The organism is Pseudomonas sp. QTF5 (assembly GCF_000512695.2).
Classification (GTDB): Bacteria; Pseudomonadota; Gammaproteobacteria; order Pseudomonadales; family Pseudomonadaceae; genus Aquipseudomonas.
On record NZ_AZRW02000025.1, the window covers coordinates 1 to 57,671 of the forward strand.

At 59.2% G+C, this 57,671-nt stretch carries 46 protein-coding genes, 4 pseudogenes and 2 riboswitches (1 of these 52 running past the window's edge); of the genes and pseudogenes, 23 read left to right on the forward strand and 27 right to left on the reverse strand.

What is annotated here, in order from left to right; translation table 11 throughout:
• Window positions 1-268: pseudogene (locus IC37_RS30180) on the forward strand (hypothetical protein); the annotation flags it as partial.
• Here IC37_RS30180 and IC37_RS18940 read toward each other — a convergent pair.
• From IC37_RS18940 to IC37_RS18950, 3 genes are all read right to left on the reverse strand, one after another.
• The gene (locus tag IC37_RS18940; protein ID WP_030129054.1) at window positions 213-2,060 is read right to left on the reverse strand and encodes an amidohydrolase; all 1,848 of its coding nucleotides are present in this window, start codon (window positions 2,058-2,060) and stop codon (window positions 213-215) included. The pseudogene IC37_RS30180 and the gene IC37_RS18940 overlap by 56 nt on opposite strands.
• Before the next feature lie 305 nt (window positions 2,061-2,365).
• On the reverse strand, window positions 2,366-2,680 hold the full coding sequence (locus IC37_RS18945; protein ID WP_030129053.1) for an SCP2 sterol-binding domain-containing protein: 315 nt from the start codon (window positions 2,678-2,680) through the stop codon (window positions 2,366-2,368).
• A gap of 64 nt (window positions 2,681-2,744) precedes the next feature.
• Window positions 2,745-3,455 (reverse strand): histidine phosphatase family protein, encoded by a 711-nt coding sequence (locus IC37_RS18950; RefSeq protein ID WP_030129052.1) that lies wholly within the window; start codon window positions 3,453-3,455, stop codon window positions 2,745-2,747.
• Between the two features lie 202 nt (window positions 3,456-3,657).
• Between IC37_RS18950 and sohB the strand changes: the two genes are divergently transcribed.
• Window positions 3,658-4,680 carry a protease SohB gene (gene sohB, locus IC37_RS18955; protein WP_030129051.1) on the forward strand — a complete coding sequence of 341 codons (1,023 nt, stop codon included), beginning with the start codon at window positions 3,658-3,660 and terminating at the stop codon, window positions 4,678-4,680.
• A gap of 192 nt (window positions 4,681-4,872) precedes the next feature.
• Window positions 4,873-8,784: a dermonecrotic toxin domain-containing protein gene (locus IC37_RS18960; protein ID WP_030129050.1), complete on the forward strand. Its 3,912-nt coding sequence runs from the start codon at window positions 4,873-4,875 to the stop codon at window positions 8,782-8,784.
• A gap of 49 nt (window positions 8,785-8,833) precedes the next feature.
• Here the strand turns inward: IC37_RS18960 and IC37_RS18965 are convergent, their stop codons facing one another.
• Complete coding sequence (locus tag IC37_RS18965) at window positions 8,834-9,328, reverse strand: DUF934 domain-containing protein (protein ID WP_030129049.1); 495 nt, start codon at window positions 9,326-9,328, stop codon at window positions 8,834-8,836.
• Window positions 9,312-10,970 (reverse strand): nitrite/sulfite reductase, encoded by a 1,659-nt coding sequence (locus IC37_RS18970; protein WP_030129048.1) that lies wholly within the window; start codon window positions 10,968-10,970, stop codon window positions 9,312-9,314. The genes IC37_RS18965 and IC37_RS18970 overlap by 17 nt, the downstream gene beginning before the upstream one ends.
• A gap of 524 nt (window positions 10,971-11,494) precedes the next feature.
• On the opposite strand from IC37_RS18970, the gene IC37_RS18975 reads away from it, so the two are divergent.
• The gene (locus tag IC37_RS18975; protein WP_030129047.1) at window positions 11,495-12,580 is read left to right on the forward strand and encodes an ABC transporter substrate-binding protein; all 1,086 of its coding nucleotides are present in this window, start codon (window positions 11,495-11,497) and stop codon (window positions 12,578-12,580) included.
• 6 nt (window positions 12,581-12,586) lie between these two features.
• Here IC37_RS18975 and IC37_RS18980 read toward each other — a convergent pair whose 3' ends face one another.
• Together IC37_RS18980 and metH are read right to left on the reverse strand one after the other, a co-directional pair.
• Window positions 12,587-12,808, reverse strand: coding sequence for a DUF2970 domain-containing protein (locus IC37_RS18980; protein ID WP_030129046.1), 222 nt, complete (start codon window positions 12,806-12,808; stop codon window positions 12,587-12,589).
• 197 nt (window positions 12,809-13,005) lie between these two features.
• Window positions 13,006-16,716 (reverse strand): methionine synthase, encoded by a 3,711-nt coding sequence (gene metH / locus IC37_RS18985; protein ID WP_030129045.1) that lies wholly within the window; start codon window positions 16,714-16,716, stop codon window positions 13,006-13,008.
• Window positions 16,717-16,870: 154 nt separating this feature from the next.
• On the opposite strand from metH, the gene IC37_RS18990 reads away from it, so the two are divergent.
• Window positions 16,871-19,156, forward strand: a complete 2,286-nt coding sequence (locus tag IC37_RS18990; protein ID WP_030129044.1) for a fatty acid cis/trans isomerase — start codon at window positions 16,871-16,873, stop codon at window positions 19,154-19,156.
• 213 nt (window positions 19,157-19,369) lie between these two features.
• Window positions 19,370-19,954: a Fe-S biogenesis protein NfuA gene (gene nfuA / locus IC37_RS18995; RefSeq protein WP_030129043.1), complete on the forward strand. Its 585-nt coding sequence runs from the start codon at window positions 19,370-19,372 to the stop codon at window positions 19,952-19,954.
• A gap of 171 nt (window positions 19,955-20,125) precedes the next feature.
• On the opposite strand, the gene cobM is transcribed toward nfuA, so the two are convergent.
• The 4 genes from cobM to IC37_RS19015 all read right to left on the reverse strand — a co-directional run bounded on the left by cobM (window position 20,126) and on the right by IC37_RS19015 (window position 22,275).
• Complete coding sequence (gene cobM, locus IC37_RS19000; protein ID WP_030129042.1) at window positions 20,126-20,872, reverse strand: precorrin-4 C(11)-methyltransferase; 747 nt, start codon at window positions 20,870-20,872, stop codon at window positions 20,126-20,128.
• An 82-nt stretch (window positions 20,873-20,954) separates the two neighbouring features.
• Window positions 20,955-21,368, reverse strand: a complete 414-nt coding sequence (locus IC37_RS19005; RefSeq protein ID WP_030129041.1) for a cobalamin biosynthesis protein — start codon at window positions 21,366-21,368, stop codon at window positions 20,955-20,957.
• Entirely contained in the window at window positions 21,365-22,072 is a 708-nt protein-coding gene (locus IC37_RS19010) for a CbtA family protein (protein WP_030129040.1), read from the reverse strand. The genes IC37_RS19005 and IC37_RS19010 overlap by 4 nt, the downstream gene beginning before the upstream one ends.
• Window positions 22,073-22,083: 11 nt before the next feature.
• Window positions 22,084-22,275 carry a CbtB-domain containing protein gene (locus IC37_RS19015; RefSeq protein ID WP_030129039.1) on the reverse strand — a complete coding sequence of 64 codons (192 nt, stop codon included), beginning with the start codon at window positions 22,273-22,275 and terminating at the stop codon, window positions 22,084-22,086.
• A gap of 120 nt (window positions 22,276-22,395) precedes the next feature.
• Window positions 22,396-22,624, reverse strand: a riboswitch (cobalamin riboswitch).
• A 187-nt stretch (window positions 22,625-22,811) separates the two neighbouring features.
• Window positions 22,812-23,026: riboswitch (cobalamin riboswitch) on the forward strand.
• Between the two features lie 101 nt (window positions 23,027-23,127).
• Here IC37_RS19015 and cobW point away from each other — a divergent pair.
• The 11 genes and pseudogenes from cobW (at window position 23,128) to IC37_RS19075 (ending at window position 35,982) form a co-directional block, all read left to right on the forward strand.
• Entirely contained in the window at window positions 23,128-24,195 is a 1,068-nt protein-coding gene (gene cobW, locus IC37_RS19020) for a cobalamin biosynthesis protein CobW (RefSeq protein WP_030129038.1), read from the forward strand.
• 3 nt (window positions 24,196-24,198) lie between these two features.
• Window positions 24,199-28,065, forward strand: coding sequence for a cobaltochelatase subunit CobN (gene cobN, locus IC37_RS19025; RefSeq protein WP_030129037.1), 3,867 nt, complete (start codon window positions 24,199-24,201; stop codon window positions 28,063-28,065).
• A gap of 161 nt (window positions 28,066-28,226) precedes the next feature.
• Window positions 28,227-29,234, forward strand: coding sequence for an ATP-binding protein (locus IC37_RS19035; RefSeq protein WP_030129036.1), 1,008 nt, complete (start codon window positions 28,227-28,229; stop codon window positions 29,232-29,234).
• A gap of 119 nt (window positions 29,235-29,353) precedes the next feature.
• Window positions 29,354-29,899 (forward strand): VWA domain-containing protein, encoded by a 546-nt coding sequence (locus tag IC37_RS19040; protein WP_030129035.1) that lies wholly within the window; start codon window positions 29,354-29,356, stop codon window positions 29,897-29,899.
• Between the two features lie 176 nt (window positions 29,900-30,075).
• Entirely contained in the window at window positions 30,076-31,722 is a 1,647-nt protein-coding gene (locus IC37_RS19045) for a phospholipase D-like domain-containing protein (RefSeq protein ID WP_030129034.1), read from the forward strand.
• A 13-nt stretch (window positions 31,723-31,735) separates the two neighbouring features.
• Window positions 31,736-31,900: pseudogene (locus IC37_RS19050) on the forward strand (amino acid ABC transporter ATP-binding protein); the annotation flags it as partial.
• 24 nt (window positions 31,901-31,924) lie between these two features.
• Window positions 31,925-32,314 carry a RidA family protein gene (locus IC37_RS19055; protein WP_030129033.1) on the forward strand — a complete coding sequence of 130 codons (390 nt, stop codon included), beginning with the start codon at window positions 31,925-31,927 and terminating at the stop codon, window positions 32,312-32,314.
• A 292-nt stretch (window positions 32,315-32,606) separates the two neighbouring features.
• Window positions 32,607-32,838: pseudogene (locus IC37_RS19060) on the forward strand (helix-turn-helix domain-containing protein); the annotation flags it as partial.
• Window positions 32,839-32,960: 122 nt separating this feature from the next.
• On the forward strand, window positions 32,961-34,178 hold the full coding sequence (locus IC37_RS19065) for an amino acid deaminase (RefSeq protein WP_030129032.1): 1,218 nt from the start codon (window positions 32,961-32,963) through the stop codon (window positions 34,176-34,178).
• Between the two features lie 57 nt (window positions 34,179-34,235).
• Complete coding sequence (locus IC37_RS19070) at window positions 34,236-34,577, forward strand: PfkB family carbohydrate kinase (protein ID WP_030129031.1); 342 nt, start codon at window positions 34,236-34,238, stop codon at window positions 34,575-34,577.
• Between the two features lie 160 nt (window positions 34,578-34,737).
• Window positions 34,738-35,982, forward strand: a complete 1,245-nt coding sequence (locus IC37_RS19075) for a M20/M25/M40 family metallo-hydrolase (RefSeq protein ID WP_030129030.1) — start codon at window positions 34,738-34,740, stop codon at window positions 35,980-35,982.
• A gap of 431 nt (window positions 35,983-36,413) precedes the next feature.
• On the opposite strand, the pseudogene IC37_RS19080 reads toward IC37_RS19075, so the two are convergent.
• Window positions 36,414-37,381 (reverse strand): annotated as a pseudogene (locus IC37_RS19080) (AAA family ATPase); the annotation flags it as partial.
• The gene (locus tag IC37_RS30600) at window positions 37,381-37,974 is read right to left on the reverse strand and encodes a reverse transcriptase domain-containing protein (protein ID WP_371916335.1); all 594 of its coding nucleotides are present in this window, start codon (window positions 37,972-37,974) and stop codon (window positions 37,381-37,383) included. The pseudogene IC37_RS19080 and the gene IC37_RS30600, both read right to left, overlap by 1 nt.
• 1,260 nt (window positions 37,975-39,234) lie before the next feature.
• Between IC37_RS30600 and IC37_RS19090 the strand changes: the two genes are divergently transcribed.
• Window positions 39,235-39,537, forward strand: a complete 303-nt coding sequence (locus IC37_RS19090; protein WP_030129028.1) for a hypothetical protein — start codon at window positions 39,235-39,237, stop codon at window positions 39,535-39,537.
• Window positions 39,538-39,645: 108 nt separating this feature from the next.
• On the opposite strand, the gene IC37_RS19095 is transcribed toward IC37_RS19090, so the two are convergent.
• From IC37_RS19095 to IC37_RS19130, 8 genes are all read right to left on the reverse strand, one after another.
• Entirely contained in the window at window positions 39,646-40,515 is an 870-nt protein-coding gene (locus IC37_RS19095) for an oxaloacetate decarboxylase (protein ID WP_030129027.1), read from the reverse strand.
• 361 nt (window positions 40,516-40,876) lie between these two features.
• A complete protein-coding gene (astA, locus tag IC37_RS19100; RefSeq protein WP_030129026.1) occupies window positions 40,877-41,911 on the reverse strand; it encodes an arginine N-succinyltransferase in 1,035 nt (344 codons plus the stop codon).
• Window positions 41,912-41,972: 61 nt separating this feature from the next.
• Window positions 41,973-43,001, reverse strand: a complete 1,029-nt coding sequence (locus tag IC37_RS19105; RefSeq protein WP_030129025.1) for an arginine N-succinyltransferase — start codon at window positions 42,999-43,001, stop codon at window positions 41,973-41,975.
• Window positions 43,002-43,120: 119 nt separating this feature from the next.
• Window positions 43,121-44,470, reverse strand: a complete 1,350-nt coding sequence (locus IC37_RS19110) for an APC family permease (RefSeq protein WP_030129024.1) — start codon at window positions 44,468-44,470, stop codon at window positions 43,121-43,123.
• 58 nt (window positions 44,471-44,528) lie between these two features.
• Window positions 44,529-45,281, reverse strand: coding sequence for an N-formylglutamate amidohydrolase (locus tag IC37_RS19115; protein ID WP_030129023.1), 753 nt, complete (start codon window positions 45,279-45,281; stop codon window positions 44,529-44,531).
• Window positions 45,265-46,596 carry a glutamine synthetase family protein gene (locus tag IC37_RS19120; RefSeq protein WP_030129022.1) on the reverse strand — a complete coding sequence of 444 codons (1,332 nt, stop codon included), beginning with the start codon at window positions 46,594-46,596 and terminating at the stop codon, window positions 45,265-45,267. The genes IC37_RS19115 and IC37_RS19120 overlap by 17 nt, the downstream gene beginning before the upstream one ends.
• The gene (locus IC37_RS19125; RefSeq protein WP_030129021.1) at window positions 46,593-47,237 is read right to left on the reverse strand and encodes an isochorismatase family cysteine hydrolase; all 645 of its coding nucleotides are present in this window, start codon (window positions 47,235-47,237) and stop codon (window positions 46,593-46,595) included. The genes IC37_RS19120 and IC37_RS19125 overlap by 4 nt, the downstream gene beginning before the upstream one ends.
• A gap of 2 nt (window positions 47,238-47,239) precedes the next feature.
• Window positions 47,240-48,091 carry a MurR/RpiR family transcriptional regulator gene (locus IC37_RS19130; RefSeq protein ID WP_030129020.1) on the reverse strand — a complete coding sequence of 284 codons (852 nt, stop codon included), beginning with the start codon at window positions 48,089-48,091 and terminating at the stop codon, window positions 47,240-47,242.
• A gap of 340 nt (window positions 48,092-48,431) precedes the next feature.
• On the opposite strand from IC37_RS19130, the gene IC37_RS19135 reads away from it, so the two are divergent.
• Together IC37_RS19135 and cobF are read left to right on the forward strand one after the other, a co-directional pair.
• On the forward strand, window positions 48,432-49,004 hold the full coding sequence (locus IC37_RS19135; protein WP_030129019.1) for a histidine phosphatase family protein: 573 nt from the start codon (window positions 48,432-48,434) through the stop codon (window positions 49,002-49,004).
• Complete coding sequence (cobF, locus tag IC37_RS19140; protein WP_030129018.1) at window positions 49,004-49,759, forward strand: precorrin-6A synthase (deacetylating); 756 nt, start codon at window positions 49,004-49,006, stop codon at window positions 49,757-49,759. The genes IC37_RS19135 and cobF overlap by 1 nt, the downstream gene beginning before the upstream one ends.
• 135 nt (window positions 49,760-49,894) lie before the next feature.
• On the opposite strand, the gene ftrA is transcribed toward cobF, so the two are convergent.
• Window positions 49,895-50,869 (reverse strand): transcriptional regulator FtrA, encoded by a 975-nt coding sequence (gene ftrA, locus IC37_RS19145; RefSeq protein WP_030129017.1) that lies wholly within the window; start codon window positions 50,867-50,869, stop codon window positions 49,895-49,897.
• A gap of 101 nt (window positions 50,870-50,970) precedes the next feature.
• Between ftrA and IC37_RS19150 the strand changes: the two genes are divergently transcribed.
• The gene (locus tag IC37_RS19150; RefSeq protein ID WP_030129016.1) at window positions 50,971-51,405 is read left to right on the forward strand and encodes a rhodanese-like domain-containing protein; all 435 of its coding nucleotides are present in this window, start codon (window positions 50,971-50,973) and stop codon (window positions 51,403-51,405) included.
• Window positions 51,406-51,565: 160 nt separating this feature from the next.
• Here the strand turns inward: IC37_RS19150 and IC37_RS19155 are convergent, their stop codons facing one another.
• Complete coding sequence (locus IC37_RS19155) at window positions 51,566-52,210, reverse strand: type 1 glutamine amidotransferase (RefSeq protein WP_030129015.1); 645 nt, start codon at window positions 52,208-52,210, stop codon at window positions 51,566-51,568.
• A 319-nt stretch (window positions 52,211-52,529) separates the two neighbouring features.
• Between IC37_RS19155 and IC37_RS19160 the strand changes: the two genes are divergently transcribed.
• Both IC37_RS19160 and IC37_RS19165 read left to right on the forward strand, forming a co-directional pair.
• On the forward strand, window positions 52,530-53,309 hold the full coding sequence (locus IC37_RS19160; RefSeq protein WP_030129014.1) for an ABC transporter substrate-binding protein: 780 nt from the start codon (window positions 52,530-52,532) through the stop codon (window positions 53,307-53,309).
• Window positions 53,310-53,503: 194 nt separating this feature from the next.
• Complete coding sequence (locus IC37_RS19165) at window positions 53,504-54,220, forward strand: alpha/beta hydrolase (RefSeq protein WP_030129013.1); 717 nt, start codon at window positions 53,504-53,506, stop codon at window positions 54,218-54,220.
• Between the two features lie 11 nt (window positions 54,221-54,231).
• On the opposite strand, the gene IC37_RS19170 is transcribed toward IC37_RS19165, so the two are convergent.
• From IC37_RS19170 to IC37_RS19190, 4 genes are all read right to left on the reverse strand, one after another.
• Window positions 54,232-54,819, reverse strand: coding sequence for a hypothetical protein (locus IC37_RS19170; protein ID WP_030129012.1), 588 nt, complete (start codon window positions 54,817-54,819; stop codon window positions 54,232-54,234).
• A 178-nt stretch (window positions 54,820-54,997) separates the two neighbouring features.
• Window positions 54,998-55,756, reverse strand: a complete 759-nt coding sequence (locus IC37_RS19175; RefSeq protein ID WP_030129011.1) for a hypothetical protein — start codon at window positions 55,754-55,756, stop codon at window positions 54,998-55,000.
• 456 nt (window positions 55,757-56,212) lie between these two features.
• Complete coding sequence (locus tag IC37_RS19185) at window positions 56,213-57,394, reverse strand: acetyl-CoA C-acetyltransferase (RefSeq protein WP_030129010.1); 1,182 nt, start codon at window positions 57,392-57,394, stop codon at window positions 56,213-56,215.
• Between the two features lie 11 nt (window positions 57,395-57,405).
• Window positions 57,406-57,671 carry the final stretch of a CoA transferase subunit B gene (locus tag IC37_RS19190; RefSeq protein WP_030129009.1) on the reverse strand. The gene runs 400 nt beyond the window's last position, so only the last 266 of its 666 coding nucleotides appear in the window; its start codon lies off the right edge, out of view; its stop codon occupies window positions 57,406-57,408.

The window sequence follows — 57,671 nt, forward strand, 5'->3', positions numbered from 1 at the left end:
TGATTTTTTAAGAGCAAAAACAATGAGTTATTTTTTGTTTGATAAGAGCTTGCTCCCGCTGGGACGCGAAGCGGCCCCAAAACCTGCCACTGCACTTCTTCAGATGCACCTCATCGGATGGTTTACGACTGCTGCGCAGCCGGACGGGAGCAAGCTCCCTCGCCACAGATTTCACTGCCACATCGGCTGGATGGTGTTTGGAAGTATTTTGTTCAAAACGCAAAACACGAACAGCCAAACGCCCCCCAGAACCCTTGAAAGTCACTGACCGGCGCTGACGACAACCGCGCCCGTTCATGGCTGTGGGCATGCACCGCACAAGCGCCCACGCACTGGTGCACTTGCGCGGTCAGTGGCGCCAGTGGTTTCCAGTGTCCGGGCACATTCACCACGGGCGACCACTCAGGCACCACCGGGATGGGCGCAGGCCCCAGTTTTTCGAACTCGACGCTGCCGTAGACGATCTTGCCATCGACAATGGTCAGCACCGACTCGATCCATTTGATCGCTTCGTCTTCGATGTGAAAGTAGTCCGCCGACAGTGCAATCAGGTCTGCCAGTTGCCCGACCTTGATCTGGCCTTTCTTGCCCTGTTCGGACGAAAACCAGGCGCTGCCGTGGGTGAAGAGTTCCAGCGCCGTATCGCGGCTCAAGCCTTGTGGGTACAGCGCCAGCCCGCCGACAGTGCGGCCGCTGACCAGCCAGTACATCGACGTCCAGGGGTTGTAGCTGGACACGCGTGTGGCATCGGTGCCGGCGCCCACTGGCACACCCTCGGCCAGCATGCGCGCGATCGGTGGTGTCGCCTCGGCTGCCTTCGCGCCGTAACGGTCGACGAAATATTCGCCCTGAAACGCCATGCGATCCTGGATGGCAATGCCGCCACCGAGGGCTTTAACCCGTTCAATGTTCCGTGGGGTGATGGTTTCAGCGTGATCGAAGAACCATGGCAAACCGTCGAACGGAATATCCCGGTTGACCTTCTCGAACACGTCGAGCATGCGGCTGATGGATTCGTTGTAGGTGGCGTGCAGGCGGAAGGGCCAGCGCTGTTCCACCAGATGCCGCACCACCGGTTCCAGCTCCTGCTCCATGGTTTTCGGCAGGTCGGGGCGAGGTTCGAGGAAGTCTTCAAAATCCGCCGCGGAAAATACCAGCATTTCCCCGGCACCGTTGTGCCGCAGGAAGTCATCGCCCTGACCGTAATGGGAGGTGCTGGTCCAGTTTTTGAAATCGGTCAGCTCTTCCTTGGGTTTTTGGGTGAACAGGTTGTAGGCAATGCGCACCGTGAGCTGTTGGTCTTTGGCCAGTTGCTGGATGACTTGATAGTCGTCCGGGTAATTCTGATAACCGCCGCCGGCATCGATGGCGCTGGTGACGCCGAGTCGATTGAGTTCGCGCATGAACTGACGGGTCGAGTTGACCTGATACTCCAGCGGTAATTTCGGTCCCTTGGCCAGGGTCGAGTAGAGGATCATCGCATTAGGTCGGGCGATCAGCATGCCGGTGGGGTCGCCATTGGCATCGCGCTGGATCTCGCCGCCCGGCGGGTTCGGCGTGTCGCGGGTATAACCGACGACTTTCAATGCCGCACGGTTGAGCAGGGCGCGGTCGTAAAGGTGCAGGACGAACACCGGGGTGTCCGGCGCAGCCTTGTTCAGTTCTTCAATCGTCGGCAGACGCTTCTCTGCAAACTGGAACTCGTTCCAGCCTCCGACCACCCGCACCCATTGCGGTGTGGGCGTGCGATCGGCCTGTTCCTTGAGCATGCGCAGGGCATCGGCCAGGGATGGCACGCCTTCCCAGCGCAGTTCGAGGTTGTAGTTCAGGCCGCCACGAATCAAGTGCAGGTGGGAATCGTTGAGCCCCGGAATCACGGTGCGGCCATGCAGGTCGATGATCTGGGTGCCAGGACCTTGCAGCGCCATGGCCTGGGCATCGCTGCCGACCACCACGAAACGCCCGTCCTTGATCGCGACGGCACTGGCCTGGGGTTTCTTGCGGTCCACCGTGTGCAAGCGGCCGTTGTACAGAATCAGGTCAGCCGGGGTGTCGGGCATGGTTTTGCTCCCTGCGAATAACGGGCTGACCCAGGCACCGACGGCACCTGCCGAAAGGCCTTGCAATACACGGCGACGGTTGAAGTCGTTGGGCTCGTCAGGTGGGCTCATGGCAGTGCTCTCCACAAAGTCTTCAAAAAAGAAGCGAGGGCAAACAGCCGATGTCTGACGCATGCGGCCAGAAGGAATATAGTCGGCAAATCCGCAGAGAGCCGTTTTCCGAGGGCGAAAAAAAAAGAATCCCGCCACAAGGGGCGGGATTCGTTCGCAGCCAGACGCGCTCCCGAAAGACGGGAGTGGCGTGCTTAGCTTGGGAACAGCTCGGACAGTTTCATGGCCAGCATCATGTCGCCTTCAGCGCGCAGTTTGCCGCCCATGAACGCTTGCATGCCGTCGGTCGAACCGTCGACGATGCCTTGCAGGGTTTCGCCGTCCATTACCAGAGTGACCTGGGCGTCCGGGTTCTCGCCTTCTTGCAGTTCACAGGTGCCGTCTTTGACGATCAGCGAGAAGTTCTTGGTGTCGTCGATGCGGAAACCGAAGACCAGGTCCAGACCGGCAGCAGCGGCTGGGTTGAACTTGGCTTTCATTGCTTGTACGGCATCAGCTACGGAGGTCATGGTTCGATCCTTTCTTGGGTAATAAGAGCTGGGTGATTACAGCCAGGGTCACAATAATCCGGACTCAGCGAAACGTGATGAGTTCCGGGGCCTTCAGCAGTTGCAGGTGCGCATGACTGTTGAAGGAAGCCAGGGCCACCTCGCGACCACGAAACTTGAGCAGGTTGAGCGAGGTGTTGACGATTTGCCAGTTCAGTTCGAAGGCCTGTTTTGCAGGCATTTGCGTAATGAGGTGGAGCAGGGCAGTGATGGTGCCGCCGGAAGTGAACACGGCGATTTTCTGGGTATTGTCCGCTTGTTCGAGCAATCGATGCAGACCGGCCTGCACCCGTTCGACGAAACCCAGCCAGCTCTCCAGCCCCGGTGTGTCATAGGTGCCGGCGAGCCAGCGTTCGATGATCAGGGCGAAGATGCGTTGGAATTCAGCACGGTTTTGTGCGGCGTTGCGCAGGATATCCAGCGCTTGGGGCTCGTCCTCCAACATGGCCGGCAGCAGGGCACGGATCACCGCGTCGGCATCGAATTCGTTGAAGGCGGAATCGATTTCCAGCACCGGCACCGGCACCCCGACGGCGGCGAATTGTTCCAGCGCGCTGTTGGCGGTGTGTTGCTGGCGGCGCAGGTCGCCCGACAGGCAGCGATCGAAGCTGACACCGAGTTCGGCCAGGTGCTGACCGAGGAGTTCTGCCTGGCGAATACCGGTCGGCGACAGGACGTCATAGTCGTCTGCACCAAAGGAGGCCTGGCCATGTCGAATCAAGTAGATGCTGCCCACGTCCGCGTCGTCCCGGTACGTTGAAGGTTTGGCGAGGTTATGAGGATGACGGTGAGCTGTCAATGAAAAAACATACGCTTGTTTGAAATGCCCGTTGCAGGCCTGTTGCCAGAGGTTTCACGGCTGGTCGTGGGGCCGGCGGATGGGTATGCTGGAGCTATCCCGCGCGTGTTTAACCCGCGCATTGATTGAAGGAGTCCCTGTGGAGCTTTTGTTCGAATACGCCATTTTTCTGGCCAAGACCGTGACTCTGGTGATCGCCATTCTGGTGGTCCTGGCCAGTTTTGCGGCGTTGCGCAGCAAAGGTCGGCGCAAGTCGGCCGGGCAGCTGCAAGTCAGCAAACTCAATGATTTCTACAAAGGGCTGCGCGAACGCCTGGAGCAAACCTTGCTCGACAAGGATCAGCTCAAGGCCTTGCGCAAGTCCCAGGCTAAAACCGATAAAAAGCAAAAGAAGAAACCCGAGGCCAAACCGCGGGTGTTCGTGCTGGATTTCGACGGTGACATCAGGGCGTCGGCCACTGAGAGCCTGCGCCACGAAATCACCGCGCTGCTGACCCTCGCCACGCCGAAGGATGAAGTGGTGCTGCGCCTGGAAAGCGGCGGCGGCATGGTCCACAGCTATGGCCTGGCGTCTTCGCAACTGGCGCGGATTCGTGAAGCCGGCGTGCCGTTGACCGTGTGCATCGACAAGGTCGCGGCCAGTGGCGGCTACATGATGGCGTGCATTGGCGAGAAGATTATCAGTGCGCCGTTCGCGATCCTCGGCTCGATCGGCGTGGTGGCGCAGTTGCCCAACGTCAATCGCCTGCTGAAAAAACACGACATCGATTTCGAAGTACTGACGGCCGGCGAGTACAAGCGCACCTTGACGGTGTTTGGCGAAAACACCGAGAAGGGCCGGGAGAAATTCCAGGAAGACCTGGACATCACCCATCAGCTGTTCAAGAACTTCGTTTCCCGCTATCGCCCGCAACTGGCCATCGACGAAGTGGCCACCGGAGAAATCTGGTTAGGCATTGCGGCGCTCGACAAGCAACTGGTGGATGAACTCAAGACCAGCGATGAATACCTCGCCGAACGCGCCAAGCAGTCTGAGCTCTATCACTTGCATTACGCCGAACGCAAAAGCCTGCAGGAGCGCATCGGTATCGCGGCCAGCGGTTCGATCGATCGCGTATTGCTGAGCTGGTGGAGCCGATTGACCCAGCAACGCTTCTGGTAAAACTTCACTGCGCATCCGTAAGCAAATGAAACCGTGGCCTGCGCCGCGGTTTTTTTTCGCCAGTCAATCGTCGCAGTGCTCGCTGCTCTCAACCATTAGCGAATTCTCTTAGGCTTGTTGAGGATCCGTCCTGCTGCCGATCCAATAACGGGTGGTTATGTTGCTATTCCTTAAGTTTGCAATGGAATGCACATGAACGACCACTTTGACGACGTTGCTGCACCCCATTCGCCTGTCCTGCCGATGCATGCAGAGCTGAAGTCTACGGTGAACACTGCACTGCCCCTAACCCCCGAGCAATTTGGCGCACAGTTGATCAAGGAAAAATGGGGGCAAGCTACCAACCCGCTGGCAGCCCTGCTGGTGACGCTTGACTACAACTACAAGGGGCGTCCGCAACAGAACGGCATCCATCAAGGCCAGATAGCGAGCTCGCACACGCTGGTGCAGGCATTGCTGTCCAATTACCAAACCGTCGCGGATGGGCGTTTCGGCGAAACCGCATTCGGCCTGTACACGCCACCCGATGTCGGCCCTTCGGTGCGTATCGTGGCGAATGTCGATGAATTCGCCGAACAGGGCTCTGGCAACCACAATACTTATGAGGGCATCTATCGGCAAACCGTGCCACAGGTTTATGGGCCGGGTACGCAGATCGCCCTCAGACCCGCCGACTTCAAGAAATGGGTCTGGGAACTTGATTTACAGTCCCGCTATCAGGCATATCTTGATCAGGCCTGGCCGGCTGATGAGCGGATCCTGCAATCGACACCTTACCCGCTGAGAACATCGGTCAAGGCCGCTTTTGTCATGAGTGCCTGCTTGCAATATCAGGAAGGCAGCCTGAGCCGGGAAGGTCTGGCTCTGGCCATGCAGGCGGCCGGATTGCCTGCTGATCAAACCTGGGACGCGCTGAAAAGCGAGCAACTTCGAGCGACCACTCGCCTCAGTTCGCAAATCGAAGTGAGCCGCCTGACGATTTATCGCTATACCTCGACAGATATCTGGTGTTATCGCCACCGCGCCAGCGGCAGAGTGCTGTTGTACGTCCCGGCAAACTCTTCACCTTTGCATGAGTTCGCTGATATCCGCCACATGCGTCAATGGATCGTGACACAGGGCCAGTCGTTAGGCACTCGGCAGGCGATCGCCGCGCACTTTGCCGAGGATGATCGGGACGACGGCACCTTCCATGCGGGGGTGCTGACCGCCCTGGAAGGGATGGCGATGTACCCGAAGAAGCACAAGCTGAAAACGAACGCCGGGTTTTTCAATGACGACGGCTATTGGGACCCGCAGGACTACATCGACGTTGCGCGTTCATTGGCGGGCACCGATCCGTTCGCGCAGCTCGTGCTGACCATGAAGCAGGCCGCCATGGCCAGCGTCAAAACCATTCGCGACGATGCACAAGTCAATCGCGACAATTTGAGTGGGGTGATCGAGCCGCTCGTGCGATGGATCAACCAGTTCGGTCCATTGGCGTTATTCGTGCCCGGAGGCGAAGGGTTACTGGTGTTGGCGGGCATCATCGATGCCGGCTATGGCCTCAACCAGGCAATCAACGGTAAAACCCCGGCAGAACGTTCCGAAGGCGTGACCCGTACCGTGTTCGGGTTGCTTAACGCGCTGCCGCTGGCCGGAGCGGTAGCGGCGCTAAAAGGCGAAAATACGAGTGCGGGCACGCTTTTGGACAGGTTAAGTGAGTCCGCCGAGGTGGAACCTGAGCCAGGTGTCCAGCTTCCTTCCGGCATAGCCACAACCGCCCCGGCTACGCCGGCGATCACGACACGCCTGGAACTGATGCGCGGCGTCTGCGCACCCTTTGCCTCATTCAGCGACGAGGTGCTGGGCCAAATCGCCCGGATCAGCAATGTTGATGACGACATGTTGCGCTTGATGCAAGTCGGACGACCGCCTACTCCGTTGCTGGCCGATACCATCACCCGGTTCAAGCTGGATCAGGAGCTTGAAGCGGTTGCCGACCCGTCAGCGCGAGCCGGGCTATTCAACAGCCGTTATGAGGCGCTCCAGCATTCCGAGCTTGAATGGGTCCGGGTGTTTCAACGTGAGTACCCCGGTTTACCGAAAAACGTCGTGGAACAGTTTCTCGACCGCTCCGGAATCGAGATGGATAAATCGGTTGACGCTGGCGAAATGCTGGAGGCTTTCAGGCGCCTGGACAGCAAAGCGCGCCAATATCACCAGCACGTGCGGCTGAACCGGGCCTACGAAAGCCTCTACTTGCGCTCAATCGCCAACCCCGAGTCCGACGTCCTGGCATTGCATTCACTTGTGCGTCTGCCCGGTTGGCCAAAAGGCCTGCGGATCGAAGTGCTGGAGGACTCGATCGGTGGTCGGGTATTGGATCGCTGCGGTCCGTTCGATGCGCTGGACTGTCGCCGCCTGATCAAGGTCGAAAACCGGTATCGAGCTTTTGCGATGACGGAGCCGTCCAGCGAGGGTACCGATCTGTTTACAGCGCTGCTCGGCGTGCTGTCCGCCGATGAACGCGCGACGCTGTCGTTGCCCTCGATGAATCAGGCCCAAGCGTTGAGGTTCAGTCTCGGCGAACGGGCGTTGTCACGCTCGGAACTCATGCTCGGGCTCAGCAGGATGGACTCGGGCTTACCCTTCGATGCCCAGGGACTGCGCGGCGGGGGCTTTCCGACTACATCGCAGGGCGGCGCCCTGACCCATCAAATGATGCGACTGCAAGTAAAGTCGATATACCCCGACTTCACCGATGCCCAGGCCGATGCGTTGCTGCAATCGGCCGGTAATGGCGCCCAGACACACCTGGATGGATTGAAGCTTCAGCTTGACCAGCTTCGTGTGGACCTTAATGACTTTATCGACCGGACCATGATGGACATCGATGACATGGACATCGATTTCCTGGATAGGGACCACGAGGACGCTGCGGGAATGAGTGCCGCGCAGATTGCGGCGCACAACACCGAACTGGCACAACAGGTGATGGACCACGAGCGGCAAAGCCGTAGCGAGCTCGCTGATGAGCTGATTGCGATGTGGCAGAAGCGCGCGCCTCACGCTAACCACGTGTACTCGGACGGACTATTTGCCGGATACACATTGAGCCTCGACTACGAGGATTTCCATCGATTGCCAACAATGAACGTACGCTTCGACGAAGTGATCGACCTATCGATGCGAGCTTTGCATGTGCTTGAACGGGGAACGCTCAATGGCTTCCTGGAAAGTTTCCCCAACCTTCGCACCTTGAATCTGGAACGAGTCGATTTGCGTGTGTTTGATGACAACGGTGGCCAGCGGAGTGTTTTGCCATCGGCGATCCCGCGCATGGGCGGGCTCACGACACTGAACCTGAAATCCACGTTTCTTCAATTCGAAGAGAACACCGCTTCGCAGCTGAGCGATCTGACACGGTTGCAAACGCTGGACCTGAGTGAGAACCCGTTGACCGTCCCGCCGGTTGTGCTGGGGTTGAACGAACTGCGGGTATTGAATCTGAAAACCACCGGCATCAGTCGTTGCCCGATCGGCATTGCGGATCAACCGTACCTCACGTCTCTGGACCTGCGCGACAACCAGATCAACCGGGTTCCCGACGCAGTGCTGAAACAGGCTGTTGACCGGAACCGGGTCAGGCTATGGGGTAATCCGCTGACCGATGAGGACACGCTGATTCGATTGGTAGAGCATCGCGAGCGCACCGGAATGAACCTGTGGCTGAGTCAACCGGGGAGCAATTATGGCAGCGCGATGCCATGGCTGGAGGAGGGGGACGAGCTGATACGGGCAGCCCGGCAGCAGATCTGGCAGCGGCTGGCAGCAAAACCGTCGGGTGGCGCGTTCCTGCGGGTCATGGACGGGTTGAGTCTGACGGCGGATTTCCAGGTCGGTTACTGGATGCTGCAAGCACGGGTGTGGCGATTACTGCGCGAAGCGGATGCCTCGGAAGAATTATGGGGGTGGCTGCGTCAATGTGTCGAAACGACTGTGGCCGACGCGGAAAATCCCTTCAGCCTGTTCAGCGTTCTGGAAGATCGAGTCAGGCTTTATCGGGACTGGGTGGATATGGGGCGACCGATCCCATTGCCGCAACCGCCAGCGCTTTAGGGGATGGAGAAATGCCTTGAACCCCGCTGCGGAGTTCAAGGCATGACGATCAGCGGCGACGGAACAGCGGCAGCGGTTCGTCGGTAGCAGCCTGATAGGTCACCGAGAAGTCCTTGAGACCTTCCAGGGCTTGATATGGGTCTTTATCGGCGCGGATCGCAAAGGCGTCGAAACCGCAGCGGTGCAGGTAGAACAGCTGGTCGCGCAGCACATCGCCAATCGCCCGCAGTTCGCCTTTGAAACCATAACGGTCACGCAGCAGGCGAGCATTGGAGTAGTTGCGACCATCGGTGAAGGCCGGGAAGTTCAAGGCGATGACCTGGAACTGTGCAACGTCGTCACCGATTTCTTCGGCTTCTTCATCGGCATCCAGCCACACACCCAGGCCGCCGTCGCGAGCCTTGAGCATACGGCTGTGCTCGCGCCACAGTTGCAACGGGACGATCAGGTCGTCGCAGTTGCTGATCTCGTCGATGTTGAAGTCCTTGGGCAGCAGGTGCCAGGTTTCGTCGACGACTTCGTTGTTCTTAATTATTCGCTGCATAGACGCGCTCCTTGAAGAGGTCGATGCCGATACGCTGATAGGTGTCGATGAAGCGCTCGTCTTCGGTACGTTGTTCGATGTACACGTCGATCAGCTTCTCGATCACGTCAGGCATGGCTTCCTGTGCGAAAGACGGGCCGAGGATCTTGCCCAGGCTCGCATCGCGACTGGCGCTGCCACCCAGGGACACCTGGTAGAACTCTTCGCCTTTCTTGTCCACCCCGAGAATGCCGATGTGGCCGACGTGGTGGTGACCACAGGCGTTCATGCAGCCGGAGATGTTCAGGTCCAGCTCGCCAATGTCGAACAGATAGTCCAGGTCGTCGAAACGGCGCTGGATCGATTCGGCGATCGGGATCGATTTGGCGTTGGCCAGGGAGCAGAAGTCGCCGCCCGGGCAGCAGATGATGTCGGTCAGCAAGCCGATGTTCGGCGTGGCGAAACCTTGCTCGCGCAACTCGCCCCACAGGGTGAACAACTGGCTCTGTTCAACGTCGGCCAGAATGATGTTCTGCTCGTGGGAAGTGCGCAGTTGGCCGAAGCTGTAACGGTCGGCGAGGTCGGCCACGGCATCGAGCTGCTTGTCGGTGATGTCGCCCGGTGCAACGCCAGTCGGCTTCAGGGACAGCGTCACGGCCACATAACCCGGCTTCTTGTGGGCCAGGGTATTGCGAGTGCGCCAGCGCGCGAAGCCCGGGTGTTCTTTATCGAGTTCGGCCAATGCCAAGGCCTGGTTGTCCAGAGCCTTGTAGTCCGGATCGACGAAGTGTTTGGCCACGCGATGCACTTCGGCGTCGGTCAACGTGGTCTGGCCACCGCGAAGGTGTTCCATTTCTGCGTCGACTTTCTGCGCGAACACTTCAGGCGTCAGCGCTTTGACCAGAATCTTGATCCGCGCCTTGTACTTGTTGTCGCGACGGCCGTAGCGGTTGTAGACCCGCAGGATGGCGTCGAGGTAGCTCAACAGATCCTGCCATGGCAGGAACTCGTTGATGAACGCGCCCACCACCGGTGTACGGCCCAGGCCGCCACCGACCAGCACACGGAAACCCAGTTCGCCCGCGGCGTTGTGCACCGGCTCAAGGCCGATGTCATGGACTTCGATGGCCGCACGGTCGGACGTCGAACCGTTGATGGCGATTTTGAACTTGCGCGGTAAATAAGCGAATTCCGGGTGGAAAGTAGTCCATTGGCGCACGATCTCACACCATGGACGCGGGTCGATCAACTCATCGGCCGCGACACCGGCGAACTGGTCGGTGGTGACGTTGCGCAGGCAGTTGCCGCTGGTCTGGATCGCATGCATCTGCACGGTCGCCAATTCAGCCAGGATGTCCGGGATGTCTTCCAGGGCCGGCCAGTTGAACTGCACGTTCTGCCGGGTACTGATGTGGGCGTAGCCCTTGTCATAGTCGCGGGCAACTTTGGCCATCATTCGCGTCTGGCGCGAAGTCAGTTGGCCATAAGGCACCGCCACCCGCAGCATTGGCGCGAAGCGCTGGATATAAAGGCCATTTTGCAGGCGCAGGGGGCGGAATTCTTCTTCGCTCAGCTCGCCTGCCAGATAGCGTCGGGTCTGATCTCGGAACTGCTTGACGCGGTCCTCGATGATCCGCTGATCGTACTCGTCGTATACGTACATATAAGTCCTGTTCTCAGGCTTGGGCCGGTCGGATCCAGTTGCGTTTTTCGCTTGCTGAAGTTTCCGATACTGCCTCGGCAATTCTGCGCGCACGGCCGCGCACTCCCAACGGAGCGGACGCAAGATACCAGTTTGCAGTTATGCGCAAAAGTGATGTTTGAGTATATGTAAAGAACCAAAACGACTAATGAAACTCATGGAGATAAAACCCCCATTTGTGGTGCGGGCAATCATCGTCTTAACTGTGCTCGAGTCTTTATGCAATCACCGATAAAACCGACAAGAGGCGATGCAATGAGCAACCCAACCAAAGCAGGGAAAAGCGATAGCACGGTCGATGCCTGGGCGATTTTGTTCCTGATCATCCTGGTCGTGGGTACGGCAGTGTTCTGGGTCAGCCATCAATAAACGACCCCGTCCGGGCCCGGTGCCGACAATTGTCGGATAGAAACCGGAATAAGCACCGTTCCAAGGGACTTCGCTGGCTATAATGCGCAGCGGATTTTCGGGGGTTCGGACGATCAATGTTGAAGTTCTTCTGTGGTGTAGTGCTGGCGCTGGGTACGGTCTGGGGACCGTGTGCCCAGGCGGCGTCCGTATTGTTCCTCAACCCAGGGACCACCCAAGAGACGTTCTGGGTCAGTTACTCGCAGTTCATGCAGACCGCGGCCAAGGAACTGGGCATGGATTTGCACATCCAGTATTCCGAGCGAAACCCTGAAACCACGCTCAAACAGGCTCGCGAAGCCCTGCAAGGGCCGAACCGACCGGACTATCTGGTGTTCGTCAACGAACTGTACGTTGCGCCGGAAATTCTGCGTCTGGCTCAAGGCAGCGGTGTGAAGCTGTTTTTGGTCAACAACGGCCTGACCGCAGACCAGATGCGCCTGCTTGGCGCTCAGCCGGACAAGTATCCCGACTGGTTGGGCAGCCTGGTGCCCAACAATGAGGAGGGCGGCTACTTGATGCTCAAGGAGCTGATTCGCCTGCATCGCCCGGTCGCGCCCGGCGAAGTCATTGAACTGGTGGCCTTTTCCGGCCTGAAGATCACGCCAGCCTCGCAACTGCGTGAAAAGGGCATGATGCGAGCATTGGCCGAACACCCGGAAGTGCGTTTGCGCCAAGTGGTGTATGGCGGCTGGAACCGTCAGCGAGCCTATGAACAGGCCAGATTGTTGTTCAAGCGCTACCCGAAAACGTCGCTGGTCTGGTCGGCCAACGATGAAATGGCTCTTGGCGCCATGCAGGCCTACGCCGAAACGGGCGGCCAACCCGGCAAGGACGTGCTGTTCAGCGCTGTCAACAATTCACCGGCCGCGTTACAGGCGCTGTTGGAAGGGCGGTTGAGTGTGTTGTTGGGCGGGCACTTCACTCTGGGGGGTTGGGCCCTGGTGCAACTGCATGACTACGACCAGGGGGTGGATGTCAGCCAGTACGGTGGGCGCGACCGGCAGATTCCGTTGTTGCAGCTGATCGATCACGCACAAGCCAAGCGATTGCTGGCGTTGAGTGCTACTCAGGATTATGGCGTGGATTTTCAGAAACTCTCCGCCAAGGGGCGACCGACGTCGTATCGCTACCCGTTCAGCTTGCAAGCCCTGATGCACTGAGCCGGTTCAGATACCCGCCAGGTGCACCACCAGTTTGACGATGCCAAACAGCGTCAACGCGAACACTGCCGTGAACAGAATCCCCAAAATCACGAAATGACTCGGCTTGCCGTGAGTGAAGTCACGCGCACGGTTTTTCCCGCTCTGCACCCCGAACGCCGCCGCCGTGACGCTGTGCAGCATCTGCCAGAAGGTCGGTGGTTTGTTGTTGTCGACTGGATCGTCCATAAATCCCCCGTCACGCATGTATGAGAGCTAAGCATAGACAATCCACGGCATGCACAAATCAAATGTGGGAGCGGGCTTGCTCGCGAAAGCGGACTGACAGTCAATATTGATATCGACTGTTATGACCTTTTCGCGAGCAAGCCCGCTCCCACAGGGAGTCGTTGTTGGCCGCAGTATTGTGGCCAACAGGCCTACGGTTAGTTGTCGTAGCCGAGGTTAGGCGCCAACCAGCGCTCGGTCACACTCAACTCCTGGCCTTTGCGTGAGGTGTAGCTCTGCACCTGATCCTTGTCGATCTTGCCCACGGCGAAATACTGCGCCTGCGGGTGAGCGAAGTACCAGCCGCTGACCGCTGCCGCCGGGAACATGGCGTAGTGCTCGGTGAGGAACACGCCGCTGCGGCCGGCCTTGAGTTCTTCCGCTTCCGGGTCCAGCAGCTTGAACAGCGTGGCTTTCTCGGTGTGATCCGGGCACGCCGGGTAGCCCGGAGCAGGGCGGATGCCGGTGTATTGCTCCTTGATCAGCGCCTCGTTGTCCAGCGTCTCGTCCTTGGCGTAGCCCCAGTAGTCTTTACGCACCTGTTGGTGCAGCCACTCGGCACAGGCCTCGGCCAGGCGGTCGGCGAGCGCCTTGACCATGATCGAGTTGTAGTCGTCGCCTGCATCCTGATAGGCCTTGGCCACTTCTTCGGCACCGATCCCGGCGGTGGTGATGAAACCACCCACATAGTCGGTCACGCCGCTGTCTTTGGGCGCAACGAAGTCGGCCAGGGAGAAGTTCGGTTTGCCGTCGGTCTTGATGATCTGCTGGCGCAAGTGATGCAGCTTGGCCAATGGCTTGCCATCATCGCCGTAGACTTCGATGTCATCGTCGCGCACCTGATTGGCCGGCCAGAAGCCGAATACCGCACGGGCGCTGATGAGTTTTTCGTCGATCAGCTTGGCAAGCATTTCCTGGGCATCGGCGTACAGCGCAGTGGCGGCTTCACCGACCACTTCGTCCTTGAGGATGCGCGGGAATTTACCGGCCAGGTCCCAGGAGATGAAAAACGGTGTCCAGTCAATGTATTCGGCAAGAACTTTAAGGTCGATGTTGTCCAGCACCTTGGCGCCGGTGAACGTCGGTTTGACCGGTTCGTAGCTGCCCCAGTCGAACTGCGGCTTCTTGGCGATGGCCGCCGGGTAGCTCAGGCGTTCGGTACGGGCGCTGCGGTTGGCGGTGCGCTCGCGAACGTCGATGTATTCCAGACGAGTCTTCTCGACGAAACCGGCTTTCAGCTCCTTGGACAGCAACTGCGTTGCCACGCCCACGGCGCGGGAGGCGTCGGTCACGTAGATCACTGCGTCGTTGCTGTACTTGGGCTCGATCTTCACCGCCGTGTGCGCCTTGGAGGTGGTCGCGCCACCGATCATCAATGGCAGATGGAAATCCTGACGCTGCATCTCGCGGGCCACGTGAACCATTTCGTCCAGCGAAGGCGTGATCAAACCGGACAGGCCGATGATGTCGCATTTCTGTTCTTTGGCGACTTGCAGGATTTTCTCCGCCGGCACCATCACGCCGAGGTCGACGATGTCGTAGCCGTTACAACCCAGCACCACGCCGACGATGTTCTTGCCGATGTCATGCACATCGCCTTTCACGGTAGCCATGAGAATCTTGCCCTTGGCTTGCGGCTTGTCGCCTTTTTCCAGTTCGATGAACGGGATCAAGTGGGCCACGGCCTGTTTCATCACGCGGGCGGATTTCACCACTTGTGGCAGGAACATTTTACCGGCGCCGAACAAGTCGCCGACGATGTTCATGCCGGACATCAGCGGGCCCTCGATCACTTCGATCGGGCGCGCAAAAGACAAGCGCGACTCTTCGGTGTCTTCGACGATGTGGGTGGTGATGCCCTTGACCAGCGCGTGTTCCAGACGCTTGTTGACGTCCCAGTTGCGCCACTCTTCGGTCTCGGCTTCCTTGACGCTGCCGTCGCCTTTGTACTTGTCGGCGATGGCGAGCAGGGCGTCGGTGCCTTCCGGGGTGCGGTTGAGGATCACGTCTTCGACGGCGTCGCGCAGCTCCACCGGGATCTGGTCGTAGATCTCCAGTTGGCCGGCGTTGACGATACCCATGGTCAGGCCATTTCGGATCGCATACAGCAGGAACACCGAGTGAATTGCCTCACGCACCGGATTGTTGCCACGGAACGAGAACGACACGTTCGACACACCGCCGGAGGTCAGGGCGTACGGCAGTTCGTCGCGGATGTAGGCGCAGGCGTTGATGAAGTCCACAGCGTAGTTGTTGTGTTCTTCGATGCCAGTGGCCACGGCGAAGATGTTCGGGTCGAAGATGATGTCTTCCGGCGGGAAGCCGACGTCGTTGACCAGAATGTCGTAGGAGCGTTTGCAGATTTCTTTCTTGCGCGCTTCGGTATCGGCCTGGCCGGCTTCGTCGAAGGCCATCACCACCACCGCGGCGCCGTAGCGTTTGCACAGTTTGGCGTGATGAATAAACTGCTCGACGCCTTCTTTCATGCTGATCGAGTTGACGATGCCCTTGCCCTGGATGCACTTGAGGCCGGCTTCGATCACTTCCCACTTGGAGGAGTCGATCATGATCGGGACGCGCGAGATGTCCGGTTCACCGGCAATCAGATTGAGGAAGGTCACCATCGCCTTCTTCGAATCGAGCATTCCTTCGTCCATGTTGATGTCGATCACCTGGGCGCCGGCTTCAACCTGTTGCAGGGCGACTTCCAGGGCTTCGGTGTAGTTGTCTTCACGGATCAGACGGGCGAATTTGGCGGAACCGGTGATGTTGGTCCGCTCGCCGACGTTGACGAACAAGGAGCTGCGATCAATGGTGAACGGTTCCAGGCCCGACAGGCGGCAAGCCTTGGGAATGTCCGGAATCTCGCGCGGCGCATAACCGGCCACCGCTTTGGCGATGGCTTCGATGTGGCCCGGCGTGGTGCCGCAGCAGCCACCGACGATGTTGAGGAAGCCGCTTTGGGCGAATTCTTCGATGACCTTGGCGGTTTCCGATGGCAACTCGTCGTACTCGCCGAACTCGTTCGGCAGGCCGGCGTTCGGGTGTGCCGACACGTAGGTGCTGGCCTTGTTCGACAGTTCTTCCAGGTACGGGCGCAGTTCACTGGCACCCAGGGCGCAGTTCAGGCCGACGGAAATCGGCTTGGCGTGAGCCACCGAGTTCCAGAACGCTTCGGTGGTCTGCCCGGAGAGGGTGCGGCCAGAGGCGTCGGTGATGGTGCCCGAGATCATGATCGGCAATTCGACGCCCAGTTCTTCGTAAACTCCTTGCACGGCGAAGATCGCAGCCTTGGCGTTAAGGGTGTCGAAGATGGTTTCGATCAGGATCAGGTCGGCGCCGCCTTCGATCAGACCTTTAGTGGCCTCGGTGTAGTTTTCCACCAGTTCATCGAAGGTCACGTTGCGGTAGCCGGGGTTGTTCACGTCAGGCGACAGCGAGCAGGTGCGACTTGTAGGACCGAGCACGCCGGCGACGAAGCGTGGTCGGTCCGGGGTTTCCAGGGTCTTGGCGTCCGCCACCTTGCGCGCCAGGCGTGCGCCTTCTACGTTGAGTTCGTACGCCAGGCCCTGCATGCCGTAGTCGGCCTGGGACACTTGGGTGGCGTTGAAGGTGTTGGTTTCCAGAATGTCGGCGCCGGCATCCAGGTAGGCTTTTTCAATAGCGCCAATCACGTCCGGGCGCGTCAGCACCAACAGGTCGTTGTTGCCTTTTACATCGCTCGGCCAGTCGGCGAAGCGTTTGCCACGGTAATCCTGCTCCTCGAGCTTGTAGCTCTGGATCATCGTACCCATGCCGCCATCGAGAATCAGGATGCGCTCTTTGAGGGCGTGCTTGAGAGCTTGAAGGCGAACGCTGCGATCGGACATTTGGACTACTCGGTAAGGCCATGACGAAGGGGCGGGATAATAACAAACCTGTGCGCTTTTGGAGCATGTGCGGCTTTTGCATGAATATCGTTCATGTTGGTGCGCAGGTCAGACCGGTAGAATCGCGGCGTTTCTCATGATCAGGACCAGGGATATGTCGTATCGCGTCGTCACCAGCCTATTGATGCTGTTTTTAAGCGGGGGCGCCGCTGCACAAGGTCCGGATATTTCTTACGTGCGCGACATTCAACCGATCTTCACCGAAAAATGCGTGGCCTGCCATGCTTGCTACGACTCCGCCTGTCAGCTCAATCTAGGCAGTGGCGAAGGGGCGGCCCGAGGTGCGACCAAGGCGCCGGTCTATGACGGCGAACGCCGTCAGGCTGCAGCACCGACCCGGCTGTTTTATGACGCCTTTGGCAAACGTGCCTGGCAGCAAAAGGGTTTTTATTCGGTGCTCGACGCCCAAGGCAGCCAAGCGGCGCTGATGGCGCGGATGCTTGAGTTGGGCCACAAAACCCCGTTGCAACCCAATGCCAAATTGCCGGAGGACATCGTCCTGGGCCTGAACCGGGAAAACATGTGCGCCATGCCGGCGGAGTTTGACGGCTACGCCAGTTCCCATCCGAAGGAGGGCATGCCGCTGGCGGTCACCGGCCTGACCGATCAGCAATACCAGACGCTGCAACGCTGGCTGACCTCGGGTGCGCCAATCGATGAGCAGGGCCTGGTGCCCAGCGCCAAGGAAGCCTTGCAGGTGGTGCAATGGGAAAATTTGCTCAACGCGCCGGGCGCCCGGGAGAGTCTGGTGGGGCGCTGGTTGTTCGAGCACTGGTTCCTGGCGCACCTCTATTTCAAGGACGGCGAGCCGGGGCATTTCTTTCAGTGGGTACGTTCGCGCACGCCGACGGGCCAGCCAATTGATTTGATCAATACCCGCCGTCCGAATGACGATCCGGGCACTCAGGTCTATTACCGTCTGTGGCCGGTGCAAGGCGTGATCGTGCACAAGACCCACATCACCTACCCGCTGAGCGCGGCGAAGATGGCGCGGGTCAAAAGCCTGTTTTACAGCGGCAACTGGCAGGTCGACGCGCTACCCGGTTACGGGCCGGAGCGACGGGCCAATCCGTTCACGACCTTTGAGGCCATTCCGGCTCAGGCGCGTTATCAGTTCATGCTCGATAACGCCGAGTACTTCGTGCGCACCTTTATTCGTGGTCCGGTCTGCCGCGGCCAGATCGCCACCGACGTGATTCGCGACAACTTCTGGGCGCTGTTCCAGGCCCCGGAGCATGACCTTTACATCACCGACCCGAACTATCGCGGCCAGGCCACGCCATTGCTGGCGATGCCGGGGCAGAACGATGACGTCGGCAGTGTCCTGAGCCTGTGGCACGACTATCGCGACAAACGCAACGAATATGAAGCCCTGCGCCGCGACAGCTACGCCGATCTGCCGGCACCGAGCTGGTCGACTCTGTGGGCCGGCAATGACAACGCGTTGCTGAGTATCTTCCGGCATTTCGACAGCGCGTCGGTGAGCAAGGGCCTGATCGGTGACGTGCCGCAGACAATGTGGCTATTCGATTACCCGTTGCTGGAACGCACCTATTACCAGTTGGCGGTCAACTTCGATGTGTTTGGCAACGTGTCCCATCAAGCCCAGACCCGCTTGTACTTCGACCTGATCCGCAACGGTGCCGAGCAGAACTTCCTGCGTTTGATGCCGGCCGACTCACGGGACGGCTTTCTCGATGATTGGTACCAGAACAGCGGCCAGTTCAAGATGTGGCTGGATTACGAGTACATCGACAACGATAAGCCGACGGCGCTGAATTTGGACGAAAAGGACCCGAAACGCGATTTCGCCCTGCAATTGCTGGCCCGGTACGGTGAGCTCAATGCCAGGCCCGACCCGATCAACCGCTGCGATGGCGCTTATTGCTCGCGGCCGAACATCGATCTGGCGTTGCAGAACGCCGAACAGGCCTTGAGCCGCCTGACTTCACGTCCGGCCGCCGGTTTGAAAGTCATCGATCTGTTGCCGGAAGCCACGATGTTGCGCATCGAGACCCAAAGCGGCAAGCGCGAGATCTACAGCCTGCTGCGCAACCGGGCCCACAGCAACGTGGCGTTCCTGCTCGGTGAGTCGCTGCGCTATCAGCCGGGGCTCGACACGTTGACGATTTATCCGGGTGTACTCAGCAGCTACCCGAACTTCATGTTCAACATCCCGGCCGGCCAAGTGCCCATGTTCGTCGACGCGATGGAAAACGCGAAGGACGCTGCCAGTTTCGAGAAAATCGTCGAACGCTGGGGCATTCGCCGCAGCCATCCGCAGCTCTGGCAGTACTTCCATGATCTGAGCCGCTACATCCACGACACCGACCCGGTGGAAGAGGGCGTGCTGGACATGAACCGCTACGAGAATCTTTGATGCACGGAATTTAGAGGTGCCTGCGATCCAGTGTGGGAGCGGGCTTGCTCGCGAAAGCGGCGTGTCAGGCAGCATCAATGTTGACTGTGCCGCCGCCTTCGCGAGCAAGCCCGCTCCCACATTGGATCAGCTGCGCTTTCCTGACAAAAATACTGGGACTTTGTGCGGCGCGATGATTGGCGTAAACTGCGTCCAAGCCTGCGAGGAGTTTCCATGACCGCTATTACCATTACCGACGCCGCCCATGATTACCTGGCTGATCTGCTCTCCAAGCAGAACACCCCGGGTATCGGCATCCGCGTCTTTATCACCCAGCCTGGCACCCAGTACGCCGAAACCTGCATTGCCTACTGCAAGCCGGGCGAAGAAAAACCTGAAGACACGGCGCTGGGGCTTAAAAGCTTCACCGCTTACATCGACTCATTCAGCGAAGCGTTTCTGGACGAAGCGGTAGTCGACTACGCCACCGACCGCATGGGCGGCCAACTGACCATCAAGGCGCCAAACGCCAAAGTCCCGATGGTCAACGCCGACAGCCCGGTCAACGAGCGCATCAACTACTACCTGCAAACCGAGATCAATCCGGGGCTGGCCAGCCACGGCGGTCAGGTCAGTCTGATCGATGTGGTCGAAGACGGCATTGCCGTACTGAAATTCGGCGGCGGTTGCCAAGGTTGCGGCCAGGCAGACGTCACCCTGCGCGAAGGCATCGAGCGCACCTTGCTCGAACGCATTCCCGAGCTCAAGGGCGTTCGTGACGTGACCGACCACACGCAGAAAGAAAACGCCTACTACTAAGGTGTTCGCTGCGACATAAAAAAACGGCGCCCCGTGAGTGCCGTTTTTTTATGGGTGAAATTCACTGACGCCTTCGCGAGCAAGCCCGCTCCCACATTAGATCTTCACTGGACACAGTATTTGTGTTCGAAGCAGATCCACTGTGGGAGCGGGCTTGCTCGCGAATAGGGCCTATGGACGATACAAATGAGCATGCCCCGCGCGATACAACGACGATTCACTGAAGTGATCGCTGCCCAACACCCGCCCCACCAGAATCAACGCCGTCCGGCGAAACCCCTTGGCTTCAACCTTCCCGGCAATATCCGCCAGCGTCCCCACCACCCAATCCTGATCCGGCCAGGTCGCCCGATGAATCACCGCGATCGGGCAATCGGCGCCGTAGTGCGGTAGCAATTCGGCAAGGATCTTCTCCAGATGATTGACCCCCAAGTGGATCGCCATGGTCGCCCCATGCTGCGCCAGACTACCGAGTTCTTCACCGGCTGGCATCGCAGTCTTGTCGGCGTAGCGGGTCAGAATCACGCTCTGTGACACGTCCGGCAAGGTCAATTCAGCACCCAAAAGCGCCGCGCAGGCAGCGGTGGCGGTGACGCCGGGAATGATTTCGAAAGGGATGTCGAGTTCACGCAGGTAGCGAATCTGCTCGCCAATCGCGCCGTACAGGCTCGGGTCGCCGGAATGCACCCGGGCCACGTCCTGGCCGTTGGCATGGGCGGTCTTGATCAGCTCGATGATCTGTTCCAGGTGCAATTCGGCGCTGTTGACCACCTGTTCGGCCCGGTGGCCCTCCAGCACGGCGGCGGGGACCAGGGAACCTGCATAGATGATGACCGGGCAGCTACGAATCAGCCGTTGGCCTTTGACGGTGATCAGTTCCGGGTCGCCGGGGCCTGCGCCAATAAAGTAGACGGTCATCGTCGTTTCCTGTCAGAAAAAGGGTATGAGCACGCTTCAGATGAAGATTGCTCATGATTGAAGGCGAGGATTATCGGGGATTTTACGCGGCGCTGGCCAATGCCAGGGTGGCCTGGGCGTATTTTTGTCGTGGTATCAGCAACTTTGCCGGTGCCTGAGCCAAATGTTCGGCCAGTGCCAGCGCAGCACTTTCCGCTACGCCGTAACAGCCAGTGCGTTCGAACGCGATGTCCGAGTGGTGGCTGAGTTGCGGTTCATAACCGGCCAATTGTTCGCTGCTGAAATACATCAACGGCAACGCCAGTTGCTCAGCCAGTTCGATCAGGGCGGGTTCTTCGCGCTTGAGGTCGATGCTGGCCAGGGCCTTGATCTCACGGAGCGCGATTTGATGGGCTTGTAACGCCTGATCGAGCAGCGCCCGCAGCGTGCTGACAGGGCAGCCGCGCTGGCAGCCCAGGCCGACCACTAAGGTCGGCGCTGCGCTAACGTCAGTCATGCGGAGTGATGGCCATCGTTTTTGCGGCGGAACAACCAGGCGCTGATCAGGCCCAGGGTCAGCCAGAACGCCACGTTGGTCAGCTGCGAAGCGATTTTGAATTGCGCTTCCAGGGCTTGCGGCGCCAGCATCGAATGCACTTCCGGTTGCGGCGCGCCGATCACATGAGGCACGGCCAGAATCGCCACGCCGAGGATCTTCATCAGCCAGTGGCGGCTGAACACGATCAGCGCGATGCCGACAGCGGTGGACGCTGCCGTGCCAATCCACCAGATCTGCCGTTGCGCCAGATCCGCCGCGGCAGTGCCCGGCAGCTCAGGTGGCAGGCCGAGGGTTGGCGCCAGCACGAACGTCGCATAACCGGCCAGACCCCAGAGCAGGCCTTGGGAGGTACGGCGTGGAGCGCGCAAGGTGTAGAGACCTGCCAGCATCAGGGCGAAACCGACTGCTACCACCAGATTGCCGCCGGTGGTCGACAGCACGCGCTGCCAGCCGTCTTCCGGCTCCCAGGCTTCGGCATCGTGAGTATGAGCTGTGACAGCGCCAGCGGCGTGCTCGTGAATTTCAACAGCGGCCGGCTCGGATTTTTCGTAGGTCTCGGCCTGCAAGATCAGCGGCGCCACCCAGAAGCTTTGCAGCAGGGTCAATAGCAGGGCAGCCAGCAGCCCGGTGAAACCTGCGGTTTGCGCAATACGCTTGATCATGTCAGCAGGTCTCAATGGCACGGAAAGGCGGAACTGTGACGGGTATCGTGCGCGGCATTGTGTACCGCTTCGATGTGCGAGAAACCGGCGAAATACACAAGGCTAGCGCCAAGGATCGACGCACAAAAAGCGGCGGTCAGGCGTTGGCTCAAGGTTGAAGTGGTGCTGGCGGTGGTACTGGCGGTACTGCTGATGATCGACATGGCGCTTCCCTCTGGTCTGTCAGCGGGTGAATAGAGCGCATGAAAACCTCCGCACACCGAGACACGCAGAGATTTCGAACAGCGCCCGCCCACCGCGGGTTTGTTATTCAGTGAACGTAAAAGTCACTTTGTGTTGCGGGCCGGTCTCCGGGCTCGCGAGGGGCAGGGCTTGCGCCGACACCTGCAAGCATCACCTTCCCATGCCGTATGACAGGCACAGTGGATCTGACGCTTCACTCGCTTACCGTTGCGGGGGCAGCACCGGACTGACATGGCTTTAGAGTAAAGCACATGATTCACCGGTTTCCCGTTTCACCCTGTGAAGGGCACCCGTAACAAGGTGCGTAGGAGAGCATGGGCGGGGGCGGAGAGTCAATTGGCATGGGTTCTCACTTGGATACCGAGTCGCTCCCTTCGCGAGCAAGCCCGCTCCCACAGGGGAACGCATTTCAAATGTGGGAGCGGGCTTGCTCGCGAAGGCGTCGTCTCAGGCGCCACAGAACTCAGGTGGACATTGACCCGCCCCCACACGATGCGTAGCCTTGCGCTTTCGAGGTTCTTCGGTGTCTGCCGAAGCTAAGAAGGGAACGCGGTCGATGCCGCGGCTGCCCCCGCAACTGTGAACGGTGATGTTCGCTGCCACGCCACTGCAAGCCCTGATCCATCAGGTTCGCGGGAAGGCGCAGCAAACGCCAGTCGAACGATTGGCACACCGTCAGCCAGGAGACCTGCCTCGACACAGATTCTCACTTTCAACCGGGCGGGGTGATCCGGTGGCGAAACTCTTGCGCGCGCGCACCTGCCGCAGCGATTGTCGTCCCGTATGCCCGCCACCTTGCCAAAGGGCATCCGATGAAAACACTGGCCAAACTCCCCGTCACCATCGTTACCGGCTTCCTCGGCTCGGGCAAAACCACCTTGCTGCGCCACATGCTCGACAACGCCCAGGGCCGTCGTATCGCGGTGATCGTCAACGAGTTCGGCGAGCTGGGTATCGACGGCGAAATCCTCAAGCAGTGCTCGATCGGTTGCACCGAAGAAGAAGCCAACGGTCGCGTCTACGAACTGGCCAACGGCTGCCTGTGCTGCACGGTTCAGGAAGAATTCTTCCCGGTGATGCGCGAACTGGTCGCGCGTCGCGGCGACCTCGACCACATCCTCATCGAAACCTCGGGCCTGGCCCTGCCAAAACCTTTGGTTCAAGCCTTCCAATGGCCAGAAATCCGCAGCGCCTGCACGGTTGACGCGGTGATCACCGTGGTCGACAGCCCGGCCGTCGCTGCTGGCACCTTCGCTGCCTTCCCGGATCAGGTCGATGCCATGCGCAAACTCGACCCCAACCTGGACCACGAATCGCCGCTGCACGAGCTGTTCGCCGACCAACTGGCCAGCGCCGACCTGGTGATCCTCAACAAGGCCGACCTGATCAGCGCTGAAGACCTGGCCCGCGTGCGCCTGGAAGTCGCCGAAGAACTGCCGCCAGCGGTGAAAGTCATCGAAGCCAGCAGCGGTCGTCTGCCACTGGACGTGCTGATCGGCCTCGGCGCCGGTTCTGAAGAACACATCGACAGTCGCCACAGCCATCACGATCATCATCATGAAGGCGAGGACGACCACGATCACGATCATGACGCGTTCGATTCCATCTCTATCGAGCTGCCCCAAGCCGACGAAAGCCTGCTGATGGATGCGTTGACCCAACTGGTGGTCCAGCACGGCATCCTGCGGGTCAAAGGTTTTGCAGCGGTGCCGAACAAGCCGATGCGCCTGCTGATCCAGGGCGTGGGCACGCGTTTCGACAAGCACTTCGACCGTCAGTGGGGCGCTGAAGAAGCACGCACCACCCGTCTGGTGTTGATCGGTCAGGCGCTGGACGCCGCTGCGCTCGAAGCGCAATTGCGCGCTGCGCTCAGCGTTTAAACCATGCACCTGCTCAGGACCCAGCCCGGCGGTTTCGTGTCGGATGACAACATTGCCGACCTTGGACAAACCCCCGCCGAGCTGGTGATCCTGTGCAGCGGTGATTCCAGCCTGGCGTTGCTCGCCGAAGCGGCGCAGCAGTTGCCCGAGGATTACCCGAGCCTGCGCCTGGCCAACCCGATGCAGGTGCAGAATCACGCCTCGGTCGATCTCTACGTCGACGAAGTGCTGCGCCACGCCAAGGTGATTCTGATCTCGCTGCACGGCGGCATCGCCTATTGGCGTTATGGCGTTGAGCGTCTGGTGGAATTATCCGAGCGCGGGGTGCAGCTGATTCTGGTGCCGGGGGATGATCGCCCGGACCCGGAACTCAGTGACCTGAGCACCGTAACCGCGCAAGACCGCGACCGGCTCTGGCAGTTTTTACGCCAGGGCGGCATGAGCAATGCCCTGGATTTTTTCCGCTGTCTGGCCAATCGCTGGCTGGATCGCGATTACGCGTGGGCCGAGCCAAAAACTCTGCCACGCACGGCGATTTACCACCCGCAAAAAAGCCCCGCTGAGCTGAGCGATTGGCAAGCCGACTGGCAAGCTGATCAGCCAGTGGCGGCGGTGCTGTTTTACCGCTCGCACTTGCAGGCGGCGAACACCGGTTTCATCGATATTTTCTGCCTGCGTTTGCAGGCGGCGGGGTTGAATCCGTTGCCGATTGCGCTGGCCAGTTTGAAAGAACCCGGCTGCCTGATGGTGGTAGAGGACCTGCTGGATGAAGTCGAGGCGGGGGTGATTCTCAATACCACCGGTTTCGCCCAGTCCAGCCCTGAAGCACCGCATTTGCGGCCGTTCCGCCGCAGTATCCCGGTGATCCAGGCAATCTGCGCCCAGGACAACGAGCCGGGGTGGCGCGCCAGCGAACAGGGCCTTGGTCCCCGTGACTTGGCGATGCACATCGCACTGCCGGAGCTTGACGGGCGAATCATCAGCCGGCCGATCAGTTTCAAGGACCTGGCCTGGCGCAGTGAGCGCAGTCAGTCCGACGTGGTCTGCTACCGGCCTGCACCTGAGCGCATGGATTTTGTCGCCGAACTGGCGCGGCGCTGGATCGATCTGGCGCGCGTGCCCAACGGCAAAAAACGCATCGCCCTGATCCTCGCCAACTACCCGACTCGCGATGGGCGTATCGGCAACGGAGTGGGTCTCGACACACCGGCTGCGGCATTGAACATCCTGCGCGCGCTGCACGCCGAAGGTTATCCGTTGCCGGCCGAGTTGCCGGACAGCGGCACCGCATTGATCCAGCAATTGCTCGGCGGCGTCAGCAATGACCTCGACACCCTTGACCAGCGTCCCTGCCATCAAAGCCTCGCGCTGGACGACTACAACCTGATGTTCAACGCGCTGCCAGAGGCCAATCGCCAAGCCGTGCTGGAACGTTGGGGCTCGCCCGAAAACGATCCAATGTTCCGTGGCGGACGAATGATGATCGCCGGTCTGCGCTTCGGCCTGACTTTCGTCGGCATTCAACCGGCCCGGGGTTATCAGGTGGACCCGAGCGCGGTGTATCACGATCCGGACCTGGTGCCGCCCCACGGCTATCTCGCTTTCTACTTCTGGTTGCGCAACACCTACGGCGCTCACGGCGTGATCCACGTCGGCAAGCATGGCAACCTCGAATGGCTGCCGGGCAAGGGTGTCGGGCTGTCGGAAAACTGCTGGCCAGACGCATTGCTCGGGCCGCTGCCGAACATCTATCCGTTCATCGTCAACGACCCGGGCGAGGGCGCCCAGGCCAAGCGTCGCACCCAAGCGGTGATCATCGATCACCTGATGCCGCCGCTGACCCGCGCTGAAACCTACGGTCCGCTGCGCAATCTCGAATTGCTGGCCGACGAATATTACGAAGCGCAATTGCTCGATCCGCGCCGCGCCCGAGAGTTGCAGCGCGACATTCTGCAACTGGTGCGCGACACACACATCGACCGCGAACTGCAACTGGACGAGAAGCTCGACAGCGATGCCGATGCGGCGATCTGGTTGCCGCGTCTGGACACGTACCTGTGCGACTTGAAGGAGTCGCAGATCCGCGATGGCCTGCACGTGTTTGGCGAATCGCCGGTCGGGCGGTTGCGCATCGATACCTTATTGGCCTTGCTGCGTATTCCTCGCGGCGACGGCCGTGGGGCGCAATCGAGCTTGCTGCGGGCCTTGGCCAAGGCGTTCGAACTGGGGTTTGATCCATTGGATTGTGCGTTGTCCGAGCCGTGGACCGGACCACGTCCCGTGGAACTGCAATCGCTTAACGATGAATCCTGGCGCACCGCCGGGGATACCCGTGAACGCCTGGAACTGTTCGCCACTCAACTGATTTCGCACACGTTGAACCAGCCTCAAGCCCAACCCGTCCCCTGTGGGAGCGGGCTTGCTCGCGAAAGCGGAGTGTCAGTCGACATGGATTTGCCTGACACACCGCTTTCGCGAGCAAGCCCGCTCCCACAGGAGGGTGGTTGGTCGGATGTGAGCGCGATCATCGACAGCCTGCGCAACGTTGTTGCCCCACGCCTGGACGCTTGCGGCCCAGCGGAAATGCGCGGTCTGCTCGACGCCCTCAGCGGTCGATTCGTCCCGGCCGGGCCTAGCGGCGCACCGAGTCGCGGCCGTCTGGACGTCCTGCCCACCGGGCGCAATTTCTATTCGGTGGACGTGCGCAACCTGCCGACCACCACCGCGTGGCGCATCGGCTTCCAATCCGCGAGCCTGATTCTTGAGCGGCACTTGCAGGATCACGGCGATCACCTGCGTCAGCTCGGCCTGTCGGTCTGGGGCACCGCGACCATGCGCACCGGCGGCGATGACATTGCCCAGGCCATGGCGCTGATGGGCGTGCGACCGGTGTGGGCGACGGGCAGTCAACGGGTCGACGACTTCGAGATTCTGCCGTTGAGCCTGCTGGACCGGCCACGGGTGGACGTGACCTTGCGCGTCTCCGGATTCTTCCGCGATGCCTTTGCCAACCTGATCCGGTTGTTCGACGCCGCTGTGCAAGCGGTCGCCGCGCTGGATGAACCGGACGATCTCAACCCGTTGGCGGCCAAGGTCCGCGCCGAGCGGGAAGCGCTGTTGGAATCCGGTCTGGATGAAGACGCGGCTCGACGCCAGGCCGGCTGGCGCATCTTTGGCGCCAAGCCGGGTGCTTACGGAGCGGGCGTGCAGGGCGCCATCGACGGTCGCTTGTGGCAAAGCCGCGAAGACCTGGCCGAGGTTTACCTGAACTGGGGCGGCTACGCTTACGGCGGCGCCGATGAAGGCACCGCCGCCCGCGAACAATTCGCCCAGCGTCTGAGCCAGGTGCAGGCGGTGCTGCAAAACCAGGATAACCGCGAACACGACTTGCTCGATTCCAACGACTATTACCAGTTCCAGGGTGGCATGCTGGCGGCCGTCGAAAGCCTCAGCGGTGAAGCGGCGGCCAGTTATCACGGCGACCACAGTCAGCCGGACTTGCCGAAGATCCGCACCTTGAAGGAAGAGCTGAACCGGGTGATCCGTTCCCGGGCGGCCAATCCGAAATGGATCGATGGGGTCAAGCGCCATGGCTATAAAGGCGCGTTCGAACTGGCGGCGACGATCGATAACCTGTTTGCGTTCGACGCCACCACGCAGTTGATCGACGATCACCAATATGCGTTGCTGGCGGACGCTTATTTGCTCGATCCGGCGACCCGGGAGTTTGTCCGCGAACACAATCCCCATGCCTTGCGCGACATGACCGAGCGCATGCTGGAGGCGCAGCAGCGGGGGATGTGGAAAGAGCCGGGCGAGTACCGCGAGGCGCTGGAGAATTTGTTGCTGGATATAGAAGAAGACAGCTAGTGCGCTTAAACCTGTGGGAGCGGGCTTGCTCGCGAAAGCGATGTGTCAGGCGACATCAATGTTGACTGACACTCCCTCTTCGCGAGCAAGCCCGCTCCCACAGGGATGAAGGTGCCTGTGATATTTGCTGATGGATCACCGACCATGACTGAGATTTGAAAATGACCGACACCCCCCATTTCCCGCTCTCCGCCGTGGTCGGCGCCGATGACTTGAAGCTCGCGCTGTACCTGACCGCCATCGACCCGAAAATCGGTGGCGTGTTGATCGAAGGGCCACGGGGCATGGCCAAATCGACCTTGGCCCGAGGCCTGGCGGACCTGTTGGCCAGCGGTCAATTCGTCACCTTGCCCCTGGGCGCCACCGAAGAACGGCTGGTGGGCACCCTCGACCTCGACGCGGCCCTGAGCGAAGGCCGCGCGCAATTTTCTCCCGGTGTACTGGCCAAGGCTGATGGCGGCGTTTTGTATGTCGATGAAGTCAATCTGCTGCCCGATCACCTCGTGGACTTGCTGCTCGACGTGGCCGCCAGTGGCACCAACCTGATCGAGCGCGACGGGATTTCCCATCGGCATTCGGCGAAGTTTGTGCTGATCGGCACCATGAATCCGGAAGAGGGCGAATTGCGCCCGCAATTGCTCGACCGCTTTGGCCTGAACGTCGCCCTCAGTGGCCATACCGCACCCGCCGAGCGGGGGCAGATCATCCGTCGTCGACTGGATTTCGACAGCGACCCGCAAGGGTTCTGCGCCGAGTGGGAAAGCCAGCAACACGCACTGCGCGAGCGTTGCCAAAAGGCGCGCTCGGCACTGGCGAGCATTCCCCTCGACGATGTCGCGCTGGCGCAGATCACCGAGCGCTGCTTCGCTGCCGGCGTCGATGGTCTGCGGGCCGATCTGGTCTGGCTACGCGCAGCTCGGGCTCATGCGGCTTGGCGCGGAGCGAATGCCATTGGCGAAGAAGATATCGACGCGGTCGCCGAGTTTGCCTTGCGCCATCGCCGTCGCGAACATTCGCCACCGGCGCCACACCAATCCCCGGCAGCACAGCCGCCCTCCAACCAGAACGCCAACCCAAGCGAAGGTCAGGGTCAGTGGGGCGAAATGCCCGCCCAGGCGTTGCCTGTCGGCGTTCGACGTGAAGTGCCGAGCTGGCCAAAAAAGCCCTAGGCATTCGCCCTCGATCAGACGCGGGGGCGAATGCCAGACCCCGTGCAGGACGGCTGGATCACGGTAAACAGGGCAAGCGTCACGCAGCCCTGAGCGGATCGATCAATTGGCCCGGCACCTTGCTCAATGGCCGACCGCGTCAACGCGACGATGTGCGGTTTCACCTGCGCACCCGCAGTCCTCATGAATTATGGCTGGTGATCGTCGACGCCTCGGCCTCGACCCGACGTCATCAGGCATTGAGCGATGCCAAGGGCTTGCTGGCGCAACTGTTCGACGATGCCTATCGACAGCGTGCGCGCTTGGCTTTGCTGATGGCCAGCGGCTATGTGCCGAAGTGGCAGGTGCAAGGGTTGAAAGCCTCTGCGGGCTTGCGCGACTGGCTCGAAGGGCTTGGTGCCGGCGGCGGTACGCCGATTCTGGCGGCGCTGGGCGAAGCGGGGCGTTGGCTGGCGGCGCGGCAAAAGCGCTTTCCGGCAGAGCAGCAACGGCTGCTGCTGGTGACCGATGGACGGCTGAAGGAATGGTCAACGTTGCCGGCGCTGGATTGCCCGGGGTTGCTGATCGACATCGAGCGCGGTCCGATTCATCTTGGCCGGGCAAAGGTGTTGGCAGCACAGCTGCAGGTTGATTATCGACATATCGATGAGCTGATTTCAGGTTGAATTTTGTGCTGACAGTGTTGGCCCCATCGCGAGCAGGCTCGCTTGTATGTTTAGACTTGAAGGGGTGGGTGGGAGCGAGCCTGCTCGCGATGGCATCACCTCGGAATCGGATAATCGCAGTTCATCTACATCGCTGTCCTATGCTGCTGTAAGCAAGCCATTCACAGGAGTGACCCATGCGTGTTCTAGCCCGCAATGATCAGGACGATTTTCGCGTCAAAGTCTACGCGGGCACCAACGGCGTGCTGCTGGCCATCGACGTGGCCGAACCCCGCCGCAAAGGCCTGCTGGGTTTCGCCATCGAGAAACAGCAAGGCAGCAAACCGTGGCTGTTTCTGTTCAACAGCCTGACCTTCCCCGGCAAGGCTCATACGTTTCCCCAGTATCGCGCCACCCCCAGCGATCTCGCGCCGTTGCAGAAATTTCGCTGGGCCGATTACGCGGTCAATCCAGGTGTGACGATCCATTATCGGGTTCACCTGGCCTACGGCACCGCCGATGCGCCGCAGCTGGGTGAGTTCCTGGAGGTGACGATCAGCACGGACAATGGCCTGCCAGCGGGCCAGAACGTCATCTTCAACCGGGCGGTTGCCGCCAGTCAGGCGTTCCAGCGAAAGTTCGCCGACGTTGATGCGCTGCTCAGCGCCAACAAGAAACTGCCCATCGAAGAATGGCCCGACGCCCCGCGACAATGGCTGGAAAATGGCCTGCTCGCACGCTTGCTGGGGTTTATCGAACGGGCCGAGGATGGTCAGTGGGCGCTGGACATCGCGATCTATGAATACCAGCTGAAGGTGATCGTCGATGCGGTGAACGCCGCTTTCGAGCGAGGCGTAAAGGTTCGGGTTCTGTACCACGCCCAACCGGACGAAGACACCACGGCGCTGAACGAAGCCAGCCTGGAAAAAATCCCGGCGGCGAACAAGCGCGGGCGGGTCACCCACAACATCTTTCACAATAAGTTCATGGTCCTGAGTCGGCTCGACGCGGCGGGGCAGCATCAGCCCGAAGCGGTACTCTGTGGCAGCACCAATTTCACCGCCAACGGCGTTTATCGTCAGGCCAACGTGGTGCATGTGCTGGATGATGCTCAGGTCGGCGCCAGCTATCTGCAAACCTTCGAGCAGGTCTGGGCCGCGCCGGCGGACGTCGGTGCCACCCGGGAATGGCTCACGGAAAACAATCCGATGCAGCCGGACCAGGCATTATTCGCCGGCTTCTCACCGCGTTCGGACCAGGGCGACTTGCGTGAGTTCGTCGAAATCATCGAGTCAGCGAAAAAAGACCTGCTGTTTGTCACGGCCTTTGCCTTGCCGGACGAAGTGCTCAACGCCTTGCTCGGCCAGCCCCACGACGACATCTTGCGTTACGGCCTGCAAAACACCGTCAGCCGCATCACCGGTTTCCACGCCGACCGCACCGCCCAATTTGCCGCCACCGCACTGCTCAACACCGGCCTGGAAGGCTGGCTCAAGGAAAACATGAAAGGCCAGAAGGGCAACCTGCTGGTGCACACCAAAGCCATCGTCGTCGACTTCACCAGCGACTCACCGACGATCATCAGCGGCAGCCACAACCTCAGTGAAGTGGCCAGTAACGGCAATGACGAGAATTACCTGATCATCCGTGGCGACACCGACCTGGCCGATCGTTATGGGCTGGAACTGCTGCGCTTTTACGAGCATTACCGGTTCCGCTACTTCGCAAAAAAACTCTCGCTCAAGCAGGTCCGGCCGTTGGCTCCGGATGACAGCTGGACCGATGATTATTACCTCGAGGGCGATCTGCGCATGTTGTCGCGGTTGCGCTTTGCCGGACGATAAACAGCCTGGCGGGTCTTTGCTGCTGGTGACTCACGAAATGCGTTTTGGCTTCGAGGTGTCGGACAAAATCGTGTTCATGAATCAGGGGCGGATCGAAGAACAGGGGCCACCCAAGGAACTGTTCGAACGCCCGCAATCGCCGCGTCTGGCGGAATTTCTCAAGAACGCTCGTTTTTAACTTTTTCAATCAGGAGAAACACTCATGAGCATTACTCGTTACGGCACCGGCAGCACCGCCGGTGGCGGCCAGCCCCGTCCTTTCGCCCGCGCCGTCGAAGCCGATGGCTGGCTGCACGTGTCCGGCCAGGTGCCGGCGGTGGACGGCGAAATTATCGCGGGCGGGATTGTCGAGCAGACTCACCAGACCATGAAAAACCTGATCGCGATCCTGGAAGAAGCCGGTTACGGTCTGGAAGACGTGGTCCGTACCGGCGTGTGGCTGGAAGACCCGCGGGATTTCTGGAGTTTCAATAAGGTATTTTCCGAGTACTTCAAAAGCGAACACGCCCCGGCGAGGGCCTGCGTACAGGCGAGCATGATGGTCGATTGCAAGGTTGAGATTGATTGCGTCGCGTACAAGAAAAAGGCCTGAGAATTGCGGCGGCTTCTTCGCGGGCAAGCCTCGCTCCTACGGATGATGAGAACCTGTGGGAGCGTGGCTTGCCCGCGATGGCCATGGGTATCTACACATCTTCCCGAGTTTGATGGTGTACATATCCGTTTCTGCGGTAACGGCCGCAGAAATGGATATGTACTCCCAACACCAAGCCCCGGCAGTGAATCTGTAGCTCAAGAGATGTGTAGATACCCATGCCGCGATGGCGGCCTAACAGTCGCCGCAGCACTCTGGGTAAACTCCCGGCATATTAATGGGAACCACTGATATGACCGAAGACACCATCAAGCGCCGGGCTCGAGGTCTGGACCGGGCGTTCGACATTCTCGATTTTCTCAAGGAAATCGGCCAGCCCCTGCGCCCGAATGAAATCGCCAGTGGCATCGGCAGCCCGAAGTCCACGGTCTACGAACTGGTCGCCTCCTTATTGGAGCGACGCATCCTCGAACCCGTGGGCAAGGACGGTCATGTACCTCGGCCGTCAGTTGTACTTCCTCGGACCGATGCGAAGAACAATTACAACGACTATCGCCGGGTGCTGATCGACAGCGCCAATAGCCTCGCCCGGCGTATCAACGAATAACAGCGGCTGCTTGCGGTCGCGTGTGTGAGGAGTTCGACCATGTCTTCTGCCAAAAATATTGCCTCCATGGAAAAGGGCTTTGCCCACACTGGCGCCAATCTGGTGCGTGACGTCAGCCTGCCGGCGCTGGTGCTGCACCGCGATGCGCTGGAACACAACATTCGCTGGATGCAGGACTTCGTCAGCCACAGCGGCGCGGAACTGGCGCCCCACGGTAAAACCAGCATGACCCCGGCGCTGTTTCGTCGCCAACTGGACGCCGGTGCCTGGGGCATCACCTTGGCCAGTGCCACGCAAACCCGCGCGGCTTACGCCCATGGTGTGCACCGGGTGCTGATGGCCAACCAATTGGTCGGCACGCCGAACATGGCGCTGATCGCCGATCTGTTGGCAGATCCGAGCTTCGATTTCTATTGCATGGTCGATCACCCGGATAACGTCGCGGACCTCGGCGCGTTTTTCGCCTCGTGCGGTGTGCGCCTGAATGTGATGATCGAGTACGGCGTGGTCGGCGGTCGTTGCGGTTGCCGCACCGAAGCCGAAGTACTGGCGCTGGCCAAGGCTATCGCGGCGCAACCGGCGTTGGCGCTGACCGGGATCGAGGGTTACGAAGGGGTGATTCACGGCGATCACGCGGTGACTGGTATTCGCGATTTTGCCGATTCACTGGTGCGTCTGGCGGTGCAGTTGCAGGACAGCGGTGCGTTCGCCATTGCCAAGCCGATCATCACCGCTTCGGGTTCGGCCTGGTACGACTTGATTGCCGAATCCTTCGAAGCGCAGAACGCCGGTGGGCGTTTCCTCAGCGTGTTGCGCCCCGGCAGTTACGTGGCCCACGACCATGGCATCTACAAAGAAGCGCAATGCTGCGTGCTCGACCGTCGCAGCGACCTGCATGAAGGTTTGCGCCCGGCGCTGGAAGTCTGGGCGCATGTGCAGTCGTTGCCGGAGCCGGGTTTTGCGGTGATCGCCCTGGGCAAGCGTGACGTGGCCTACGACGCCGGTTTGCCGGTGCCGCTGCTGCGTTACAAGGCGGGTGTGGTGCCCGCGGTCGGCGATGATGTGAGTGCCTGCAAAGTGACGGCGGTGATGGACCAGCATGCGTTCATGACCGTGGCACCGGGGGTTGAATTGCGGGTGGGCGATATCATTTCGTTCGGTACTTCGCACCCGTGCCTGACGTTCGACAAGTGGCGCGTTGGGTGTCTGGTGGATGAGCAGTTGAATGTCATCGAAACCATGGAAACCTGTTTTTAAGGTTCGGAACCGAGGCGCCCACCCAGACACCACCGAAACACCAGAGACACCACATCAATGAACAGCATCAACACCCTGGGCCCCAACACCCCGCGCATCGCCCTGATTGGCGAGTGCATGATCGAATTGCAACAGCGCGCCGATGGCACGCTGCAACAAAGCTTCGGCGGCGACACCCTGAACACTGCGGTCTACCTGATTCGCTGTGACGGTGAGTCGTTCGAAGCGCCGGCGCAAGTGGTCGAACGGGTGGTGGATACCACGGCGGCGGGGGATTCGTTCAGCGCGGCGTATTTGGCTTGTCGGCTCAAGGGTGGCAGCCCGGTTGAGGCTGCCGCGGCCGGGCATCGGTTGGCGAGTCGGGTGATTCAAGTGCCGGGGGCTCTGATCCCGAGATAAGCAGTGGATGGCCGCTTACTGCGCAACCGGATCGCGGGCAAGCCCGCTCCACTGGGGATGTATGGTCATTCAGGTTTGTGCAGGTCGCATCCGGTGTAGAGCCTTGCGTCGTAGTCAGGTAGGGTATTTTTGACCCCCGACACGAAACAAGGATTGATTCATGACGTTCAAGCTCCCTCGCTCCCTCCTGGCCACCAGCCTCGGCCTGACACTCGCCCTCGGCACCTTCACCCCCGCAGCCTTCGCCGAACCCCACAAACAAGTCCTCGCCGATGCCGAACAGTACAAGGGCGAAGCCCTGAAACTGCTGGAACGGCTGGTGAATATTGACTCCGGTTCCGGCTATGAACCAGGCCTGACCCAAGTCAGTGACATCGCCATCGAAGAGTTGAAGAAACTCGGTGCCACCATCGAACTCGTGCCCAACACCCCGGACAAAAGCAACCATGTATTGGCCACCCTCAAAGGCACCGGCAAGGCGAAAATCCTGCTGATGGCGCACATGGACACTGTGTTCAAGGAAGGCTCGGCCGCCGCGCGCCCGTTCCAGATCAAGGACGGTCGCGCATACGGGCCGGGCGTGATGGACGACAAGGGCGGCATCGTCGCCGGGATCTACGCGCTGAAAGTCCTGAAAAACCTCGACTTCACGGACTATGCGCAGATCACCTTCCTGCTCGACGCCAGCGAAGAAACCGGTTCAGACGTCGCCACCGACCTGATCAAGAAAACCGCCAAGGCCCACGACGTGACCCTCAACCTCGAACCGGGCCGCCCGGCCGATGGCCTGGTGGTGTGGCGTAAAGGCAGCGCCACCGCGGTGGTCGAGGTCAAAGGCAAGGCATCCCACGCCGGCGTCGCGCCGGAGCTGGGGCGTAACGCTGCGATGGAAGCCGCGCACCAGATTCTGCAACTCGGCAAACTGGGCGATGCAGAAAAGAAAACCACCATCAACTTCACCGTGCTTAACGCTGGGGACCGCACCAATGTGATTCCGGATCAGGCCACCGCCAAGGCTGACGTGCGGGCAGCGGTGCCGGAAGAGTTCGACCGGATCGAAAAGGACCTGACACGGGTCTCGAAGGACAAACTGATTGCCGAAACGGAAGTGACCACTACCCTTAAACGCGGCTTGCCGCCGATGCCGCAAACGGCGGAGTCGGATCGCTTGATGGCCATGGCCCAGGAGATATACGGCGAAATCGGCCGCAAGCTGACGGAAGAAGGCAGCGGCGGGGCGGCAGATGCCAGCCTCTCGGCAGGGGTTGGTACACCGACGCTGGACGGGTTCGGGATTGTCGGCGGGAATATCCATACGCCCGAGGAATATGCCGAAGTCGAAAGCGTGGCACCGAGGATTTATCTGCTGTCGCGGATGATTATGGAGTTGACCAGTAAAAGGTAACGTATAAATTAGCGGAACTAATACAATTAAGCTCAAGCATATTATGCTTGAGCTTAATTGTAGTGTCGGGTAAGCGTTGATAGGCTTGTTGTTTGCTATGTGTTCGAATGGTGAGTTGATCTAATCTTGTTTTTGAGCTAGGAAGTATGAGATTGTTTGACTGAGACCAGTTACGCCTTGCTCCGCTTCGGTGCAAAGATATTCGAATATTTGAGGGTCATTGATGACTTCGCTTTCTATGATTTTCTTGTAGAAGTGTTTGTCTGTGGTGATTGTTTCTGTGCATTTGAATTCTGGCAAAAATTTCAAAATTTTATGATCTGCGTAGATTTTTTTCTCTACGCTTTCAAAAGGTAAAAAATAAGTGCCTGGGCAATTTCTTATGTGTTTGTTTATCTCTTGGTCGCCATCTAATATTGATATTACATTTNCCGCCGATTGGTACGATTTTGTATTGGGAGAAATTTGTAGGGCAGTATTTTGCAATTATAAAGTCAAGAAAGTTTTTTAGCATGTCATCTTCAGTCAGGATGTATTTGTCCCATCCTGAGAAACCAAACATTATGCTTTTTATGTAGTTGTATGAGGCGGGTGTAACGTCTCCCTCACCATCGGTGTTGGTCATGTAGAATAGTTCAGAGTCTTTAAGTGTTCTCATTAAAGCAAGTGAGTGAGTTGTGCATACTATGTTCACGAAATAAGTTTCGCAGAATATGCGTAATCTTCTGACTAGGTGAGCCTGTGCGGCTGCATCTAGAGAAATATCTATTTCGTCGATGACTATTAATTTGCAACGGCTGGTGATCTTTCTGTATAGGCTAATTAAGAAAAACTCTCCAGAACTTAGGTGGTCTTCTCTTACGTATCTGTCCCCGTCAAGAGGGATGCAGTAATATTTTGTGTTTTTTACTTTTATCTCAACTAGGTTTTCAAATTTATTGCTGGAATAAATATCACCAAGGAATTCGATTAGCTCGGAAGGGCGAGTGTGTTGACCAAGAATAATAGCCGTTCTTATGTCTTTGTCTGCAGAGCTGGTACTTTGGAAATGATTAAAGCGTTGTCCGAATGGCATCGGAAGTTCAACGTCGATAGTGTTTTTGATGTTGTCAGGGATGGCGGATTTGCAGTTAAGACTATTGATTGATCCGTCATAACTGAATACGAATTCATTAGTTCCAAGTTTGTAAACAACTTCACTGTCGGTTTTGAAAACGCCAGAGGACGTCGTTTTGGAGAATGTGTCAGCCGAACGAAAATTAAGAATGGATTTTATAAGTGTTGTTTTGCCTACACCATTCTTACCTACAAGACATGTAAGTTTATTTTGGTTCAAATCTAAGCTGAATGTCATATTTTTGACATGCTGTATATTTTTTAGCTCGACTGACAGCTGCATCATAGCTTGTCCGATTTATGAAGGAACATATCCACTATGGTGGCACCATATTTTTTTCTTAGTTTGTCGAGATAGTCCGGATCAACGGTGTTGAAGTAGTTTAGCTGTCCTGAGATTTTTTCAATAGCGTTATCGAAGTCTGATCCTGTTATCGCGGTAAATTTTTCTTTGTCTGTAAGGTAGTAATGTAATTTGACTTCTGTGTCTTTTTTGAATTTTATATCTATTGAAACTTTTCCATTGGGTAGAATCACCATTCCCAATAATTTTATTTTGTTTCCGGTCTGAGTATGCTTGCTTTTTGTTGTGTTGATTGAAAGCTTGTTGTCTGTGTGCTCGGATAAGCATTGTGCGACATATTTTTCAGCTTCAAGTAGTGGTGCTTTAACCAAGGATGAAATAATTATGTCATCCGAATATCTGGAGAATGTCAGTGAGTTATCAAAGCAGTATTTTTGTAGTTTGTTATCAAAGTTGAATAAACATGCATTGCTTAGTGGTGGGGAGGTGGAAAATCCGACCGGTACGGAGCCGTTGACGGTTAATATTTTTACAATATTTGTAATGTGGTTGTCTATTCGGAGATGGGGCAGCGATCAGCGCTGTTAACTATTGTTAATGTGACTAGGTTAGTGTCAATACTGTTGAAAAAATTGGTTATGTCTGTTTGAAAAAAATATTTGCTGTGTGCATGTTTGGATACGGCATCTACAGCGTTGACGCCTTTTCTATACGAAAATACAGTTTCTTTGTTTGTCTGTAAGTATTCCAGCAAGAAAAGATTCAGAAAAGAGTGAAAAGTTTTTAGTTTTTTGTTTGGTATGTGGAGTTCTCTGTCGTTATATTTTTTTGTTTCGTAAAGTGTGCTGATGTCGCCAGTGTCAAGTTCGGGGAATTCGAATTTGCCTTGGTACATAGCGTCCAGTAGATCTTTTATAGGTCTTTTGTTCATTAGTTAAACTCAAGCCGATATCGTGACAGGAACACGATTTTGACAAAATATGCCGTAAAGCAGAGCGAGATTCAATGCTTTCCATAAAAGTGAAATGAACTTTTCTGATTTCGGTCGGGGTGACGTTGAGTGGTTCAAGGTGTAGGAAATTTCTGATAGTCCGATTCGTATAGCTTGATCAATCAGCTGCGTTTTTCAGAAACGAAATTAATGGATCGGCGTTGAATTGTCTTGAAGTGATTCTGGCGGGAGGAGCGGATGGCGGTGCTGGTTTTTGCAGGTGCAGACGAATTTTTCTAATCAGAGAAAGCGAAATACGTAGGGCGCTTATGTTCGGGAGCTGAGGTGTATCAGAGGACGGGGGCTGGGAGAGGGCTACGAAAATCAAATAAATATTTACTATTTATGTGCCTCTTTAGCTTTTGCTAGAGAGGCACATAAACGTAAAGCGGAGACTAGACACCTGTAGAGGCCAGATTTGGCGACTGGAGATACTCCTAGTCACTGGCATAGGCCGACTCTAAATCAAGCAACCTCAGAAAACAAGGATCCAGGCTGAGCGGTATCAAGCGAGATGTTGAGATCGCTCGCCAAGAATCCCACACAGGGCGTGGAACGACCACTACGCGGCGCACAACTTTCCAAGACGTTTCCTACAACGTACCCTATTGCCGCGTTTCAGCATCGACCCCTATAGTTCGGGCTCGCGGAAAAGACCGCGAACGACCTTGGCCGGTCGATTATCTGAAAAGCAACAGCGCCAAACGTGTTATGGCAGCTGTGCGCGGGACACCTTCGGGTGTGCCGGGTCTTTCAGGTACCGGTCGGCCAACCCGCACACGGCTGCCACCTTACTTTCGCTTGGCCGCGACCGGTGGTAGCTCAGCCTGGAGTTATACCTATGTTCGACCAAGTCATGCCCCGTTACCTCCCCATCGACACCTACGACGCCGAAAATCCGGTGCTCTTCATCAACACCCACAAAGAACTCAGCGACATGGCCGCCTGTGCCGCGCATCGCTTCACCGTGGTTCGCGATCTGACGGATACCTTGTCCAGCCTGAACCTCAAAGATATTTCCGACTGTGATCTGACCCGTATTACCCGTGCGGTGCATCTGCTGATGCGCGAAGGTTGCGCGATGCTGGATGTGATTCAGGCGCGGGCGTTGCAGCGGGAGGAGGGGTTCAAAACCCCAGTGTAGAAAAATAGCAAAAGATCAAAAGAACAAAAGATCGCAGCCTCCGGCAGCTCTACAGTGTGTACGTTATCCCAATGTAGCAACTGCCGCAGACTGCGATCTTTTTGGCCATTACTCTTTAACGCTCATAAACTCTTCCGCCCAACGAATGTAGTCCTCAGGCTGCGTGTACGTATGCGTCAGTTCAGTCGCGCTCAGGTCCGATGCCTGAGTAAAGATCTGCCGCTGTTCGCGCAGGCTGTCGTAAGTCGCTTTGATCGCCGCGAAGTAAGCGCCATGGCCGTCGATGGTGATGCGCACGCCCAGTTCGGCCAGACGTTTGTCGTCACGCAGCAGCGGGTTGCCGTAGGTGACCAGCATCAGCGGCACGCTCAGGTGTTCGGCGATTTGCTCCAGTTGATCGAAGTCCTGCACGCCCACCATGCAAATCCCGTCCGCACCGGCCTGCTGGTAATGCCGGGTGCGGCTGATGATTTCCTGGATCGGCAGGATCCCCGCGTTGGTGCGGGCGATGATTGCCATTTCCGAGTCGACCCGGGCTTCGAGCGCCGCGCGAATCTTGCCGACACCTTCGGCAACCGTGATCAGGTCGGTGGACTTGCGGCCGAATTGCGCCGGCAACAGGGTGTCTTCGATAGTCAGGGCAGCCACGCCGGCGCGTTCGAGTTCGACGATGGTGCGCATGACGTTGAGCGCATTGCCATAGCCGTGGTCGGCGTCGGCGATCACCGGCAATTGGGCCACGCGGCCGATGCGGGTGGCCTGCTCGGCGAACTCGCTAAGGGTGATCAACGCAAAGTCCGGGGCGCCCAGCACCTGCAACGACGCGACCGAACCACCGAGGATCCCCACTTCAAAACCCAGATCGGCGGCGATGCGTGCCGACATGGGGTCGAAGACCGAGGCGGTGTGATAGCAGGCGTTGGAAGCGAACAGTTGGCGGAAGTTACGGCGTAAATCCTGATGAGATAGCCTGGGCATATGAGTTCCACCAACACAAAGGAATGGAAGGGCTTGAGCAAAAGTGTCAACGCCGAAGGAACAAAAGGCTATCACGCGGGCGGGTGAGCAATTATGACGAATTTGCATGGGGCATGCAGTGGTCGGTATACCGGGTGCCGCTGGGCGACGCTTTTTGAGCTGGATTGACATGAATCCTGGCTTCGACGCGATCCCTTGTAGCAGCTGCCGAAGGCTGCGTTCGGGTGCGAAGCACTCGCCATCACGGATCGGAAGTCATGCAGGGTTGGTGATCAGTCTGAAAGGCCGAACTGGCAGGTTTACGACTGCTACGTCCGAACGCGGCCCGAACCGAACGCAGGCTTCGCCAGCTGCTACACAATCACGCCGCCACCGCCTGCTGCTGTTGGTTGCGCAGTAGCACGGCGCGGACCGAGTTGCCGGGTTGCAGTTGCAGGCGTTTGGCAGTGAGCCGGTCGACGATCAGGCTGTTGCCGACCAGCCGCCCCTGGGCAGTGGTGATGCGGCAGTTTTCCAGGCGGCGGTTGTGGATCAGCCACACCGGCGCCTGGTCGTCGGGCGTGCCGATGGCCAGCTCCAATCGTTGGCTGTCACGTACCGTGCGGATTCTCGACACCGGGGCTTCGATCACCGGGCCGGCGTCGAAGATATCGATGTAACCTTTATGGGCAAACCCCTCGGCGGTGAGGATCTTCAGCGCAGGTTCGGTGTTCGGGTGCGGCTTGCCGATCACCGCTTGGGCCTGTTCGGTGAGCAGGCAGGTGTAGAGCGGTTGGCGTGGCATCAGCTCGGCGATGAACGATTTGCTGCCTAACCCCGACAAATGATCGGCATGACTGAAATCCTTCTTGAAAAAGTGCCGGCCCAGGCTGTCCCAGAACGGTGAGCAGCCTTGTTCGTCGGCACTGCCACGCAGTTCGGCAATGAGCTTGTCGCCGAACAAGTGAGGGAATTCGGCAACGAACAGCAGGCGCGCGAGCGACAGCAATCGACCATTATTGCCGTGGCGTTGATCGTGTCGCAGAAACAGCGAACAGATTTCCGATTGGCCAGTCATTTCGTTGTTCAGGAACAACGTGGGGATCTGGCGCTGAATACCCAGGTCCGGCGACGAGCTGACCGTGAGTCCGACCCGGTAATTGTACCAGGGCTCCCGCAGGCCGACGGCGCCCGCCAGGGCACTGACGCCGAGCACTTGTTGATCGTCGTCTTCGAGCACGAACAGATAATCGGCGTCTGCGCGCTCGACCTGTTCGGCAAAGGTGCGCTGGGCCCAGCGCACTCGCAGGGCCAGGCGCTCCTCGTTGGCCGGCAGGGTCGTGAAGCCGGGGCCGGCCCGTTGCACCAGTTCCAGCAAGGCGGGCAGGTCGGTGACTTGAACCGGGCGGACAATCATGATGCAGCTCCTTCTTCGCGCCTGTTCGGGCACTGTCGTTGGGCATGGGGCCGGTGGCGGCTCACAGGGCGATCAACCGGATCGCACTGGCGTCGGTCACATTCAGGGCCGCGCACATCTCGACGCTCAAGGCCACAGGTTGCCCGGCGCGATAGTCCAACTCGGCGACGATGGCGCGGTAGTCCTTCAACGAATCGTTGCTCACCAGGTAGTTGCTCACCAGGCTACCGCGGGCATCGAGGGCTGAGCCTGGGTGCACCGTGCTGGTCTGGCTTTGGGCGATGGAGCGAATGTTCGAGGTGCGTGCGTACAACGTCGGGCCACCGTCGAACAGGTCGATGTAGCTGTTGGTCTCGAAGCCTTCACGTTCAAGAATGTCGAAGGCCTCCTGACCATCCGGATGAATCCGGCCGATGCATTCCTGCGCAGCCGGCGGCAGCATTGGCACGTAGATCGGGTATTGCGGCATCAGTTCGGCGAGAAATGTCCGGCTCTGCAGGCCGCAAAGCCGCTCGGCCTCGACGTAGGGCAGGTCGAAGAAATGCTTGCCCAGTGCATCCCAGAACGGTGACTGGCCCTGTTCGTCGCTGTAGCCAACGATTTCGGTGATCACCGCTTCGGCAAAGCGCGCCTGGTGGGCGGCAATGAACAGCAGTCGCGCCCGGGACAGCAATTCGGAGAACTGCGTGCGTTCCAGCGTTGTATCGATGTGGAAGCCGCGCAGCAAAGTATGACCAGTGAGGTCGTGGCACAACGACAACGCCGGCACCCCGTGCTCGATGTTCAGCTCCCGTGAAGCGCTGGTGAAATGGCGGTTGCGCAAACTGTAGAACGGCTCGTTGAACCCTGCGGTGGCGAGGATTTCCGAGCAGCCGACCAGACGGCGAGTCGTGAGATTTTCCAGCACGAAGAAATAGTTCTCCGGGCCAGGACCCCGGGCGTCTTTTTCGAATGAAGCGCTGGAGTCGAAAATTTTCTTGCGCAACTGTTCGGTGTCGTCCGGCAAGGACGTGACCCCCACCAGACTGTCGCGCGCCAGTTGTTGCAACTGGGGCAGGTCGGTTAACTCCACCGGGCGTAAGACCAGCATGGATGTACTCCTGTATCAAAGGGTTCGGCGATTTGCACCGAACCTGACTATCACTGTCGGTTTCCACGCATTAAATCGGCGGTCGCCTGAATTCGTGTCAGACGCTGCTCTTTTTCTTGTCAGCCATTGCTTGGGTCGGGTAGGACCGTGCTGCTCCCCAGTTTGTTGAGGAAGAACAAATAGACCACTCCCAGGGCAATCCAGATCAGGCCGAGTTTCTGTGCATCGACGCCCATGTTGTACATGATGGCCGCGACGATGATGAAGCCGATCACCGGGCAGATCAGGTGACGGATCACCTGGCCGGACTTCTGCCGACGCCAGTAGTAATTGATCACGGTCAGATGCAGCAACATGAAACCGCTCAGGGCGCCGAAGTTCACCAGAGAGGTGAGGGTGTCCACCGAGTTGATGAACAGGTAGCAGATCACCAGCGACAGCGCCGCCACCAGATAGATACTCATATACGGCGTGTTGTGTTTCGGGTGCACCTTGGCCAGCACTTTCGGCAGTTTGCCGTCCCGCGCCATGCCAAACAGCAGACGTGAAACCGCCGCTTGCGAGGTGATCGCGACTGCGACGCCCCAGGCCAGGGCGGTGGCCACGGCGGTCAGGGTTGCCAGCCAGCTGCCGGCGGCGATTTCGGCGATTTCATAGAACGCAGTGTCGGCGGACTTGAAGCCCAGGCCGGCGGCCAGATCCGTGGCAATCCAGGTCTGTACGACGAAGATAACGCCCATTACCAGCAACGTGATCAGCGCAGCCTTGCCGACGCTACGGCCCGGGTCGCCCTTGATCTCTTCGGCGAGGGTGGAAATGGCATCGAAACCGAGGAACGACAGCACGGCAATCGATACCGCTTGCATCAGCAGGGCGAAGTTGAATGTCTCGGGGTTGTACAACGGCGCCAGAGTCAGCTGACCGTTACCGCCGCCACTGTGCAGGGCATTCCAGGCATAGAACAGGAAGATCCCCAGCACCACCAGTTGCGCCAGTAGAAAGACGATGTTCATCCGCGCGGTGAAAGTTATGCCCCGCAGGTTGACGAAGGTGGCGCTGACTAGAAAGGCCAGGATGAAGCCGACTTTCGGGATGTCCGGGTACAAATGATTCAGCGCCATCGCCGCGTAAACGTAGAGCAGCGGCGGAATCAGCAAATAATCGAGCAGCATCAGCCAACCGGCGATAAACCCGACATGCGGGTTGAGGCCGCGTTGTGCGTAGGAATACACCGAACCCGCAACCGGAAAGGCCCGGGCCATACTGCCGTAACTCAGCGCCGTGAACAGCATCGCCACCATGCCGATGATGTAGGCCAGCGGTACCATTCCCGGCGCTTCGGCGTTGACGTAACCATAAACGCCGAACGGGGCGATGGGGATCATGAAGATCATCCCGTACACCACCAGGTCCGTCAGTGACAGGCTACGTTTCAACTCTTGCTTGTAGCCGAATTCTTCAATTTCCATGAAGCCTTTCTCCTTGATGATGAAAACAGCTGCACGCTGCGAGTTTGAAGCTATTGCCCTACAACAGTGGCGCCAGATAGTCGGTCCAGCGACCGATGTCCTCGGGCATGCGCAGCAGATCGTTGCGTACCTCGATCAGTACCGAGTCCAGCCCTCTTGCATCGCCGTGAACCGGCACGGTCATGTCACCCAGCGGATCGACTTTGTACGGCTGATTGCCGGCGACTTTCAAGGGGTGTCGGCTCAACCCGTCGAGCACTCGCTGGGCGTATTCCCTGGCCTGCCCATACAACACGCCGACTTCCAGCGTTCGTGGCTGGCCGTAATAGATCGGGGTGAAACTGTGAATCCCCACCACGCGAACCGGTCGACCTTGCGCCATACGGGCGTCGATCAAGGTTTGCAGGCGTGCATGAAACGGCTTGAACAGGCAGTGCCGGCGATACTCGCGGGTGATCTCGTCCAGATCCCGATTGCCCGGCACCTGATAAATCTCGCTCTGCAACGGAATACTGTCCGGCGCATGGCGCGGGCGGTTGAGGTCGATCAACAGCCGTGAATAATTGGCCGCCAACAGGGTCGCGCCCAATGCTTCGGACAAGCCCTCGGCCAGCGCCAGGGCGCCGATGTCCCAGGCGATGTGTTCGCGGGCGGCTTCATGGCTCAAGCCCAGGTCATTTAACCCGGCCGGGATAAACCGACTGGCGTGTTCACATACCAGAATCAGCGGGTGCTCGGAGGCTTCCCGGCTCAGGGTATACACAGGCTGGGTGTAGAGCCCCCGTTCGGCGGACTCAGTACAAGCGCGCATAGTGCTCACACAGATCGGCGGGCGAGAGCTGTTCCGTCAACTTCAGTTCTTCGGTTTTAAGTGCGAACCAGGTGTCCAGCAAGGCGCGCGGCAGGGCTTCGATCAACGCCTCGCTGTTGCGCAGGCAATCCAGAGCCTGGGACAGAGAGTCGGGCAGGGCGACGATGCCGCGGGCCTGGCGTTGCTCTTCGTTCAGCGAATCGGGGATTTCATCGGTGATCGCGCTCAAGGCCAGGCGCTGCTCGATGCCCAGCCGACCGGCAATCAACAACGCGGCCATGGCCAGGTGCGGTGAGGCCGTGGCGTCCATGGCGCGAAATTCCAGGTTGTACTGCGCCGCCACGGCTTTGCCGCCCAGGCTCACGGTCGGGCAGATCCGTAGCGCCGCTTCACGATTGCGTTGGCCGAGACAGGCGTAGGAAGCGCTCCAGTGATGGGGCTGCAAGCGCTCGTAGGAAACCGGTGTCGGCGCGGTAAAGGCGCAGAGCGCCGGCAAATAGTGCAGAACGCCGGCGGCCCAATGCTGGCCGAGGGTCGACAGGCCGTTGGTGGTACCGGCGTCGTACATCACCGGGTGGCCGGCCAGATCCTGCAGGCTCACGTGCAAATGCACGCCATTGCACACCGCCTGCCCGGAGGTCTTGGGCGCGAAACTCAGGTCCAGGCCCATTTGCCGGGCGATCTCACGGGTGATCTCGCGCACGTTCACCGCGCGGTCGGCGGCGGCGACGCCGAGGGCCGGGCGGCAGGTGATTTCGTATTGGTGCTTGCCGTATTCCGGCAGGAACATCTCCGGCTCCACACCGCCGGCACGCAGTGCGCTGAGCAACCAGCCGCCGAACTCGGCGCCCTGGCGCTGCGCTTCAAGAGAGAACGCCAGATGCTCAGCCGCGCCGCTGCCGAGGTTGAATTCATGTTCGAACGCGGCGTTGATCTGCAGTCCCAATTCGTCGCGATAACGCGCCACCTCGTTGCGCAACAGCGTGCGCGGGCAGGCGCCCCACGGGCGGCCATCGGTTTCGCGAATGTCGCCGTGAATGAAGTCCAGCGCCGGGGCATTGGCGTCCGGGCCGTTGTTGACGGTCACACGGCTGCTCAAGTCGGGGATCAGCCGCAAGTCTCCATAAGCACCCCATGGATTGCTGGAGGCGATGATGTCTTGCGGGGTCAGGGCGCTGTTGGCCGGTACCCAGCCGCAACCCGTCACCTGATAGGCATCGAGTTCGTCAGTGGGAAAGGAACGGCCGCGCGTCACGCCGATCAGGTCGGTGGTGACGATCGTGGTCATCGGCAGTGGCGACAGGCGAGCGCTCATGGCTGCATCTCCTGCAACCGGCCGAGCACGGTCTGGGTGTCTGTGATCCAGCAGTAACCCTTGATGGCGTTCAGGCAGGCGTGATGCCGTTGTTCGGTGTAGGTGGCGCAGGCATCTTCGACCAGCGTCACCAGATAACCACGGTCGGCGGCGTCGCGCACGGCCATGTCGACACACTGGTCGGTGACGATGCCGGCGATGATCAGGTGTCGGGTTTCGAGGTTGCGCAGCACGTAGTCGATGTTGGTGGAGTTGAAGACCCCGGAAGAGGTCTTGGGCAGCACGATTTCGTTTTCGATTGGCGTCAGGTCATCGATGATTCGCGCTTGCGGGCTGCCCTTGGGCAGGTGCATGTCCGAGAGTTTGTGGTCCAGCGAACGATCGCGACCATCGGCAGTGAGGCTTTCGATGAGCGTATGCAAGACGTTTTGCCGTGCTTCGCGAAAGGCACTGAGCAACCGGCGTTGATTGGGCACCACGTGCATGTGGGCGCGGGTCAGAAAGTATTCGGCATCCGGCCCGTTGAGGTGCGGATCGAACTGCGGCTCGAGCCAGGCACGCTGCATGTCCACCAGCAACAGCGCGGTGTGGTCGGCGGCAAACGGCAAGTCCCGGGGCGAGTGGTGGGGGAGCGTGAACATCCTTATTTATCCTCCAGCAGGTGAGTGTCGAAGTCGGTCCGCAGGGCATCGATGCCTTCCAGGCGATCGGCCAGATCGGGGCTGCGCAGGGACAGGCAGGCAACCAATGCTTCAACCTGGGCCAGCGCCGGTACCATCGAGTCGAAGGCCGACGCCGATTCCACCGGCGCACTGATGATCAGGTCGGCCATTTCCCGCAGCGGTGATGCATAGATGTCGGTGAACAGCACGACCCGCGCATGTCGGCCCTTCGCGGCATTGGCGACCCGCAGAGCCTGGGACTGGTAGCGGCGATAGTCGAACACCAGCACCACGTCTTGACGCTGCACGTCGAACAGCCGGTCCGGCAATTGCGCGTTGTCTTCCAGGGCGAAACAGCCGGGCCGCAGCAAGCGCAGATGGTTGAGCAAATAGTTGGCGAGGAAACTGCTGAAGCGACCGCCGAAGCAATGGACCTGATGGCGGGTGTCGAGCAGCCATTCGATCAGAATTCGTACATCTTCGGGTTGAGTCAGCGCCTGGGTGTCGACCAATGCCCGATGGCTGTTCGCTAGATAGTGGCCCCAGGGATCATCTTTTTTGAGATGGGCGCGGGGTTGCAACAGGGTACTGGGAGAGCGCAGGCGGTCGTCCATGTCGCTGAGCAAGGCTTCCTGAAAGTCGGCATAACCGCTGAAACCAAGCTTCTTTACCAGCCGCACAATGGTCGGATCGCTGACACCGGCATGTTCGGCCAGACGTGACATCGGGCCCAGTCCGTTTCGCGGGTACTGGTCCAATAAGGCACGGATGACTTTGCGTTCCGACAGCGTGAAGTCCAGGCCGCAATCGGTGATCACTCTGAGTGGGGGCATCCGGGCTCCTGCTGGATGGATGTGTCTGTTTTGTTTCACAAACTGCTAAAATAGTATTTATGTAACGTGTGCTACATGTCTAGTGAATTATCTCACGGATTTCCCAAGCCCAAAAATGGGGCGAAACGCCCGTGCGTGCAGGGCTACGCGGATGTCGATTGACCTTGTAGGACACCGCCCATAGTGGTGTCGGAGATTGCTACTTCTCGGGGATAAAATGGGGTTGTGAACCCGATCGACTGCTTGAAACGAAGCACCCTGAATCGCGCTTCTTGCGGCACAATGACCCGGTTGTTCGCGGCATCGTGCCATTTTCATCCCATCGACAGAGTGATCTTCCGTGCAGGCGACCCGCTTGACCCTGATGTGCCACGCTCGAACCGTCGCACAAAAACTGGCGTGTTTTCCTACGAATGAGCCATTAGAAATGGATGGGCAATCGGAGAAGGGTTTGCGTTGCCGCCAGTTCAAGGGCACCCCCCGTTTGCTCTGTGGTCCGGAACTGCGGACCCGGCAAACCGCTGAGCTGTTTGGCGACGACGTGGAGATTGTCGCGGCACTGGCAGATTGCGATTTCGGACGCTGGAAAGGCACGTCGATCGACGACCTGCAGAAGTCCGAACCCGAGACGCTCCAAGCCTGGCTCAATGACCCGACCTCGGCACCCCACGGTGGAGAATCGGTGGCGCAACTCGGTGAGCGGGTGGCTGCATGGTTGAATACCCTCGAGACGACGCCGGGGCATATCGTTGCCATTACCCATCCTTTTGTCATTCGCGCCGCACTGACGCAGGTGCTGCAGGGCGCGGCGTTCAATCAGATCGACGTCGAGCCGTTGTCGGCCATCGAGTTGCGGTTCAACGGTCGCTGGCGACTACGCTTGATGGGCACGGACCCTGAGGGAGCACGTTGATGAAAAAACTCCTAGTCATCGGTGTTGGCGCCGGCAATCCCGACTACATCACGATGCAGGCGGTGAAGGCGCTGAACCGCGTCGATGTGTTTTTCCTCATGGACAAGGGCCAGAGCAAAGACAAACTGATCGACCTGCGCCGCGAGATCTGCGAGCGCTACATCACCGATCACGACTACCGCTTCGTCGAAGCCCACAGTCCGGAGCGGGAGCGCGGGGATGTGGACTACAAGGCCAGCGTCGAAGACCTGAACCGCGCCAAGCAGCAGACCTTCGAGCGGCTGATCAACGAGGAATTGACTGACGAGCAGTGCGGCGGTTTTCTGGTGTGGGGCGATCCGGCGTTGTACGACAGCACCATTCGGATTCTGCAGGCGATTCTGGCGTCAGGCCGGTGTGTGTTCGAGTTCGAGGTGATCCCCGGGATCACCAGCGTGCAGGCGTTGGCGGCGCAACATAAGGTGCCGCTGAATCGCATCGGTCGCTCGATTGAAATCACCACCGGCCGGCGTTTGGCAGCGGGGCAGGTGAGTGACGCCGACAGCCTGGTGGTGATGCTGGATGCGCAAGATGCCTACCATCACGTGGCCGATCCGGAGACGGAGATTTACTGGGGGGCTTACCTGGGGACGCCGGATGAAATCCTGATCAGTGGCAAGCTCAAGGATGTCGCGGATGAGATTGAGAGAGTGCGCAAGGCGGCGCGGCTGGCGCATGGGTGGATTATGGATACTTATCTGTTGCGCAAGTCTTGAGGGTTTCGGTGGCTGGGCTGGCGCCTTCGCGAGCAAGCCCGCTCCCACATTTAGTCTGCGTCGTACACAAATGTTGTGCTCAATATAGATTCAGTGTGGGAGCGGGCTTGCTCGCGAAGAGGCCCTCAAACACACTCAAATAACCGCCTTTACCTCACGCCCAAACCGCTCCCGATACACCGACGGCGGCACGCCGACCACACTGCGAAATGCCACCCGGAAACTCTCCACCGAACGATAACCGCAGTGTTGGGCAATCTGCTCGGTGTTCTGGCGGGTACTCTCCAGCAGCTCGCGGGCCCGGGCCAGGCGCTCATGTTGCAACCATGCCTTGGGCGGCAGGCCGCTGGCTTCGGTGAACCGTCGCAGGAACGTGCGCTCACTCATGGCCGCCTCGCTGGCAAGGTCGCGAACCTCCAGCGGTTCGTGCAGTCGTTCCCGCGCCCATTGCATGACCCGCGACAGATCGCTGCGCGGCGTCGGGCTGACCGGTGACGGAATGAACTGCGCCTGGCCGCCGGTGCGTTGCGGCGACATCACCAACCGCCGCGCCACCGAGTTGGCCACCTGCGTGCCGAAATCCCGCGCGACCAGATGCAGGCAGGCATCAATGCCCGCGGCACTGCCGGCCGAGGTGATCAATTGGCCTGAATCGACGTAGAGCACGTCCGGGTCCACTCGAATGTCCGGAAAACATTCGGCCAATTCCGTGGTGTAGCGCCAATGCGTCGTGGCGCCGTGACCGTCGAGCAAACCGGTGGCCGCCAGTACGAATACCCCGGAACAGATCGACAGCAACCGCGCGCCCCGGGCATGGGCCTGGCGCAGGGCGGCGAGCAAAGGTTCAGGCACCGCCGCGCTGCGGTCGCGCCAGCCAGGGATGATGATGGTCCGGGCTTCTTCAAGCAGTTCCATCCCGCCGTCGGCCAGCACCTGAATGCCGCCCATGGCGCGCATCGGCCCTTGGTCGACGGCGACGATACGATGCTCATACCAAGGGAAATCGAACTCCGGGCGCGCCAGACCGAAGATCTCCACGGCGATGCCGAATTCGAAAGTACAGAGGCCGTCGTAGGCCAGAATCGCGACCAATCCAGGGGAGGGCTGCATTTGGCGGAAAATTCCCGGTGAGTGTCTTGTACGCCACTGTAGCGGCAAGCGCGGGGCAGATAAAGTCTTCCCACACCCATCGAGACTTTGGAGTACAACCCATGCCCAGCCTGGTTCGCGAAATTCCCGCCGCCCCAACCGCCATTGCCCTGATGCATTTCAGCAACCGTCTGACCTTCGAGACCGACTGTTCCGACGTCTACGGCAGCCAACAGGCCGGCGAGGTGGATTTTGTCCTGGTGGACGTGCGTGGTCCGTTGGCGTTTGAACGCGGACATGTGCCGGGCGCGATCAACATCCCGGGACGATTGATCACGGCTGACGGCCTGGCGGCTTATTCGAAATCCACGCTGTTCGTGGTTTATTGCGCAGGGCCCCACTGCAACGGCGCCAACAAGGCCGCGGTGAAACTGGCGGCGCTGGGTTACCCGGTCAAGGAAATGATTGGCGGAGTTACCGGGTGGCTGGATGAGGGGTTTGAATTGAGTGTTGTGGTGCAACCTGTCATTGCGATGCCCATAAGTTGTGAGTGCTGACCCAGTGTGGCGAGGGAGCTTGCTCCCGTTGGGTCGCGAAGCGGCCCTGAAAACGCCCAATCACGATTCCCTGGATAGATCGCATTCTCAGTATTTACGACTGCTTCGCAGCCGAGCGGGAGCAAGCTCCCTCGCCACAGAAGTCCATCATTTCTCAGATTCAGCGATTAACTGATGAAGCGGTCCACCACTCATCCAGCGTCGCTTGCAACCAGTGATTGACGGCTTGATAGCCGGCGCTGTCCTGTGGCCCCCGAGGCAACGGCGATTCCTCGGCAAAGTGCTCATTGAGGATCGCCACCGATTCGGCATTCCACTCCGGGTGGAACTGCAACCCCACCCGCGTCGCCCCGACGCGATACATCTGCTGCTCACACACGTCACTGCTGGCCAGCAATTGCGCATCCGGCGGTAAATCGATCGCGTCTTCGTGCCATTCCAGCACCTTCAGCAGCTGGCCATCCGCAAAGGTCACGGTGGTCCAGCCAGTTTCAGGGTGAGACATCCGCCGCACATTCCCACCCAGACTCAGCGCCAACAACTGCGCTCCCAGACAAATCGCAAATACCGCCGCGCCCTGATCCAGACTATCTGCCAGCCACTGACGCTCCGCTTCCAGCCACGTCGGCCCGGCGTTGGATTCATAAGGCCCGCCCAACAGGATCACCGGTGCCGCGCTCACGGGCGGCAACTGGCCGAGGTCGGCGCGAAACACGTTCAGCGTAATGCCACGGGACTGAGCCCATTCGGCAATGGCGCCAGGACCTTCGGCAGGATGGTGCTGGATCAGGTTCAACGTGGGCATCACGCTTCTCTTCCGGGAATAGGTTGGCGGGGTCAATGTGCCGCAAAAAAAAGATCATCGCCAGTGCGACTGTTCAATCGGATCACGCCCGAAATCTTGTAGGTTTTGTCTGAAGCAAAGGATTGTCCTACAGCCCTTGCACCACCTTGGCGCACGCTTCAAGTGCCTTGAATCCCTTGGCTGTTTTTCTATAAGTATTTGTCGCCTAAACACAATTTGCCCTCCTGCAGCCGCTCTAGACTGCCGGCCACTTCGGTCTTCACCAGCCGAAAGTTGCCAACAGAAAGCTGCCAAAAGCCTCCGCACACAGGAGTTATAAATGAACAAGCGAGTGATGTTCGGTGCCCTGGCACTGTCGATGTTGTCCCTGACCGTCGTGGCCGAAGACGCCAAGCCGATTCGCCTCGGTATCGAAGCCGGTTACCCGCCATTTTCGATGAAAACCCCTGACGGCAAACTCACCGGTTTCGACGTGGACATCGGCGATGCGTTGTGTGAGCAGATGAAGGTGAAATGCACTTGGGTCGAGCAAGAGTTCGATGGCCTGATCCCGGCCCTGAAGGTCAAGAAAATCGACGCGATCCTGTCGTCCATGACCATCACGGATGACCGCAAGAAGAACGTCGATTTCTCCATCAAGTACTACCACACCCAGGCGCGCTTCGTGATGAAGGCAGGCACCGACGTCAAGGATCCGCTGACCGAGCTCAAAGGCAAGAAAGTCGGTGTGTTGCGCGCCAGCACCCACGACCGTTTCGCCACTGAAGTGCTGGTGCCGGCCGGCATCAACCTGGTGCGTTACGGTTCCCAGCAGGAAGCCAACCTGGACATGGTCGCCGGTCGCCTCGACGCGATGCTGGCCGACTCGGTCAACCTGGACGACGGTTTCCTGAAAACCGACGCCGGTAAAGGCTTCGCCTTCGTAGGCCCGACCTATGAAGACGCCAAGTACTTCGGCGGCGGTTCCGGAATCGCCGTGCGCAAGGGTGATAAAGCGCTGGCGGACAAATTCAACACCGCCATCACTGAAATCCGCGCCAACGGCAAGTACAAGCAAGTGCAGGACAAGTACTTCGACTTTGACGTTTACGGCCATTAATACGCCGTAGGTGGCCACCGTTGACGCGGTGGCCATTTTTTTTATGCTCTCTAATCAGGCCGCGATTTAATGTGGGAGCGGGCTTGCTCGCGAAGGCGGTCTCAGAAGCGGCGAAGATGCCTGGGTCATCATCGACATCCCGCCTCACAGTGTTAGGCTTTGCCCCGAATCCTGCGCTCTGTGAAGGAAGGTTTATGTTGAAGTTACTCGCCCTGCTCACGCTCCTGGCGTCCTCCGCCGCCCACGCTCAAACCCCGCTGCACACCGATCTGCCGCTCAAGTACCTGGAGCAGGCCCACGCTGAATCCCGCAACCAACCCTTGGTGATTTTCCTGCACGGTTACGGCAGTAACGAGCAGGACCTGTTCGACATCAAGGATGAATTGCCGCCGCAGTACAACTACCTGTCGGTGCGGGCGCCGATGACGATGGAAGAGGGCAGTTACCAGTGGTTTCGCCAGAAAGGCGAGGGCGCCTATGACGGCGAGACGGACGACCTGAAGGCCAGCGGCCAGGTGCTGCGGGATTTTGTCGCACAAGCGGCGAAGAAATATCACACCGAAGCGGACAAGGTATTCCTGGTGGGTTTCAGTCAGGGCGCAATCATGTCCTACGAGGTCGCCTTGCGTCATCCCGAGGCGGTGGGCGGAATTGCGGCGTTGAGCGGGCGAATCCTGCCGGTGCTCAGGTCCGAGCTCAAACCGGATGAAAAACGCCAGCAGCTGGCGATTTTCATCGGTCATGGCACCGCCGACAAACGCCTGCCCTACAACGACGGTACTGAGGCCGACAGCCTGTTGCAGCGCCTGTCACTCAAGCCCGAGTTTCATGCCTATCCAGGTGTCGGTCACAGCATCAGCGCTACCGAGATGCAGGATTTGAGCACCTGGTTGCAGCGTCTCAATCCCTGAATCGGTCGGGTTTATTTGCCGCTGACGATTTGTTTGACCAGCGTTTCGTGGCCGGTTTTGTCGTTGGGGCGGGAGATGATCTGAACGATGGCCATGCGCGTACCGGAAGCGGCCATCAACGTGCTGTCCAGCGTCATGCCACCGCCCTGGGTGGCAGTGCTGTCGATCTGCCGAAGGCCCAGGCCTGTGCCTTTCTGGGTCAGACTTTTTTCGCTGGTTTTGTTGAAATCCGGTAAGGCGTTGCGTTGCTCGGTGGCGAACGCGGACACCGTGGCGTCAAGGAACTCACCGTCGTTGTCCTTGACGTTGGCGCCGCCGGGGATGGTGTTTTCAGCGGCGATCACCACGGTTTTGGTGGTCTGGTTGGTGTACATCGTGCCCGTCGCCCCGGCAGTGCCGGTGGCCGCATCGCCGGCCGGCAGCGGGGTGGCGATGAAACCCTTGGGCAGGGTGAAGGTGAACTTGCCGCCGAGCATCGAGACCTTCTGGGGCGGCGCTTTGTCGCCGGCAGTGGCCTTGGCCGCCTGCGCATTCATGGCACCCAGACTGGCAGCCGCCATCAGCAGCAGAACAACGGCTTTTTTACTCAACAATGACATTCAAACTCTCCAGGGAATGATCCGCGCTTTGACGGCGATCATCCCACGGATCGCGATCTGTAGCAGCTGCCGCAGCCTGCGTTTGTAGTAGCAGCTGCCTCGCGGGCTCGACAGCTGCTACACAAGATGTGTTCCTCGTGGCGCGATGCGGTGATCATCGTCGCCGTCCGTCAAAACTCTACGTTCTCGAACGCAATGCCAGCCGTTTAGTGATCACCAGCATCCCCAACGACACGCCTATGCCCAAGACAAACCCCAGCCACCCAAACCTCGGCAACGCCAACGCCAGCACCAGACAAAACGCCGCGAACGAATACATCCCGGTTGCCGTCGCCCTGAGTAACGCCGCGGTAAACGCCGGCCCGCGAGTCTGCTGGGAAAACACCGCCATCACACTGCCCAGCACCGGGAATACCGCGAGCAGACCGCTCCAGCGCTCGCCGACGGTGCTGGCCAGCAACGTCACAGCCAATGTGAGCAGGGCGCCGGCCATCATGCGCAGCAGCAGTTTGTCGGACTTCGGTGTCGGGCCTGAAACGATGGGCTGCACCGAGGGAAACAGGTACGGCGCGGCCAGCAATGCGGTGGCGGCTGCGATCACCGAGAACACCAGTGACGGCGGGATCAGTGACAGCACACCGGCAGCCATGGCCCAGACCAGCAGCGAAATCGATAGCGCCCACGGCCAGCTCAAGCGTTGTGCAACCTGGGCATAGGTCACGCAGAAGGCAATCATTGCGAACATTGCCGATAGCGCTGCTGTCGCCGCCTGAGCAGCGAACAGCTGACCCTGCTCGATGGCGAGGAAGAACAGAATCGGCCCGACCACCACCGGTAACCCCGACAGCCAACCGGCCACACTTGGGCCCCAGCGTTTTCCGGCCAGAGAAATCAGCAACAGAAATCCCGGAATCACCAGCAGTTTGAGCATCAGCACGCACGCGTCTCCATTCGGTGTGAGCCGGCCACGTTAGCATTGTGGAGGATGGATTGCTCAGCGCGGCTGGGCGCTAGCGTGAGCGCCATTGCGCTCACGGCGTTGTCGTTTGTGGTGATCAGTGGGGCGAACAGCTGGCTGACTCTGCAGTTTGTGGCCGGGTGTTGCCTGGTCGGGCCTCTTCGCGAGCAAGCCCGCTCCCACAGTTGACCGAGTCGACAACGATCCCTGTGGAGCCTGGTGAAATTTGCCTGAGGGCCAGAGATATCCAACCCTGTGGCGAGGGGGCTTGCCCCCGTTGGGCTGCGAAGCGGCCCCAAATCTCTGATGCGCCAAGGATTTTGTGAGTGCTACGCACTCAAACGGGGCGATGCGGCGTTCCGACAAGCCCCCTCGCCACAGTGGATTTGGGTCGTTCATCAATCCAGTGTGGGAGCGGGCTTGCTCGCGAAGCTTTTAAGCTCTTTCGATCGCCAATGCCACGCCCTGACCACCGCCAATACACAGAGTGGCCAGGCCTTTTTTGGCGTCACGCTTGATCATTTCATGCAGCAAGGTCACCAGCACCCGGCAACCCGACGCGCCGATCGGGTGGCCCAAGGCAATGGCGCCGCCGTTGACGTTGACCTTGTTCAAGTCCCATTCCAGGTCCTTGGCCACGGCCAGAGATTGCGCGGCGAAGGCTTCGTTGGCTTCGACCAGGTCCAGTTGATCAATGGACCAACCAGCCTTGTCCAGGCAACGACGGGTGGCCGACACCGGGCCGATGCCCATGATTGCCGGGTCGACGCCTGCGTTGGCATACGCAGCGATTTTCGCCAGCACGGGCAGGCCAAGGGCCTTGGCTTTTTCGGCGCTCATCAGAATCACCGCCGCGGCGCCGTCGTTCAGCGACGAAGCGTTGCCAGCGGTCACCGAACCGTCCTTCTTGAACGCCGCTTTCAGTTTGCCCAGGGAGTCGGCGGTGGTGCCGGCCCGAGGCTGTTCATCGGTGGCGAAGGACAGTGGATCGCCCTTGCGCTGCGGGATCAGGATTGGCGTGATCTCATCGGCAAACCGCCCGGCTTCGATGGCGGCCACGGCTTTCTGCTGCGAGGCGGCAGCGAAGGCGTCCTGTTGCTCACGGGTCAGGCTGTATTTCTCGGCCAGATTCTCAGCGGTGATGCCCATGTGGTAATCGTTGAACGCATCCCACAGGCCATCGCTGATCATCGTGTCGACGATCTGCGCGTGGCCCATGCGCAAACCGGTGCGGGCGCCTGGCATGACGTAATTGGCCAGGCTCATGTTTTCCTGGCCACCGGCAATGATCACTTCAGCATCGCCGCAGCGAATCGCCTGTGCTGCCAGATGCAGCGCTTTCAGGCCCGAGCCGCAGACTTTGTTCAGGGTCATGGCCGGTACGGTGAAGGGCAAGCCGGCCTTGATCGCGGCTTGACGCGCGGGGTTTTGTCCGGCACCTGCGGTCAGCACCTGGCCCATGATCACTTCATCGACCTGCGCCGGGTCTAGCCCGGTCTGCGCCAGCAACTGGCGGATCACCGCAGCGCCGAGGTCAACCGCGGATACATTGGCCAACGAGCCCTGGAAGCTGCCGATGGCAGTGCGGGTGGCAGCAACAATCACGACTTCTTGCATGGAAGGATTCCTCACTGGGCAGCGAACTGCATTTCCGGGACGTGGTCAGGCACGATCAGTTTACCAGCGGTCTTGGCGACGATTTCCTCGACGCTGACGCCCGGCGCGCGCTCTTTGAGAATGAACGCACCGTCCTGGATTTCCAGGTAGGCCAGGTCGGTCAGCACACGTTTGATGCAACCGGCGCCGGTCAGCGGCAGGCTGCAACGCGACAGCAGTTTCGACTCGCCGTCCTTGGAGGCGTGGGTCATGGTGACGATGATGTTGTCCGCACCGG

What these genes read in the sequence shown, in the direction of transcription:
- IC37_RS18940 (WP_030129054.1), bottom strand. Translation starts at nt 2,060, where the DNA reads ATGCCCGACACCCCGGCTGACCTGATTCTGTACAACGGCCGCTTGCAC.
- IC37_RS18945 (WP_030129053.1), bottom strand. Translation starts at nt 2,680, where the DNA reads ATGACCTCCGTAGCTGATGCCGTACAAGCAATGAAAGCCAAGTTCAAC.
- IC37_RS18960 (WP_030129050.1), top strand. Translation starts at nt 4,873, where the DNA reads ATGAACGACCACTTTGACGACGTTGCTGCACCCCATTCGCCTGTCCTG.
- IC37_RS18965 (WP_030129049.1), bottom strand. Translation starts at nt 9,328, where the DNA reads ATGCAGCGAATAATTAAGAACAACGAAGTCGTCGACGAAACCTGGCAC.
- IC37_RS18970 (WP_030129048.1), bottom strand. Translation starts at nt 10,970, where the DNA reads ATGTACGTATACGACGAGTACGATCAGCGGATCATCGAGGACCGCGTC.
- IC37_RS18975 (WP_030129047.1), top strand. Translation starts at nt 11,495, where the DNA reads ATGTTGAAGTTCTTCTGTGGTGTAGTGCTGGCGCTGGGTACGGTCTGG.
- IC37_RS18980 (WP_030129046.1), bottom strand. Translation starts at nt 12,808, where the DNA reads ATGGACGATCCAGTCGACAACAACAAACCACCGACCTTCTGGCAGATG.
- metH (WP_030129045.1), bottom strand. Translation starts at nt 16,716, where the DNA reads ATGTCCGATCGCAGCGTTCGCCTTCAAGCTCTCAAGCACGCCCTCAAA.
- IC37_RS18990 (WP_030129044.1), top strand. Translation starts at nt 16,871, where the DNA reads ATGTCGTATCGCGTCGTCACCAGCCTATTGATGCTGTTTTTAAGCGGG.
- nfuA (WP_030129043.1), top strand. Translation starts at nt 19,370, where the DNA reads ATGACCGCTATTACCATTACCGACGCCGCCCATGATTACCTGGCTGAT.
- cobM (WP_030129042.1), bottom strand. Translation starts at nt 20,872, where the DNA reads ATGACCGTCTACTTTATTGGCGCAGGCCCCGGCGACCCGGAACTGATC.
- IC37_RS19005 (WP_030129041.1), bottom strand. Translation starts at nt 21,368, where the DNA reads ATGACTGACGTTAGCGCAGCGCCGACCTTAGTGGTCGGCCTGGGCTGC.
- IC37_RS19010 (WP_030129040.1), bottom strand. Translation starts at nt 22,072, where the DNA reads ATGATCAAGCGTATTGCGCAAACCGCAGGTTTCACCGGGCTGCTGGCT.
- IC37_RS19015 (WP_030129039.1), bottom strand. Translation starts at nt 22,275, where the DNA reads ATGTCGATCATCAGCAGTACCGCCAGTACCACCGCCAGCACCACTTCA.
- cobW (WP_030129038.1), top strand. Translation starts at nt 23,128, where the DNA reads ATGAAAACACTGGCCAAACTCCCCGTCACCATCGTTACCGGCTTCCTC.
- cobN (WP_030129037.1), top strand. Translation starts at nt 24,199, where the DNA reads ATGCACCTGCTCAGGACCCAGCCCGGCGGTTTCGTGTCGGATGACAAC.
- IC37_RS19035 (WP_030129036.1), top strand. Translation starts at nt 28,227, where the DNA reads ATGACCGACACCCCCCATTTCCCGCTCTCCGCCGTGGTCGGCGCCGAT.
- IC37_RS19045 (WP_030129034.1), top strand. Translation starts at nt 30,076, where the DNA reads ATGCGTGTTCTAGCCCGCAATGATCAGGACGATTTTCGCGTCAAAGTC.
- IC37_RS19055 (WP_030129033.1), top strand. Translation starts at nt 31,925, where the DNA reads ATGAGCATTACTCGTTACGGCACCGGCAGCACCGCCGGTGGCGGCCAG.
- IC37_RS19065 (WP_030129032.1), top strand. Translation starts at nt 32,961, where the DNA reads ATGTCTTCTGCCAAAAATATTGCCTCCATGGAAAAGGGCTTTGCCCAC.
- IC37_RS19070 (WP_030129031.1), top strand. Translation starts at nt 34,236, where the DNA reads ATGAACAGCATCAACACCCTGGGCCCCAACACCCCGCGCATCGCCCTG.
- IC37_RS19075 (WP_030129030.1), top strand. Translation starts at nt 34,738, where the DNA reads ATGACGTTCAAGCTCCCTCGCTCCCTCCTGGCCACCAGCCTCGGCCTG.
- IC37_RS19090 (WP_030129028.1), top strand. Translation starts at nt 39,235, where the DNA reads ATGTTCGACCAAGTCATGCCCCGTTACCTCCCCATCGACACCTACGAC.
- IC37_RS19095 (WP_030129027.1), bottom strand. Translation starts at nt 40,515, where the DNA reads ATGCCCAGGCTATCTCATCAGGATTTACGCCGTAACTTCCGCCAACTG.
- astA (WP_030129026.1), bottom strand. Translation starts at nt 41,911, where the DNA reads ATGATTGTCCGCCCGGTTCAAGTCACCGACCTGCCCGCCTTGCTGGAA.
- IC37_RS19105 (WP_030129025.1), bottom strand. Translation starts at nt 43,001, where the DNA reads ATGCTGGTCTTACGCCCGGTGGAGTTAACCGACCTGCCCCAGTTGCAA.
- IC37_RS19110 (WP_030129024.1), bottom strand. Translation starts at nt 44,470, where the DNA reads ATGGAAATTGAAGAATTCGGCTACAAGCAAGAGTTGAAACGTAGCCTG.
- IC37_RS19115 (WP_030129023.1), bottom strand. Translation starts at nt 45,281, where the DNA reads ATGCGCGCTTGTACTGAGTCCGCCGAACGGGGGCTCTACACCCAGCCT.
- IC37_RS19120 (WP_030129022.1), bottom strand. Translation starts at nt 46,596, where the DNA reads ATGAGCGCTCGCCTGTCGCCACTGCCGATGACCACGATCGTCACCACC.
- IC37_RS19125 (WP_030129021.1), bottom strand. Translation starts at nt 47,237, where the DNA reads ATGTTCACGCTCCCCCACCACTCGCCCCGGGACTTGCCGTTTGCCGCC.
- IC37_RS19130 (WP_030129020.1), bottom strand. Translation starts at nt 48,091, where the DNA reads ATGCCCCCACTCAGAGTGATCACCGATTGCGGCCTGGACTTCACGCTG.
- cobF (WP_030129018.1), top strand. Translation starts at nt 49,004, where the DNA reads ATGAAAAAACTCCTAGTCATCGGTGTTGGCGCCGGCAATCCCGACTAC.
- ftrA (WP_030129017.1), bottom strand. Translation starts at nt 50,869, where the DNA reads ATGCAGCCCTCCCCTGGATTGGTCGCGATTCTGGCCTACGACGGCCTC.
- IC37_RS19150 (WP_030129016.1), top strand. Translation starts at nt 50,971, where the DNA reads ATGCCCAGCCTGGTTCGCGAAATTCCCGCCGCCCCAACCGCCATTGCC.
- IC37_RS19155 (WP_030129015.1), bottom strand. Translation starts at nt 52,210, where the DNA reads ATGCCCACGTTGAACCTGATCCAGCACCATCCTGCCGAAGGTCCTGGC.
- IC37_RS19160 (WP_030129014.1), top strand. Translation starts at nt 52,530, where the DNA reads ATGAACAAGCGAGTGATGTTCGGTGCCCTGGCACTGTCGATGTTGTCC.
- IC37_RS19165 (WP_030129013.1), top strand. Translation starts at nt 53,504, where the DNA reads ATGTTGAAGTTACTCGCCCTGCTCACGCTCCTGGCGTCCTCCGCCGCC.
- IC37_RS19170 (WP_030129012.1), bottom strand. Translation starts at nt 54,819, where the DNA reads ATGTCATTGTTGAGTAAAAAAGCCGTTGTTCTGCTGCTGATGGCGGCT.
- IC37_RS19185 (WP_030129010.1), bottom strand. Translation starts at nt 57,394, where the DNA reads ATGCAAGAAGTCGTGATTGTTGCTGCCACCCGCACTGCCATCGGCAGC.